The organism is Thauera carbonicopians (assembly GCF_025699485.1).
Taxonomy (GTDB): domain Bacteria; phylum Pseudomonadota; class Gammaproteobacteria; order Burkholderiales; family Rhodocyclaceae; genus Thauera.
On record NZ_JANUXN010000024.1, the window covers coordinates 1 to 54,912 of the forward strand.

Genomic DNA, 54,912 nt, shown 5'->3' on the forward strand with positions numbered 1-54,912 from the left:
CAACGCCATGGTCCGCACAGGCAAACATTGGGACAAATCGCTTCACGATGCTTGACTTCTAAGACGGTTACTCAGTCCCATCGCGGCTGAAGCGCCTACAGGGGCGCTCACGATGCGCTCCAGCAAGCGTGCGGCACTATACGCTTGAGGCGGCCCGGCGCGTGCTGGAATGCTCGGGGCTTCGGCCGGCGGTCGTCCGGCGTGACGGAAGCCGCATGAAGGACCGAATCGTATTGCTCGCCTTCCGCCCCGACGCCTCAACGCCCCGGCGACCCGAAGACCCGGCGCGCCTCAGGCGCTGGCCGGCCTCAGATCCGCGCCTGCGCGGTGACCACATAGCGCAGCGGACCGCCCGCGCGCAGCGCGTCGAACGGCCAGCAGGTCACCAGGGTGAGCTGGCGGCCGCTGTCCGGCTGGGCGAGCGGGCGGGTGTCGCGGTGGTCGAGCACCTCGCGGTGGGTGACGAAGTAGCGCAGCACCTCGCCATGGGCGGTTTCCAGTTCCAGTTCGCTGCCGTCCTCCAGCCATTGCAGGAAGGCGAAATGGGTGTCGCGGTGCGCGCCCAGCACGCTGTTGCCCGGTTCGCCCGGCTGCGCGGTGCCGTACAGGTGGCCCGGGCCGAAGGCCAGCGTGGCGCCGTCGGCGCCGGCCAGCACGTACACCTCCACGCCTTGCGCGGGGGCACTCAGGCGCGCCACCGGCCAGGTGTCCGCCCATGGCCAGGGGCGCGCGGGCGCGCCGCCGGCGCGGGTCTGGGCCCAGGCCTGGGTGATCAGGTGCTGGGCCAGCCAGGCCTTGGCGTGGATGTAGCCGGCCTGGCCAAATTGCCACAGCGCGGCGGCCAGCGCGAGCACCAGCGCGGCGCGCAGCAGGTGCGTGCGGCGCCGTTCGGCGTCGCACCTGCGCGTGTCGCCAAGGCAGTCGGGGGCGGGCCAGGCGCATTCCACGCCGAGGAAATCGCAGCCGTTGCAGTGGTGGCAGTTTGTCGTGGCTTTCATGGCGGTTCTCCGTGGGTTCAGGGCGCGGGATTCAGGCGAAGGCGTTGCGGCGGCGGGTGAGGGCGAACAGCAGGGCGCCCAGGGCGAGGGTCAGCGTGCCGCCCAGCAGGTGCATGCGCGCGTCGGTGGCGCCGGTGGGCAGTTGGCCGAAGACCTTTTCGTACTGCCAGCCGGCAGGCAGGTTGAGGGGCAACTGACCGCCTTGCAGCGGCGCGTCGGCCGGGCGCACCGGGGTCTTGTCCACCGCCACCAGGCTGGTGTAGCGGCTGACGAGGCGGTGGGCGAGGGCGAGTTCGACGATCTGCGGGCGCACCTCGTCTTCCGGCGTGCCGCTGCGCAGCAGGTCGAGCAGGGCGTCGATCTTGTGGCGCGCCCACAGGGCGCCCAGCCCGCTGCCGGGGGCGGCCCGGCCGAGATCGACCTCGGTGCTCCAGGCGGCCTGCGGGCCGCGTCCGCCGACCTTCAGCGTGCCGCTGGCCTGGCGCAGGGCGACGGCCACCACCAGCGGTTCGCCGGCGTACAGGTCGGGCACCTTGCGCGGCCAGTAGTCGGCCTGGGCGCCGTCCGGCCAGGCCAGTTCGATGTCCTTCAGCATGGGCGCTTCGAGGCGTTCGAACAGCGCGCTCATGCGTTCCTGCACTTCGTCCAGGCGGCCGATGTAGGTGAAGCTGCCGCGCCCGGCGGCCGCTGCCTTGCGCATGAAGTGGCCGTTGGGCGCGGAGCCGATGCCCACCGGAAACAGGCGGGCGTCGCCCAGGCGCTGTTCGATCAGGCGGAACAGGGTTTCCTCGTTGCCCACCGCGCCGTCGGTCAGGAAGATCACCTGGCGCACGCGTTCCGGGTCGGCCGCGCCGCCCAGCGCGGCGGCCAGCGCGGGGGCCATCTCGGTGCCGCCGGTGGCCTCCAGCTTGCGCACCCAGCGCGCGGCGTGCTCCACGTTGTCCGCGCTGGCCGGGCGGGCGGCATCGAACAGCGCGCGGGTGGCCGAGTTGAATTCGATGACGTTGAAGCGGTCTTCCGGGCGCAGGCGGCGCAGGGCGAGCGCGAGGGCTGACTGGGCCTGCACGATGGAGGCACCGGCCATCGAGCCCGAGGTATCGATGACGAACACCACCTCGCGCGCCAGCGGGCGGCCGTCGCTGGGCAGGCGCGGGGGCATCAGCATCAGCAGGGCGTGGTCCACATCCTGCCCGCGCTCGGCGAACAGCGCGACGCGCGGCGCCTGGCCGGCGGCCAGCGTCCATTCGAGGACGAAATCACGCTCGGCCGGGGCCGCGCCGTCGGCGAATTCGACGATGCGGCGGTTGGCGTGCGCGGCATCCACGCGCAGCGCATGGGAAGGGCTGCGCAGCGCGGACAGCGGCATGCCGGCATCCAGTTCCACGCGCATGCGCACCGGGTTGATCGCCGGGCCTGCCGCCGGGTGGCGCACCGGGGCGGTGATGCGCTGGGCGTCGGCGATTTCCTCGGCGGTGGTGGGCAGCGGGAGGTATCGCGGCGCGGCGACCATCGGGAAGCGCAGGCCGTAGTGGCCGCCGTCCTCATTCATGCGCCATTCCAGCGTCTGCTGGTATTCGATTTCTACCGAGATGCGCGCCCCTGGGGCGATGTTGGCGACGCGGGTGGTGAACAGGTTGGGGCGCTGCTGTTCGACCAGCGCCGTGCGCCGGCCGCTGGCGCGGGCCTGCTCGAATTCGGCGCGCGCAGCGGCGCGCTCGCGGATTTCACCCTCGACGACGTGTTCGCCGATCACCATGCGCAGGCGATCGACCGCGGCGTTCTCGGGCAGCGGGAAGAGGTATTCGCCTTCCTGCCAGCCATCGCTGGCATTGTGGAAGGTCTGCACCACGCGGGTGCGCGCCAGCGGGCCGTTCACACGGATGGCGACCTCGGTGTCCAGCGCCGGCAGCGCCACGCCGTTGCCGTCCGGCAGGCGGATGATCAGCGTGCCTTCGCCGGCGTAGGACGGCGCGGCGAACAGCAGGGTCAGCACGGCGAGCGCGAAGGCGACCAGCAGGCCGCCGAGGAAGATGCGCGCCGCCAGCGCGGCGATTTCCAGCAGATCGTGCCAGCGGCGGGCGGAACCGGGCAGGTGGGTGTTCATGGTGTTTTTCTCCCTGGATGCGGCCAACGGTTTGTCAGTGGGTGCATTTCAACGGGGGAAAAGGTCGACGGCATGGGGAGAAAAGGGCGCCACGCGGGCGAAATGTGGCAAGAAAATGGCTCTTGCGGATCGCGGGCGGCAGGTCGTGGGCGGACGCGGCGGCGGTGCTATAGTCGGCGCCGGATTCAAGCGCAGGAATGCCCATGGGACGCCGCATCGCCATCGTCGAGGACGAAGCCGCCATCCGCGACAACTATGCCGAGGCCCTGGCCCGCCAGGGCTACGAGGTCAGTGCGCACGCCGACCGCCCCGGCGCGCTGGCCGCGTGCCGCGCGCGCCTGCCCGATCTGGCGGTGATCGACATCGGCCTGGGCGACGAGCCGGAAGGCGGCTTCACGCTGTGCGTGGAATTGCGCGCGCTGTCCAGGCGTCTGCCGATTATCTTCCTGACCGCGCGCGACAGCGATTTCGACGTGGTTTCCGGCCTGCGCCTGGGCGCGGACGACTATCTGACCAAGGACGTTTCCATGCCGCACCTGCTGGCGCGCATCGCCGCGCTGTTCCGCCGCGTCGAGGCGCTGGCCGAACCGGGCGCGCGCGAGGACGTGCTGGAGCGCGGCGCGCTGCGCCTGGACACGCTGCGCCTGGCGGCAAGCTGGCAGGGCCGGGCAGTGGACCTGACGCTCACCGAGTTCTGGATGGTGTATACGCTGGCGCAGCTGCCCGGCCACGTGAAGAGCCGCGAGCAGTTGACGCGCGACGCGCGCCTGGTCGATGACGGCACCATCACCTCCCACGTCAAGCGCATCCGCCGCAAGTTCGCCGTGGTGGATGCGCGGTTCGACGCCATCGAAAGCGTCTACGGCATGGGCTACCGCTGGAAGAGCGCCGGATGAACACGCCGCGCGTGAGCCTGCGGCTCAAGCTGGCGCTGCTCGCGCTGCCGCTGCTGGCCTTGCCCTGGGTGGGCTACCGCTATCTGGTCGAGCTGGAGGCCTTCCTGGTGGACAGCCAGCAGCAGGCCGTGCTGGCGACTGCCCGCGCGGTGGCCACCGCCCTGCACGAACGCCCGCAACTGCTCGGCGTGCCGCAATGGACGCGCTCCTCGCGCGTCACCGTGGATCAATCCCTGCTGCCCGGCGAGGAGGTCGTCGAGGCCCTGCGCGCGCCGGTCGCCACGCTGGCCGAGGAGCCGCGCCGCATGGACGAGGTGGTCGCCATCCTGCGCGGCGTGCAGCGCAGCACCGCGCGCATCAGCCTGGTGAGCCGCGACCTGCGCGTGCTGGCGGTCACCGGCAGCCTGCCGGCGGCGGAAGACGGGGGCGCAGGGCTGCCGGCGTGGCGCAGGCTGGCCGCGCGCATCCTGCCGCCGCCCGGCGAGACCATCGGCGCGGACTGGAGCCCGCTGCGCGCGCGCGAGGTGCATGATGCGCTGATGGGCATCGCCGGCGCACAGACGCGCGCCACCTACGACGGCGGCGCGCTGCTGGTGAGTGCCGCGCACCCGATCTGGGAGCGCAACCGGGTGATCGGCGCGGTGGTGGTCGAAGAGGATTCGCGCTCCATCGTCTCGCTGCGCCAGCGCGCGCTGGAAAGCCTGCTGCTGATCACCCTGGCCGGGCTGTGCCTGGTGGCGCTGCCGGTGCTGTGGTTCGCCACCCGGCTGTCCTCGCGCATCCGCCGCCTGCGCGACGAGGCGGAAAGCGCCATCGACGGCCAGGGGCGCATCGCCGCGCCGCTGACGGCCTCGAACGCGGGCGACGAGGTGGGCGATCTGTCGCGCAGCTTCTCGGCGCTGCTCGGACGCCTGGCCGGCCATCACACCTATCTGGAAAACATGGCGAGCCGGCTGTCGCATGAGCTGCGCACGCCCATCGCCGTGGTGCGTTCCTCGTTGGAGAACCTGCACGCCGAAGAATTGCCGGCATCCGCGCGCACCTACATGACGCGCGCCGAGGAAGGGCTGAACCGGCTGTCGCGCATGCTCTCGCGCATGAGCGAGGCCACGCGCATGGAGCAGGCCCTGGCCAGCACCGAGAGCGAGCGCTTCGATCTGCGTGCGGTGGTCGGCGAATGCGTGCGCGGCTATCGCGTGGCGCACCCCACGCGCGCCTTCGAGGACGATCTGCCGCCGTATCCGGTGTGGGTGCGCGGCGCCCCCGACCTGGCCGCGCAGATGCTCGACAAGCTGGTGGACAACGCCGCCGACTTCGCCCTGCCGGATACTCCAATCCGCATCGTGCTGCAGTTCCAGACCACCACCGCCACGCTGGCGGTGATCAACCAGGGGCCGCTGCTGCCGGCGGCGCTGGCGGGGCGGATGTTCGAGGCCATGGTGTCGGTGCGCAAGGCCGAAGGCGGTGGCGAGCCGCACCTGGGGCTGGGGCTGTACGTGGCGCGCATGATCGCGGCCTTCCACGGCGGCAGCCTGTCGGCCAGCAATCTGCCGGACGGCAGCGGGGTATGCGTGGGGGCGCTGCTGCGGCTGGCCTGAGTCCTTCCGCGTTCGCGGAGGGCTGTATTTTCCCATGAGCCGCATCGCGGCTAAGGCCAATACGGTTCAGTGAGTGCGCTCCCGGTCATTGTAGGAGCGGCTTCAGCCGCGAAAGATGTGGCGTATTTCAGGCATTCGCGGCTAAAGCCGCGCCTACGGAAACAAGCCGCCACGCTTATCTGAACCGTACTGCGGCTAAGGCTGTGCCTACGGGGCGTCGGGTGCTTCTATGAGCGAAGCCGCTCATGTTTCCGGTAATGGGCGAGCGGAGCGCGCTCCTCTCTGTTTTTCGTTGCGGCAAAGAGGGTAAACACCATGGCGGTATAATCGCGGTTCGATGACCTGACCCTTGGAATCCTGCTGTGTCCGAACGCTTCTCCGTTGCCCTCCAGTACGTCCTGCCCAAGCGGGCCCTGACCCAGCTTGCCGGCAGGCTCGCCGGCCTGAAGGGTGGCAAGGCGACGACGGCGGTGATCCGCTGGTTCATCGAGCGCTACGGCGTGAACATGGACGAAGCGGCGAACCCGGACCCGGCGAGCTACGCGAGCTTCAACGAGTTCTTCACCCGTCCGCTGCGCGAAGGCGCGAGGCCGTTCGCCGAAGCCGACTACCTGTGCCCGGTCGATGGTGCGATCAGCCAGTTCGGCCCGATCGAGCGCGACCAGATCTTCCAGGCCAAGGGCCATTTCTACACCACCACCACCCTGGTCGGCGGCGACCGCAGCCTAGCGGCGCATTTCGAGGACGGCGAGTTCGCCACGATCTACCTCAGCCCGCGCGACTACCACCGCATCCACATGCCTTGCGACGGCCGGCTGCTGCAGATGATCTACGTGCCGGGCGACCTGTTCTCGGTCAACCCGGCCACCGCGCGCGGCGTGCCCGGCCTGTTCGCGCGCAACGAGCGCGTGGTGTGCGTGTTCGAAGGCGAGGCCGGCCCCTTCGTGATGGTGCTGGTCGGCGCCACCATCGTCGGCAGCATGGCGACCGTCTGGCACGGCGTGGTCAATCCGCCGCGCCGGCCCGACATCGAGAAGCACGCTTATGCGCCGGGCGAAGTCGAACTGCGCAAGGGCGACGAGATGGGCCGTTTCCTGCTCGGCTCGACGGTGGTGATGCTGTTCCCGAAAGGCACGATGCGCTTCGACTCCGCCTGGGCGGCGGCGCGCCCGGTGCGCCTGGGCGAAGCGATGGGGCAGCGCCCGCCGGCTGCCTGAGCCATGCCCCATCCAGGGGCGGTGGATGGCGAGCACGCACCATGGGAGGGCGCCTGAAATGCTGTTGTGCTGCATTGCAGCATGATGGCATTGTCGTCAAACCGTAAGAAAATTGCGCTACAACAAGGGCTTGGACGTAGAAACGATAGCCGAAAAATTTCGTTTGCAGCGCGCGTCCAAGCTGGCACGATTGACGCTAGGCAATCATGCCTTTCCATAAAATGCATCAAGGAGACAGATCATGCCAAGCCGTCCCATCCATCAGGTACTTTCCGATCGTCCCTTCCTGTGCGTGTGCGCCGACACGCCCGTGCGCAGCGTGACGCGCATGATGCAGGAGCAGCACAGCAGCGCCGCGCTGGTGGTCGAGCATGGCGTGCTCACCGGCATCTTCACCGAACGTGACGCCACTTTCCGCGTGCTGGCCGCCGGCCTCGACGCCGATGCCACACCGGTCGGCGAAGTCATGACCCACAATCCGCTGACGCTGACCGAGGACAAGCCTTTCGGCCATGCGCTTCACCTGATGTACGAGAATGGCGTGCGCCACGTGCCGGTGATCGACGCCGTCAAATGCCCGCTGGGCCTCGTCACCGCGCGCGATGCGCTGGAACTCGACGCGCTCGATTTCGGCACCGAGCTGGTGCGGCGCGAAGAGATCACCGTCATCCTCTGAGCCGCAACCGCTGGCCCTGGCCCGCTAGCGGCTGGCCAGGGCCTGGTCCAGGCCGGCCTGGAACAGCGCGGCGACGAGGTCCGATTGCGTCAGCATGCCGACCACGCGATTGTCCGCATCGACGATGGGCACGTGGTGCCGGCCGCGATCGGAGAAGGCCGGTACCAGGTCCACGATGTTCTGATCCGGGCTGGCGGTAAACACGTCGGTGCTCATCACTTCGCCCACGGTTTCCCAAGGCATTTCCTGCGCGAGCAGGAAGTCGTGCAGCGTGATGATGCCGATCAGCCGGTCCTCATCCACGACGACCGGCAAGGCCTTGACGCGGTGGTGGGCCAGTTGCGCCCAGGCCGACTCCAGCGTCGCGTCGGCCGTGATCGCGACCACGTCGCGCGACATCACGTCGGCGCAGCGCAGGTCGCCGAAACGCCGCCGCCAGGCGCGCTGCTCGGCGGCGAGCAGGATTTCCTCGAGGTCGGTGCTGCTGATGTCGATCATTTCGCCCCGTTCCTGCAGCACTGCCTGCAGGTCTTCGGGGCGAACGCCCAGGCGGTCGCTGGGTTTCGGGTCGGTGGTGTGGTGCTGGGCGGCAGCCGGGACTTCGACCGGGCGATGCGGGTAGCGCCGGCGCATCGCGGCATTGAACAGCAGCGCCGTCAGCAGCAGCAGCAGCGAATTGAGCGCCACCGGCGTGAACGCGAACAGCACGCCCAGGCGTTCGACCTCGGGGCCGCCGAGCACGCTCGTCAGCGCCATTGCGCCGCCGGGCGGATGCAGGCAGCGCAGCTGGAACATGGCGATGATCGCTAGGCCGACGGCCAGCGTTGCCGCGAGCGCGGGGTCCGGGATCCAGTGGGCGCAGCCGATGCCGACCAGTGCCGAGACGAAGTTGCCGCCGACGATGGACCAGGGCTGGGCAAGCGGGCTCGCCGGCACTGCGAACAGCAGCACCGAGGATGCGCCCATCGGGGCGACGAACCAGGGCACGCTGATGCCCAACATGTAGCGGCTGACGATTTCGGTGACGAGCAGGCCGATGAACGCACCGATGCCGCCCAGCATGCGCTCGCGCAGGCTTGCGGGGAGGGGGGCAGGCCAGAAGGCCTTCAGCCAGGAGGACAGGTAATGCACGCAGCGTTCCGGACAGGGGCGTCGGCCCGGCACGCTGCCGGGAGTGGGAAGGGGCAGCGATCTTAGCGCAGGCCCGCCGTGCGCACCAAGCCGGTGCGCACTCTTCCCTCTCCCTTCCGGCGCAGGATCAGGCGAGATTCATCCGCCGCGCCGCCTCGCGCAGTTCGCCGCGGAAATCCGGATGGGCGATGCCGATCAGCGCCGCGGCGCGCTGCTTGGCCGTCTTGCCGCGGAGCTCGGCGACGCCGTATTCGGTGACGACGTAGTTGATGTCGTTCTTGCTGGTGGTGACGTGGGTGCCGGGCGGCAGCACCGGTGCGATGCGCGACACGGTACCGTCCTTCGCCGTCGATGGCAGTACGATGAAAGCCTTGCCATCCTTCGAGCGGTTGGCGGCGCGGACGAAATCCACCTGGCCGCCGGTACCGGAATAAGGCGTGTGACCGAGCGATTCGGAGCCGCACTGGCCGATCAGGTCGATCTGCAAGGTGGCGTTGATCGCGCACAGCTTGTCGTTGCGCGCGGCCAGATACGGGTCGTTGGTGAAGTCGACCGGATGCATCTCGATCGCCGGATTGCGGTGCAGCGTGCGGTACAGGCGATTGGAGCCGAGCGCGAAGGTGGCGACCAGCTTGCCGGGCATGAAGGTCTTGCGGCGGTTGGTGACGGCGCCGGACTCGAGCAGCGACAGGATGCCGTCGCCGATCATCTCGGTGTGGATGCCGAGGTCGCGCTTGTGCCGGAGCTGCATGACCACCGCGTCGGGGATGCCGCCGTAACCGATCTGCAGCGTCGAGCCGTCGTCGATGAGGTCGGCGACGTATTTGCCGATTGCTTCCTGCACCGGGCCGATCTGCGGCAGGCCGACTTCGAACAGCGGTTCGTCGCTTTCGACCACGCCGCTGACCTGCGAGACGTGGATGTGGCAGTTGCCGTTGGCGAAGGGCACGTTCGGATTGACTTCCAGCAGCACGACGCGGGCGCGGCGGATCGCCGCCATCGTGTAGTCGGGCGCCAGCGACAGGCTGAAGTAGCCGTGCTCGTCCATCGGCGAGGCCATCGACACGACGACGTCGGCCGGCATCAGGCCGCGGTCGAGCAGCATCGGCAGTTCGGAGAAATAGGCCGGGACGTAGTCCACCCAGCCGGCCTGGCCGCCCTCGCGGGTGGCACCGCCGAAGAAATAGGCGTCGTGCCGGATGTTGGCCTGCGTCTCGGGGTTCAGGTAGGCGAACTTGCGCAGCGGCAGGATCTGGCTGACGGCGACGCCGCGCAGTTCGTGGCGCCGCTCGGACAGCGCGTGCAGCAGCGCAGGCGGCTCGCCGACACCGGTCGGCACGACGATGGTGTCGCCGTCGCGGACCAGGCCGGCCGCATCCGTCGCCATCATGAGCTTCTGTTCGTAAAGAGTCTGGACTGCCGACATTCGCTCCCCCTCCTGTCCCTGTTGTTCTATGTGCATAAAGGAGGGATTATAGGCCATTCCATACTAGGGCGTATGGAATGGCGGCCCGGCGGCGGTCGGACGGTCGGCCACCGGGATGCCGGTCGCCGGTGCGCCGGCCGCCGTGCCGTGCAGCTCGGGAGTGTTCGTCGGGAACGGGGCCGGCTCCTCGATGCTGTGCAGCCATTCGCGCCAGATCGCCACCAGCAGCGCCATCAGCACCGGGCCGACGAACAGGCCGACCAGGCCCATGGTCTGCACGCCGCCGACGAGGCCGAAGAAGGTCGGCAGGAAGGGCAGCTTCACCGGTCCGCCGACCAGGCGCGGGCGCAGGGTCTTATCGACGATGAAGAGTTCGATCGAACCCCAGGCGAACAGCCCGAGCCCGGCGACGAGGTTGCCCGAGCCGACCAGGTACAGCGATACCAGCGTGAACGACAGCGGGGCGCCGCCCGGAATCAGCGCCATGAAGCCGGTGGCGACGCCCAGCAGCACCGGCGAGGGCACGCCGGCGATCCAGTAGGCCACGCCCAGCACCACGCCTTCGCCGAGCGCGATCAGCCCCATGCCGGTGACGGTGGCGCTGACGGTGGCCGGCACCACGCGCGAGAAGCGCTGCCAGCGCGCCGGCAGGATGCGTTCGCCGACGACGTCGAGCTGCGCGGCGAGGCGCTTGCCGTCCTTGTAGATGAAAAACAGCGTGATCAGCATGAACAGCGTGGTCAGCGCCAGGCGGAACAGGTCGCCGGTGGCGCTCAGCACCATGCGGTAGATGTTGCCGAGGTGCTCGCCGCTGAGGATCTGCACCCATTCGCCGAGGGCGCTGGGGCTGCCGAGGTGATCCTGCCAGTATTCGGCGAGCCGCTCGCCGACCAGCGGCAGCGCCCGTATCCATTCCGGCACCGGCGCGCCGGTGCGGTTCGCCTCCAGCAGCCAGACGATGAAGTTGCCCGCCTCCTGCAGCGCATAGTGCAGCGCGATGGTCAGCGGCACGATCAGCGCACAGATGACGATGACGATCGCCACGCTCGCCGCCAGCGTGGTGTTGCCCTTGCACAGCGCGACGCCGCGGCGGTAGAGCGGCCAACTGGCGAAGCCGATGATCAGCGCGGCGAGCACGGGCACGAGGAAGCCGCTGAGGAAATACGCCCCGGCGGCGAGGATCAGCAGGAGCAGCGTGCGGACGATGAGGGGGGCTTGCAGGACAGGCGGCATGGACGGCAGCGGGGGTGACCGAGGAGAGGACTATAACCGAGTGAATGGCCGGCGGGACCGGGGGCTGCGCCGGGCCGGGCGCCTCGGCCGGGAAGTGGAGGGAATGCCGGCGCCGGGTGGCGCGCCGGCCCGGGCACTCAGCGGGCAGTTTGAAGCGCCTGCATTCCGTGGATGCAGAACTGCATGAACCGGTTCGCGGCGGGCGACAGGTGTCGGCCTGCCCGCGTGATCAACTGCACGGTCGCATGCTGCAGCGCCGCGTTGTCGACCGGCACCGTATGGACGCGCCCCGCGGCCAGTTCGGTCGATACCGCCAGCCGGGGCAGCAGCGTGACGCCCTGGTTGCTGGCCACGAAGCTGATCAGCACATGGATGAGGTTGGTCGTCAATGCCGCTTCCAGGCGAATCTTGTCCGTGCGCTCGGCGTGTTCCAGCAACTGGCGGATGCCGTAGATGCCGTTCAGCAGTGCGATCGGCCAGGCGGTGAGTTCCCGCAGCGAGGTCCGCTGCGCATGCCGCAGCGGGTGCTCGGGGCCGACGATGGCGAACAGGGGTTCGTGCGCCGACCAGCGCGATACGATATGCACGTCGGCGGGGGCGTAATAGACCAGCCCGATTTCCGCCTCGTCCTCGCGCAGCCGGCGCATGATTTCGGTGGTGCCGGCAATGTCCAGCGAGATCGATACGCCGGGGTAATGCTGGCGGAATTGCCGGATCGGCCCGGCGATCATCGCCTGGGCGAAGCCTTCGCCGCTGGCCACCGAGACCGAGCCGCTGTTCAGGCCGCGCAGCGATTCGATCTTGGCCAGCATGTCGTGGCGGTGAGCCATGTGCTGCTGGTAGTAGTCGATCAGCAACTGGCCGGCGTCGGTCGGCACGACGCCCTTGCGCTGGCGCTCCAGCAGCGTCGCCTGCAGTTCTTCTTCCAGCAGGCTGATCTGGCGGCTCACGGCCGAGGGGGCGATGCCCAGCTTGTCGGCAGCGGCGCGGACCGAGCCGCACGAGAGCGTCTCGTACAGGTAGCGGACGCGGGAGTCATGGAAGGCGTGCATGGAAGGCGTGCATGGGAGGATCCTGCGATCGGAGAGTAAGGTGGGGCCGGGTTATGTTCTAATTTTTAGAACAAAAAATATATATTTATATATTAAATGCATTGATATATTGAATGGCCTTATGCGCCTGGATGCGGTCCGGAGCCATAAAAGCGTGCCGTTCAACGTTTTCATGCCAACCAGTCTGCCTGCGCAGGCCGGGCGGCGAATGAGGGGAAGCCATATGAGTGTTGTTGCCCATCGAGCAAGCGCGTCGCTGGAGCTTGGCAGCGTGGCGCAGATCTTCGTGCTGGCGCTGGCAATTGCGGCGCTGTCCGAATGGTTCGGGCCCTTGCCCATCGACTTGGGGGTCGGCAAGGTGGTGTTGCTGCCCATGATCTGGGCGCTGCTGATCGGCCTGGGGCTGGGGGTGTTCAGCAAGCGCATGCCGGGGCCGCTCAGGCTCAGCCTGCACGGCCAGCATCTGGCGGCGGCGATTCTGTCGTCGGCCCTGTTCCTGTTCATCGCCAAGCTCGGCCTGCTGGTGGGCGCCTCCTTGCCGAAACTGGCCGAGGCGGGCTGGGGCCTGGCCCTGCAGGAGGTCGGCAATCTGGTCGGGTGCATCCTGCTGGGCATGCCGGTCGCGCTGCTGCTGGGGATCAAGCGCGAGGCCGTCGGTGCGACTTTCTCCATCGGCCGCGAACCCGGCCTGGCGATCATCGGCGAGCGCTTCGGCATGGACTCCCCCGAAGGGCGTGGGGTGCTGGCCGAGTACATCACCGGCACCCTGGTCGGTGCCATCTTCATCTCGCTGCTGGCCGGCTTCGTCACCAGCCTGAACATCTTCCACCCGCTGGCGCTCGCCATGGGCGCAGGCGTCGGCTCGGGCAGCATGACTGCGGCTGCCGTAGGTGCCATCGCCGCCCAGCAGACGCCCGAAATGGCCAAGGACGTGGCTGCCTTCGCGGCTGCCGCCAATCTGATCGCGACCACCGTCGGCACTTATCTGACGCTGTTCATTTCGCTGCCGCTGGCGGTGCATGCCTACCGCTTCATGGAGCCCATCCTGGGGCGCAACCGCAAGGGCGTCGCGGTCGAGGACGGCAGCGCGCCCGAGGCCAAGGCCGAAACGGTGCATGCGCCCGTGCTGGGTTTCGGCATGCGCGTGGTGTCGTGGCTGCTGGTCGGCCTGATGGTGATGCTCGGCAACCTGATCGGCTTCGGCGTGCCGCTGCTGGAATCGCTGCCGGGCGTGGCGCTGATCATCGTCGCGGTGCTGGCCGGCGACCTGATCTACGTCGCGACGAAGCGCAAGCTGCCGGCGGTGTGCTGGATCTCCTTCATCGCCATGGCGATGACCTTCCCGCAGACGCCGTATGCCGCCGAAGTGGCCGCGCTGACCGGCAAGGTGAACTTCCTCGCCATGATCACGCCGATGCTGACCTTCGCCGGCCTGTCGATGGCCAAGGACATCCCCGCCTTCCGCCGCCTCGGCTGGCGCATCGTGGTGGTATCGCTGATGGCGAACGCGGGCGTCTTCCTGGCCGCCGCCGTCATCGCGCAGTTCTTCGTGCATTCCCTCTGACGCAGCAACAAGGAGCAGATTTCATGGTGAAGCTGGGTGTGGTCGGGTTGGGCAACATGGGCGCGGGCATGGCCTTGTCGGCCGTGCGCGCCGGTTTGAAGGTGGTGGGTTTCGATCCCGCCACGCAGTCGCGGCAGGTACTGCAGGAAGGGGGCGTGACGCTGGTCGACGACCTCGCGGCGCTGTCGGCGCAGGCGGACGTGATCGTGCTGTCGCTGCCGACCTCCGACGTGGTCGAAAAAGTCGTGCTGGGCGAGGGTGGCTTGCTGCAGCATGCGCGTGCGGGCCAGATCGTGCTGGACACCTCGACGGCGGACCCCGCCAGCACGGTGCGCATCGCCCAGGCGCTGCAGGGCAGCCCGCTGCGCCTGGTCGACGGTCCTGTCAGCGGCGGCCCCAGGGCCGCGCATGGCGGTTCCATGACCATGCTGCTGGGCGGCGAGGCTGCCGACCTGGAGGCATTGGCGCCGGTGCTGGATGCGCTGACCGGCAAGCGCGTGCATGTGGGGCCGGTGGGCGCGGGCCATTCGGCCAAGCTGTTCAACAACCTGTTGTGCGGCATCCATCTGATTGCCGCGGGCGAGGCCATTCGCGTGGCGCTTGCCGCCGGGCTCGACGTCGAGCAGATCCTGAAGGGGGTCAATGCCGGCTCGGGCCGCAGCGGCGTCACCGAGGTCAATTGCCCGACCTGGATCCTGAACGGCGCGTTCGATTCCGGCTTCACCATGAAGCTGATGCGCAAGGACCTGCGTCTGGCGGCGGCCATGATCGAGCAGAGCGGCGCCAGCGCACCGCTGGCGCGCGAGGCGCTGCGGCTGTGGGCCGATTCGGCCGTGTCGGTCGATGACGGTGAGGATTTCAACCGTATCGTGGATTACCAGGAGCAGACGCGATGAGCGGACAGGACATGATGAACGAACGTATCTGGCAGGCCTTTCGCGTTTTCTTTCCGGATGCCCGGGCCATTGGCTCCCATGTCGGCGGCAGCCTGCTGGCGGGGCAGGGTGAGGACGTCGTGCTGCGCAATGCCGCCACGGCCGAGGAAACCCTGCGCTACGCCGACGCCGGAGCGGACGTGGCGCGGGCGGCGGTCGAAGCGGCGCGCCGGGGGCAGCGCGAATGGGCGGCGCTGTCGCATGCCCAGCGCGGCCGGGTGATGTACACCGTGGGCCAGCAGGTCCGTGCCCAGGCCGAGCCGCTTGCGCAGCTCGAGGCGCTGACCAGCGGCAAGCCGATCCGCGATTGCCGCGGCGAGGTCCTGCGCGTGGCGGAGATGTTCGAGTACTACGCGGGCTGGGCCGACAAGCTGTATGGCGACGTGATTCCCGTGCCCAGCGGCCATCTCAACTACACGCGCCGCGAGCCGATCGGGGTGGTGCTGCAGATCACGCCCTGGAATGCGCCGGTGTTCACCGCGGGCTGGCAGATCGCGCCCGCCATCGCCACCGGCAACGGCGTGGTGCTCAAGCCCTCGGAGCTGACGCCGTTCAGTTCGCTGGCGCTGGCGTCGATCGCGGTGCAGGCCGGCGTGCCGGCGGGCTTGATCAATGTGCTGGCCGGCTACGGCCAGACGACGGTGCCCGCGGCGCTGGAGACCGCTCATGTCGGCAAGGTGGTGTTCGTGGGCTCGGTGCCGACCGGTGCCCGCATCGCCGCCCTTGCTGCCGGGCACCTGGTGCCCTGCGTGCTGGAGCTGGGCGGCAAGTCGGCCAACATCGTGTTCGAGGACGCGGACCTGGACCGTGCCTGCCTGGGTGCGCAGGCGGCGATCTTCTCCGGCGCCGGGCAGAGCTGCGTGTCGGGCTCGCGCCTGCTGGTGCAGCGCAGCGTGCATGACAAGCTGGTGGAAAAGCTGGTCAACGGCGCGCGCCGCCTGCGCGTGGGCGATCCGCTGGACGCGGACACCGAAGTCGGCCCGGTCGGCAACGAGCGCCAGTTCACGCATGTGCGCAACTGCATCGCGGCGGCGCTGCAGGAAGGGGCGAAGCTGGCGCTGGGCAGCACCGAGGCGGGCGCGGCCGGCTACTTCGTGCCGCCGACGGTGTTGACCGGCGTGGCCAACGGCATGGAGGTCGCGCAGAACGAGATCTTCGGCCCGGTGGTGGCGGTGATTCCGTTCGATACCGAGCAGGAGGCCATCGACATCGCCAACGACAGCCGCTTTGGCCTGGCCGGCGCGGTATGGACCCGCGACGTCGGCCGTGCCCATCGCGTGGCGGCGCAGGTCCAGGCCGGCACCTTCTGGGTCAACGGCTACAAGACCATCAACGTCGCGTCGCCGTTCGGCGGCTATCGCCAGAGCGGCTACGGCCGTTCCAGCGGCCTGGACGCGCTGAAGGAATACACCCAGGTCAAGAGCGTCTGGGTCGAGACCGCCGCCGAGCCGGCGGCGCCGTTTGGTTATCTCTGATCATCGAGGAGCTTTTCATGACGACGATCGCATGGCCCGAGCAGGCCGATCTCGAAGCGTGGCGGCATGATTTCCACCGCCACCCCGAAACCGCCTTCGAAGAGCACCGTACCAGCGCGCGGGTGGCAGAACTGCTGCGAAGCTGGGGGCTGGAGGTGCATGAAGGCCTGGCCGGCACCGGCATCGTTGCCGTGCTGCGCGGCCTGCGGGGCGAAGGGCCGGCGATCGGCCTGCGCGCCGACATGGATGCGCTGCACGTGACCGAGATGAACGACGTCGCCCATGCCTCGGAACATCCCGGCCGCATGCACGCCTGCGGCCACGACGGCCATACCACGATGCTGCTGGGCGCCGCCCGGACGCTGGCCGCGCAGCCGGATTTCAGCGGTACGGTGTATTTCATCTTCCAGCCTGCCGAGGAAAACGAAGGCGGCGCGCGCGTCATGATCAAGGACGGGCTATTCGAGCGTTTCCCGATGCAGGCCGTCTACAGCATGCACAACTGGCCCGGCCTGCCGGTGGGGGCCGCGGCGGTCAATGCCGGTCCGATGATGGCGGCGTTCGACATCTTCAGCCTGACGCTGTCGGGGCAGGGCTGCCATGCCGCCATGCCGCATCTGGGCAAGGACACCCTGCTCGCGGCCTGCCATCTCGTGACCCAGCTGCCGGCGCTGATCAGCCGCGAGCAGCCGGTGCACAAGCCGGCGGTGCTGAGCGTGACCAGCTTCAACGCCGGCGACACCTTCAACGTCGTGCCCGAGCAGGTCAAGCTGCGCGGCACCGTGCGCTGCTTCGACATGGAACAGCGCGCCCGCATCGAGCAGCGCCTGCGCGACGTCATTGCCGCCACCGCCACCCTGCACGGCCTGACCGCGGAGCTGGATTACATCGTCAATTACCCGGCCACGATCAACGCTCCGGCACACGCCGAAGCGTGCGCCGGCGTGCTGGCCGAACTGCTGGGCGAAGACAAGGTGCATCGCAACCTGCCGCCGAGCATGGGTTCGGAGGACTTCGCCTTCATGTCGCAGCGATGCCCCGGCGCATACATCTGGATGGGCAATGGCGAGGACAGCGCATCGCTGCACAACCCCAAGTACGACTTCAACGATGCGCTGTTGCCGCTGGGCGTGCGCTACTGGGTGAGCCTGGTCACGGCGCTGCTGCGTGACGGCAAGCTGCCATCGGCCGAATGAGCGCCGGGGTGGCGGAAGCGTGAATCCGTGCGTTGGCGTCCACCGGCAGGTGCAAGCCGGAGGGCGCCGGCCGGCGCCCCGCTTCGATCGGGGATGGCAGGCGCTGAAGTGAGTGCTATCGTCGGCGCTCACCAGGAGAAAACGCCGCCATGAAAATCTGGGTCGATGCGGACGCCTGCCCGGCCGTCGTCAAGGAAATCCTCTACCGCGCGGCCAGGCGCACCGAAACGCCGCTGACCCTGGTCGCCAACCAGATGCTGCGGGTACCGCCTTCGCCGTGGATCAGGGCGGTGCAGGTGCCGGGCGGCTTCGACGTCGCCGACCAGCGCATCGCCAGCGAAGTCGACGCGGGCGACATCGTCGTCACCGCGGACATCCCGCTCGCCGCCCAGGTCATCGCCAAGGGCGCCACGGTGATCGACCCGCGCGGCGAGCGCCTGACCGCCGCCAACATCCAGGAGCGCCTGAGCATGCGCGACTTCATGGAGGGCCTGCGCAGCAGCGGCGTGGAAACGGGCGGCCCCCGCGCTTTTTCCAATGCCGACCGGCAGGCCTTCGGGAACCAACTGGACAGCCTGCTGGCAAAGCGCAGGTGAAGCCCTCCTTCGGGCGCAGGATGCCGCGTATCGGTGGCAGTGCTGGCCCGTTCCAACCACGCGCAGGTTCCGCCATGAAGAATGCACATTCCGTTCCGGAGTCGTCCCGGCAAGCCGATCCGCCAAGCAACAGCCGGCGCAGCCTGTTCCGCCTGGCGGCCGGTTCGTTGCTGCTGACCACGCTATTCGGGCAGCGGCCGATGGCGGCAGCCGCTGCCACTTCGTCCGGCGGCACGGGCGCCGCACTCGGCGCATGGGCCAGCGGCGGCACGCGCCGGATCGGCCAGGCGACGAGCTTTCCGGACCCGTTCACGGATTCGCTCGAATCGGCGTGCAGGCTGATCTGCTCGACGACCATCGGGCCCTGTCATGGCGCCTCGCCGGAACGCGTCGACATCAGCGACGGCTGGGACGGCATCCCGCTGCGCATGGCGCTGCGCGTCGTCGATGAGGCCTGCCGTCCGGTGCCGGACGCGATCGTCGAGATCTGGCACACCAACTACACCGGGGGCTATTCCGGGGACATCATGCGCATGTGCAACAACGACCCGGACGACCGCGACAGGCAGTTCTTCCGCGGCTACCAGCGCACCGATGCGCGTGGTGTCGCCGCTTTCGACAGTTGCTATCCCGGCTGGTACCGCGGCCGCGCGGTGCATGTTCATGTACGTGTGCAGATCGGTGATTACCAGGCCGACGACCGCGCGCCCAGCAGCGTCGTCACGCAGTTGCTGTTCAGCGACGAACTGAACAGCCGGATATTCGAGGAGCACGCGCTGTACCGAACCTTCGGCCAGCCGGATACCACGCTGGATACCGATGGCGTGATCGGCGGGGAAGCGGACAAGGCTCCCTATCTGTTCGAGGTCAGCCGCCTGGACGATGGCGTGATGTTCGCCCACAAGACGCTGGTGGTCCGCCAGTCCATGGACGATCCGCTGTGCCGAGCCAGTGGCGCCCGCCGGGGAGGCCGGGGGCCGAGAGGCGAGCCGGGCGATCCGCCGCCGGGGCGCATGCCGCGGCCGGATGGCCGCTCCCCGGCCAGGGGGGAGTAGAACAGCGCGGTGTGATTCGGAGCGTGCCGGGTCGGCACGCTCCGGGCAGCTTCATTTCCTGACCGCTCTGACTATGCCGATCAGGATGCAGGCGCCGACGACGCCGGCCACCAGGTAGCCGAGCCAGCCGCCGAAGGAGACGCCGAGAATTCCGAACAGGAAGCTCGCCACCGAGGCGCCGATGATGCCGAGCACGATGTTCATCAGGACGCCGGTATTGCTCTTCATCAAGCCCGAAGCAATCCAGCCCGCGATGCCGCCGATGATCACGGCGGCCAACCAGCCGACACCCATGTCGCTCATCTGCACGTCCTCCAAGTCAGTGGAAACAGTGGAATCGCGCGCCGCCACTGCTGCGGCGGCCACCGCGATGGCGGTGTAATCCGGATTATGCAGGCGCGTTGTGCGGTGCCAAAATGGAAATGGTAAAAAGTCGATACACATCGCGCGGCCGCTGCCTGCGGAGGCGGACAATGGCTCGCCCGAGAAACCCGTCGCGGAGGAGATGGCGATGAAGCTGTTCCAGTGCCAGTGCTGCAGACAGGTGGTGCATTTCGAGAATACCGTCTGCCTGCGCTGCGGGCAGACGCTCGGCTATCTACCGGAGCAGGATCGCATGGCGGCGGTGGAAGCCGACGGGCCGCGCTGGCGGGTATTGCCCGGCGCGGACGGGGCGGACGACAACCGGCGCTGGCGTTTCTGCCGCAACTGGGAGCTCAGCGCCTGCAACTGGATGGTGCCCGCCGGCGACGATGGCGACGCGGAAGTGCCGGACGATGCGGCCGAGTTCTGTCCGGCCTGCCGCCACAACCGCACCGTGCCCAATCTCGACGACCCGGTCCATCTCGCCCGCTGGCAGAAGATCGAGTCCGCCAAGCGCAGGCTCATCTATACGCTCGCCCGGCTCGGGCTGCCGCGTCCGGCGCCCGGCGACGATCATGCCGAGCCGCTGGTGTTCGATTTTCTCGCCGAGCTGCCCGGCAGCGCCGAGCCGGTGATGACCGGCCATGCCGGCGGCGTGGTGACCATCGCACTGGAAGAGGCCGACGATGCCGCGCGCGAAGGCATGCGCGCCGAGATGGGCGAGGCCTACCGCACGCTGCTCGGCCATTTCCGCCACGAGATCGGGCATTACTACTGGGATCTGCTGGTGCGCGACGGCGGCGCGCTGGACGGCTTCCGGGCGATGTTCGGCGACGAGCGCGCCGACTACGCCCAGGCGCTCGACCGCCACTACCGCGAAGGGCCGCCGGAAGGCTGGGAAGCGAGCCATGTCTCGGCCTACGCCACCATGCACCCCTGGGAAGACTGGGCCGAGACCTGGGCGCACTACCTGCACATGGTCGACACCCTCGAAACCGCCTCCGTGCTCGGCATCGAACTGGAACCGGAGGTGGATGACGACGGCGAGCTGTCCGCCGACATCGATGTCGACCCCTACCGCGCGGTGGCGGTGAAGCGGCTGCTGTCCGCCTGGGTGCCGCTCACCGTGGCGCTGAACGCGCTGAACCGGTCGATGGGGGCTGCCGACCTCTATCCCTTTGCCCTGCCCGACGTCGTGCGGCGGAAGCTTGCCTTCGTGCACGATCTGGTTGCGGCCCAGCGCAGGTGAAGATGCCGCCTTCGACTTGAGCGGCCAGGGCCGGAGACCGCGATCATCCGGCGGAAAAATCAGGCACCGAGATCGGCGAGCGGATGCGGGCCGCTGTAACGGGGCGTGAAGTGGTCCGCGACGATCTCGTCGGGGACGGCCTGCACGGTGGCGAATTGCCAGCGCGGCTTGCGGTCCTTGTCGATCAGCAGGGCACGCACGCCTTCGGCGAAGTCGCGGTGGGCGGTGGCGGCGACCGAGACGTGGTATTCGGTGCGGAACACCTCGGCCAGCGACATGTGGCGCGTCCTTTGCCACAGTTCCCACGACAGCCGTGCCGAACTCGGCGCGCCGTGCGCGAAAGTCCTGCCGGCGTTGGCGAGCCAGGGGTCGGCATCGTCGACCAGCGCGGCCAGGCGGGCGGCGATGGCTTCCAGGCCGTCGTGGCCGATCAATGCCTCGATGCGGTCGTAATGTGCACGCAACGGCGAGTCCGGCACTGCTGTGGATTCAGCCAGGCGGTCGAGCAGGGTGCCCAGGCGGGCGTGGTTGGCGGTGTTGCCGGCCGCATCCGGTGCTTCCCAGCGGGTGTCGGCGAGCAGTGCCGGCAGTTGCGCACGCTGGGCGTCGTCGATGATGAAGTCGGCCAGCCCGGCGAAGCGTGCGTCGGCGGCGTTGAGCGGCACGCCGGTCAGCGCCAGGAACAGCCCGCTGCGGCCCGGCATGTGGCGCAGGAACCAACTGCCGCCGACGTCCGGGTACAGGCCGATGGTGATCTCCGGCATCGCCATGCGGGTGGTGGGGGTGGCGACACGGTGCGAGGAGCCGGCCATCAGGCCGATGCCGCCGCCCATGACGATGCCCTGGCCCCAGAACAGCACCGGCTTGGGGTAGGTGTGGATGCGGTGATCGAGCCGGTATTCGCGCTCGAAGAAGTCCTTCGCCGCCTGCGGCGCCTCGCCGGCGGGCATGGCCTTGATGGCGTGGTAGAGTGCGGCGACGTCGCCGCCGGCGCAGAAGGCCTTCTCCAGCGAGCCGTCGAGCAGCACGCCGACGATCGCCGGATCGGCCGCCCAGGCGTCGAGCTGCGGCGCGAGGCGGTCGATCATCTTCAGCGACAGGGCGTTGAGGCTCCTGGGTGCGTTCAGTGTGGCATGGCCGAAACGCCGGCCGCAGGCGGTGGAGATTTCGCGCAGGATCACGCAGTCGTTCGCCGCTGCCGGAATGGATTCGGGGTGTTCGTTCATCGTCTCTCCTTGATGGTACGCGGCGGCCTGCGCAGGAACGTGCTGCGCGGCCGCCGTTCTTATTTTCGCCGCAGGTGCCCCCCAGGGCCAGAAACCATGAAGGCGGCGTTGCGGAGCGTGAGTATTTTCCGTCTCCCGTGTTCAGCGCCTCCGTGCTGCGCGGATCAGCTGGGCCCCTCGCTCGGCGATCATGATCGTCGGCGAACTGGTGTTGCCCGAGGTGATGCTGGGCATGATCGAGGCATCGACCACGCGCACGCCGGCGATGCCGCGCAGCCGCAGTTCGGAGTCGGTGACTGCGGAGTCGTCGTCGCTGCGCCCCATCCTGCAGGTGCCGACCGGGTGGAAGATGGTGGTGCCGATGTTGCCGGCGGCGTGGATCAGTTGTTCGTCGGTGGTGAAGTCCGGCCCCGGCAGATGTTCGACCGGCTTGAACGGCGCCAGCGCCGGCTGGCTGGCGATCTTGCGGGTCAGGCGCAGCGCGTGTGCGGCCTTCTGGCGGTCGGCCTCGTGGCTGAGGTAGCAGGGGGCGATCCTCGGTGCGCTGGCCGGGTCGCGGTCGCGGATGTCGATGTGGCCGCGGGATTGCGGGCGCAGGTCGCAGACGCTGGCGGTGAAGGCCGGGAATTTGTGCAGCGGGTCGCCGAACTTGTCCAGCGACAGCGGCTGGACGTGGTATTCCAGATCGGGTGTCGGCACCGAGGGGTCGGAATGCGCAAACAGGCCGAGCTGGCTGGGTGCCATCGTCAGCGGGCCGCTCCGTTTGAAGGCGTATTCCAGCGCCATCATGGCCTTGCCCCACAGGCTGTTGGCCTGGCGGTTCAGCGTCTTGATGCCCTGCACCTTGTATACGCTGCGGATCTGCAGATGGTCCTGCAGGTTGCGGCCGACGCCGGGCAGCGCATGGGCGACCGGAATGCCGAGTTCCTGCAGCAGGGCCGGATCGCCGATGCCGGAGCGCTGCAGGATGGCCGGCGAGCCGACGGCGCCGGCGGCGAGCACGACCTCGATGCGGCTGCGTGCCACGCAGGCCTCGTTGCCGAGGCGGAATTCGATGCCGCGTGCCTGGCGGCCTTCCAGCACCAGCTTGTCGGACAGCGCACCGGTGACGATGCGCAGGTTCGGGCGGCCGCGCACCGGATCGAGGAAGCCGCGTGCGCTGCTCCAGCGCGTGCCGCGCTTCTGGTTCACTTCGAACTGGCTGACGCCCAGGTTGTTGCCGCCGTTGAAGTCGGGCGTGGCCGGAACGCCGGCTTGCGTTGCCGCTTCGGCGAAGCGGTCGAGGATGTCCCATCTCAGGCGCTGCTGCTCCACCCGCCATTCGCCCTTGCCGCCGTGGAGCTCGTTGCCGCCGCTCCAGTGGTCCTCGACGCGCTTGAACAGCGGCATGACTTCTTTCCAGGCCCAGCCGGCATCGCCGGTGGCTTCGGCCCAGGAATCGTAGTCGCGCGCCTGGCCGCGCAGGTAGAGCATGGCGTTGATCAGCGTGCTGCCGCCCAGGCCCTTGCCGCGGGCGTAGATGATGGAGCGGCCGTTGAGGCCCGGTTCGGGCTCGGTCTTGTAGCACCAGTCGGTGCGCGGGTTGTTGATGCAGTACAGGTAGCCGACCGGGATCCTGGTCCAGATCCATCTTTCGTCGTTGCCGGCTTCGAGCAGCAGCACGCTGACGTCGGGGTCCGCCGACAGGCGGTTGGCCAGCACGCAGCCGGCGGCACCGCCGCCGACCACGATGTAATCGAATTCACCGAAGTCTTTCATGGGGTACTCCTGAGGGGCGAGTTTCGTCGCGTCCTCCGCCGGAGGGCGGGGGACGGTCCGTTGAGGAGGACTTGCCGGGTCGTCAGTTGACCGGCATCACGAACTCGGGCCCCTTGGAGCCGCTGTCGGGCCAGCGCTGCATGATGCTCTTGTAGCGGGTGTAGAAGCGCACGCCTTCCTCGCCGTAGCTGTGGTGGTCGCCGAACAGGCTCTGCTTCCAGCCGCCGAACGAATGCCAGGCCATCGGTACCGGCAGCGGCACGTTGATGCCGACCATGCCGACCTGGATCTTCTGGGCGAACTCCTGCGCCGTGCGGCCGTCGCGGGTGTAGCAGGCGACGCCGTTGCCGAAGGCGTGGGCGTTGATCATCGCCACCGCCTCGGCGAAGGTATCGACGCGGACCACGCACAGCACCGGACCGAAGATTTCCTCGTCGTAGATCTTCATGCCGGGCTCGACCTTGTCGAACAGCGTGGGGCCGAGGAAGTAGCCTTGCTCGCGGCCGGACACGGCGAGGCCGCGACCGTCGAGCACCAGGCTGGCGCCCTGTTCGACGCCGGAGGCGATGTAGCCCTCGATGCGCGCCTTGGCCTCCTGCGTGACCACCGGGCCCATGTCGGCGCCGCGGGCTTCGCCGTCGTCGACCTTGAGCTGTTCGGCGCGGCTCTTCACCTTGGCGATCAGCTCGTCGGCGATGTGGCCCACCGCGACCGCCACCGAGATCGCCATGCAGCGCTCGCCGGCCGAGCCGTAGGCGGCACCGATCAGCGCGTCGGCCGCCTGGTCGAGGTCGGCGTCGGGCATCACCACCATGTGGTTCTTGGCGCCGCCCAGGGCCTGCGCGCGCTTGCCGTTGCGGGCGGCGGTCTCGTAGATGTACTTCGCGATCGGGGTCGAGCCGACGAAGCTGATCGCCTGCACGTCGGGGTGGTTCAGCAGCGCATCGACCGCGGTCTTGTCGCCCTGCACGACGTTGAACACGCCCGCCGGCAGGCCGGCTTCGCGGAACAGCTCGCCGAGCAGCAGCGAGGGCGAGGGGTCGCGCTCGGAGGGCTTCAGCACGAAGGCGTTGCCGCATGCGATCGACACCGGCGCCATCCACATCGGCACCATGACGGGGAAGTTGAACGGCGTGATGCCGGCGGTGACGCCCAGCGGCATGCGCTGGCTCCAGTTGGCGATGCCGCCGCCGACGTTGTCGGAGTACTGGCCCTTCAGCAATTGCGGAATGCCGCAGGCGAACTCGATGATTTCCAGGCCACGCTGCACTTCGCCCCTGGCGTCGGGAAAGGTCTTGCCGTGTTCGCGGGTGATCAGGCGGGCGAGATCGTCGGTGTGGCGCTCGACCAGTTCCTTCATCTTGAACAGCACGCGGGCACGGCGCTGGACGGCCAGTGCACCCCACTCGGGCTGGGCCGCGGCGGCGGAGGCGACCGCAGCATCGACTTCGGCCTGGGTTGCAAGCGCGACCTGGCGCGCGACCTTGCCCAGGGCGGGATCGTAAACCGGAACCTGGCCGCCTTCACCGGGGCGGAATTCGTTGTCGATCCAGTGGCCGACGCGGCCTTGGGGCGATGCGTAGGTGAAGCTCATGTCGATTTCTCCTGCTGTGGTGTGTGGGGGCTTGGAGCCTTGCATTAAAGCGGCTGCGGGGGTACCGGTCCAATGACTTATCATTAGATTCGATATTTTGATTGCTAATATCTCCAGCCTTTGGAGCCAGTCCCCGGAGCAGGCGCGAATACGCGCCTCAGACGATGCCGAAGGTGTAGTACACGGCGATGACCAGGAAGGCCGCGATCGTCTTGATGACGGTGATGGCGAAGATGTCCTTGTAGGACTGGCGGTGGGTCAGGCCGGTCACCGCCAGCAGCGTGATGACCGCGCCGTTGTGCGGCAGGGTGTCCATGCCGCCGGAAGCCATGGCGGAGATCCGGTGCAGGACTTCCATCGGGATGCCCGCCGCCGTCGCGTTCTGGATGAAGGTGTCGGCCATCGCGGCCAATGCGATGCTCATGCCGCCGGAGGCCGAGCCGGTGATGCCAGCCAGGGCGGTGATCGTGACCGCCTGGTTGATCAGCGGGTCGGAAATGGCCTTGAGCCCTTCCGCCACCACCAGGAAGCCGGGCAGGCCGGCGATGACCGCGCCGAAGCCGTACTCGGATGCAGTGTTCATCGTCGCCAGCAGCGAACCGCCGATTGCGAGCTGGGTGCCTTTGGCGAAGCGTTTGGTCACCGTCTTGAAGGCGAACACCATCACCGTCAGGATGCCCACCAGCAAGGCCGCTTCCACCGCCCAGATGGCGACGACCTTGGAGACGTCGGTCGTTATCGGCGTGGTCGTGCCTGCCAGGACCATTTCATGGGTGTCGCCGTAGAAGCGCGGGATCAGGCTGGTGAAGACCTTGTTCATCACCCCGACCATCACCAGCGGCAGCAGCGCGATCGCGGGGTGGGGCAGGTTGTGGTGGTCGAAAGGTTCGGGCTCGTTCACCAGGCTGTTGCCGTAGCCTTCGTTGGCAGTCACCGCGCGGCGGCGCTGGACTTCCAGGTAGATCAGGCCGGTGATCAGGATGAACACCGCGCCGGTGACGCCCAGCCAGGGCGCGGACCAGGTGTCGGTCTTGAAGAAGGTGCTGGGAATGATGTTCTGGATCTGCGGCGAGCCGGGCAGCGCGTCCATCGTGAAGGTGAAGCCGCCCAGCGCGATCGTGCCCGGGATCAGCCGCTTGGGGATGTTGCTCTGGCGGAACATCTCGGCGGCGAAGGGATAGACGGCGAAGACGACGACGAACATCGACACGCCGCCGTAGGTCAGCAGCGCGCAGACCAGCACGATGGAGAGGATCGCCCGCTTCTGGCCGACGAGTCCGATCACCGTGGAGACGATCGATTTGGAAAAGCCCGACAACTCGATGACCTTGCCGAAAATGGCGCCCAGCAGGAAAACCGGGAAGTAGAGCTTGACGAAGCCCACCATCTTTTCCATGAAGACGCTGGAGAACATCGGCGCCACCAGGGATGGATCGACCAGGAACACCGCACCTAGCGCTGCGACGGGGGCAAACAGGATGACGCTGTAGCCGCGGTAGGCCACGAACATCAGGAAGGCAAGCGCCGCGATGACGATCAGCAGACTCACGGTATCTCCTCTTCTGGTTATGACGAAAGAAAATTCCCCCTTCATTGCGAAAGGGCGCAAGGGTGCAGCGCGAGGGATTTAAAACCGCCGAAAACCATCCGGTCCAATGAGTTATCATTGGATTAGTTATTTCGATTGCTAATATCAAATGGACTATTCGGGCCTGCGGGCTTTCGTGATGACTGCCCAGGAAGGGAACCTGACGCGGGCGGCCGAGCGGCTGTACATCACCCAGCCGGCCCTGAGCCTGCAGCTCAAGAAGCTGCAGGAATCCCTCGATCTGAGCCTGTTCGAACGCTTGCCGCGCGGCGTCCGCCTGACCCAGGCGGGCCGCCAGTTATTGCCGGCGGCCGAGCGGGCGCTGGCGGCGGCTTCCGAGTTCCGCGCTGCGGCGGCCGACCTCAAGGGCAGCCTGATGGGCACGCTGCGCCTGGGTACCATCGTCGATCCCGAGTTCCTGCGCCTGGGGGTCTGCCTGCGGCTGCTCGCCGAGCGCCATCCCGGCGTGTCCTTCATGTTGCGCCACGGCATGTCGGGCGCGATGGCGCGCGAGGTGGAAGCGGGCGGCCTGGATGCCGCCTTCGCGCTCGGTGCGCCGGGCCTGGAAGACCTGCAGGATCGCTTCCATGTCCTGTCGCTGACCGGCTTCATCTACCGCGTCGTCGCGCCGCCGAGCTGGGGCGGGCAGGTACGGGGGAAAGGCTGGCGGGCGCTGGCCCAGCTGCCCTGGATCTGGACGCCGCCGGAATCGGTGCATCACCGCCTGCTGAACCGCATCGCCGCAGCGGAGAACGTCGAGTTCAAGGTCGTGGCCCAGGTCGACCTGGAGCCTTCGATGATGGATCTGGTCAGATCGGGCGTCGCGCTATCGCTGGCGCGCGACAGCCTGGCCCTGCATGCCGCCCATGCCGACGGCGTGGTGATCGCCGACGCCGTCGTGGTGCCGGCGGCGCTGGGCTTCATCTGCCGCAAGGACAGGGTCAAGGAGCCGCCGATCGCCGCTGCGATGGAAGTCGTCGCCGAAGCCTGGCGCGGCGACATGCGCTGAGCAGCGAAGCCCGCAGCGGTCCGTGCAGCAGGACGTCATGCTGCCTTGCTCGCGAGGCTGAGGCGCCGTGCTGGTTGCAATGCACAAAAGGCTTGCAGAGATCACCGTGAAAGTAAATGATAATGGACATCATTACTAACTTCAGTGACCAGCCTCCGGACGGTTCTGCGAGTCTGGCTCATCCGATTGGAAGCACGGATGACCTCGAATCAAGCAATGGGTGCGGCAATCGCCCGTGATTTCGTTCTGCCGCCGGGCATGATGCTGGCCGGCGAGTTCAATGGAGGCGATTACCACTTCGTCGGCGCACGCATGACGCCGGACGAACCGGTGCTCGCCGGCCGGGTGTTTCGCCTGGGGGCGCAGGACGGGCTCGAAGTGCATTGCTCGCAGGTCTGCGATCTTCGCGACCTGCGCTCACGGGTCTCGCTGGCCCCGGGCTTGCGCGTCACGGTACTGCTGGTCGGCAACGTCGATGTGTCCTTCGGCGCGCAGTGCGTCGATCTGTCGGCGGGGCGGCGGCAAGCCACCGCATGCGGCATGATGGTCGGCACCACGCGGCAGGAGACTTTCGAGCGCCGCTGGCAGCGGGGCAAGCTCGAGCGCAAGGTCAGCCTGTTCATGTCGTCCGAATGGCTGCAGCAGCAGGGCCTTGCCGATGCCGGGACGGACCCGCGCGTGCGCAGCTTTCTCGACCGCAATCTGGCGACACAGCCCTGGCGGCCGTCGCCGCGCGCCGTGGCGCTGGCCGAGCAACTGATGCAACTGACGGCCAGCCCGGCACCGCTGGGGCGCTTGCTGATCAACAGCCGGGCGGTCGAACTGGCCCACGAGGCGCTGGGCAGCCTGACGGAGCATGCCGGCAATGCCGGGTTGCGCCCATGCCAGCACGAGCGCCTGGCCCGATTGCGCGATTTCCTCGCCAGCGATGCGGCGCTGGATCTGAGCCTGGACGAGATCGCCCGCTGGGCGGGGCTCAGCGCCAGCGCGCTGCAGCGCCACTTCCGTGCAGCCTACGGCACTTCGATCGTCGAGTTCCGGCGCGATGCGCGCCTGCACAAGGCGCGCATCGACCTGGAACAGCGCGGCTCGAGCGTGGCCCAGGCCGCCCATGTGGCGGGCTACAACAGCGCCGCCAATTTCGCCACGGCCTTCAAGCGCCGCTTCGGACTGTCGCCCAAGATGGTGCGTGCACGCATCTGAACGGCGCTGTGGCCGCAAAGCGCATCCGGCAAACATTCGTGCGTGTCCGGCAAACCACGGCGAGGCGATGGAATGCTGAAATGCCTGCCGAAGCACGCTCGGGTTCCGTGCGTGCCTGTCGCTCGCGCAGTGCGCGACTCCAGATCCTACCGAAGCCGAAGCTGCCCACGCCCATGAAACCCACCGCCGACATCCATTCCCATCGTTCCGTCCTGCCGCTTGCCCGCTGCATCCTGGCCGCCATCGCGGCAATGGCGGGCAGCGCTTCCGTCCACGCCCAGGAGGAGAGCATGCTGAGCGCGGTCGTCGTCTCCGCCGCCGGCAAGCAGCAAATGGTCAAGGACGCGCCGGCGTCGATTTCCGTGATCACCCGCGAGGAGATCGACAAGCTGCCGGTCGGCAGCGCGGTCGACGCCATCAGCCGCCTGGAAGGCGTCAACGTCAATGGCGACAGTCCCAATTCCAGCGACATCTCGATCCGCGGCATGCCCGGCGAATACACCCTGATCCTGGTGGATGGCAAGCGGCAGGGCACGCGCGAGACCATGAACCGCGGCACCGGCGGCGTGCAGGCCAACTTCCTGCCGCCGCTCGATGCGATCGAGCGCATCGAGGTGGTGCGCGGCCCGATGGGCACCTTGTACGGCGCCGACGCGATGGGCGGCGTGATCAACATCATCACCCGCAAGGTGCCGACCGCGTGGCGCGGCTCGGTCACGCTGTCGGCGACCAAGCAGGAACATTCCGATCTCGGCGACAGCCGCCAGGCCGACTTCTGGGTGGGCGGCCCGATCAAGGCCGATGCGCTCGGCCTGCAGGTCTACGGCCAGTACGTGCGCCGCTACGAGGACGACATCTACTACCCCCTGCCTTTCGTCAGCGGCGCCCACGGCAGCCGCGACCGCTCGATCGGCGCCAAGCTCAGCGCCAAGCTGAGCGACAAGCAGGACCTGACCCTGGACGTGGGCACCGAGGACTTCAGCTATCTGCGCGAGCCGGGCCATTCCATCGCCGCCACCGCGGACGGCACCGAGACCCGCCACAGCCGCGACCACATCTCGCTGACGCACGAAGGGCGCTGGTCCTTCGGCAGCTCCCGCGTCGTGCTCAGCCAGGAAGTCGGCAAGCAGAACGACTACACCAACGGCGTGCGCAACGTCGCCCGCCCGGAAGTGACCAACCGCGTGTTCGACGGCCAGCTGTCGCTGCCCTTCAGCCGCCACCTGCTGCGCCTCGGCGCCCAGTATCAGCTCAGCAGCGTCGAAGGCATCAGCCAGCAGGATTCCATCCCGGGCTTCCCGGCGCCGAACGTGGACAAGGTGGACATCGATTCGTGGGCCTTGTCGGCGGAAGACGACTTCTTCTTCAGCGATCGCTTCACGCTGACGGCCGGCGTGCGCCTCGACCACCACGAACTCTACGGTTCGCACTGGTCGCCGCGGCTGTACGGGGTGTATCAGCTCGACGAGGCGTGGACCCTGCGCGGCGGCATCGCCAGCGGCTTCAAGGCGCCGACGCTGCGCCAGAGCGTGGCGGGCTACTGCATGACCACCGGCGGCAACACGCCCAAGCGCGGCAACCTGTGCGGCAACCCGAACCTCGATCCGGAAACCAGCCTGACGCAGGAGTTCGGCGTGGCCTGGCAGTGGGCGCCGGGTTCCAGCCTCAGCGCGACGGTGTTCAACAACGACTTCAAGAACAAGGTCGCCAGCTACGACACCGGCGTGGACGATCCGCGCATGCCCTCGCGCAGCATCTACGTCTACGACAACATCGACAACGTCACCATCCGCGGCCTGGAAGTGGCGCTGAACTTTCCGCTCACCCGCACGCTGGGCTTCGACGGCAACTACACCTACGTGAAGTCCGAGCGCGAGGGCGGCGGCGAGTTCTCCTACGACAACAGCTCGCTCGACGGCAAGCCGCTGGACAAGACGCCCAGGCACATGCTGAAGGCCCAGCTCGACTGGACGCCCAATGATGCCTTCTCCGGCTGGCTGCGCGCCAACTACTACGGCAAGTCCTACTACGCCGGTTTCCGCAACGGCGCGACGAACGTGCGCGAGCGTCCGGCCTCGGCCACGCTGGACATCGGCGGGCAATATGCCTTCAGCCCCACGCTGACGCTGAAGGCCGCGCTGCTCAACGTCACCGACCGCATGGTCGCGATCGACAACCGCACGCGCACCACCGGCCTCGACGGCAACTGGATGCAGGACGAGGGCCGTCGCCTGTGGGTGGCCTTGAACGCGGGCTTCTGATGGGCATGCGGCGTTTCTGCCGGGCCCTGCGTGCCGTTCTGGTCGGCCTGCTGTCCGCGCTGTCGCTGGCGGCGGCGGCGGAAGTGGCGGTGACCGACCAGGCCGGTCGCCGCGTGGTGCTGTCCCAGCCCGCGCAGCGCATCGTGCTGACCGACACCTCGGACTTCATCACCCTCGCCCTCATCGATGATCGTCCGGCGCAGCGCCTGGTGGCGTGGAACCGCTGGCGCCTGGATGCGGACACGCTGGGCGCGCTGCGCGAGGCCGATCCCGCCTTCGACGACATCCTGCAGCTCAGCGTCGACGATCCGAACAACTTCCCGCTCGAACGCGTCATCGCGCTGAAACCCGACCTGGTCGTGCTGCATCCGCGTTTCATGGCCGTCGGACGCCTGATCCGCCAACTGGAGGCGGCCGGCATCGGCGTGGTGGTCCTGCGCCTGACGCCCAGCTTCCGCAGCGAGCGGCCACTGGACGGCCTGCAGCAGCTGGGCGTGCTGATCGGCCGCAGCGAGCAGACCGACGCCTACGTGGCTTTCTTCCAGGAGCGTCTCGAGCGCATCCGCAGCCGCGCCGCGACCGTGCAGCGGCGCCCCGTGGTGCTGCTCGAACCGCACGCGGGCAGTGCCGCCTGCTGCACTTCGGTGGGGAGCGGCGAGAGCATCGGCGACCTCGTCACCATCGCCGGGGGGCGCCACATCGGCGAGGAAGTGCTGCCCGGCATGTTCGGCCAGCTGAGCCTGGAATACGTGCTCGACCAGGACCCGGAGGTCTATATCGGTGCGGGCGGCGCCTACCTCGCCGAGCGCGGCGGGCTGGTGCTCGGCGTGAATACCACGCCGGCCGCTGCGCAGGCCTCGCTGGGCCGAGTACTGCAGCGCAAGGGAATGTCCGGCATGCGCGCGGTCGAGGACGGGCGCACCCACGGCATCTGGTTTCCGCTCACCGGCGGCCTGAGCATCGTCGCGCTCGAAGTCGTCGCCAAATGGGTGCTGCCCGACTTGTATGCCGACATCGACCCGCAGGCGACGATGGACGAGATCAACAGCCGCTTCCTCGCCACGCCGCTGCGCGGCAGCTTCTGGACCAATGGGCCGGGGCAGCCCGCCGGTTTCGCCGTTCCCGGCCGGAGCAGCCGATGACGCGCGAGGCCTGTCATCCGGCCGTGGTGGTGTCGACGGCCGGGCTCGATACGCTGGACGAGTACCGCCGGCTGACCTGGCGCCGCCGCGGCCTGGTGGCCTTACTGCTGGTTCTTGCACTGGCCAGCGCGCTGACCGACTTCGTCAGCGGCCCGTCCTCGCTCGGCGTGGCGGATGCGCTGCGCGGGCTGTTCGATGCCGAATCGCTGGGGCGCGGCCAGCGCGTGATCCTGTGGGAGGTACGCCTGCCGATCGCGGTACTGGCGGTGCTGGTCGGCATGGCGCTGGCGCTCGCCGGGGTCGAGATGCAGACCATCCTCGGCAATCCGCTGGCCGAGCCCTTCACCCTCGGCGTGTCCTCGTCGGCGGCGCTCGGCGCCGCGCTCGCGATCGTGCTCGGCGTGGGCGTGCCGGGGCTGGAGCTGTCCTGGCTGGTGCCGGCCAACGCCTTCGTCTTCGCGCTCGGCGCGTTGATGTTGCTGCAACTGCTTGCGCGCACCCACCATGCCGGGCCGGAGACGCTGGTGCTGTTCGGCATCACCATCGGCTTCGCCGCCGGCGCGCTGCTGTCGCTGCTGCAGTTCGTCGCCAGCGAGGATGCGCTGCAGCAACTGGTGTTCTGGACCATGGGCAGCCTGGCGCGCGCCGACTGGACCAACGTCGGCCTGCTGGCCGCGGTGCTGGTGGTGACGATGCCGTTCTCGTGGCGCGCCGCGCGCCGGCTCACCGCGCTGCGGCTGGGGGACGACCGCGCGCGCAGCTTCGGCGTCAACGTCGACCGCCTGCGCCTGTGGGCGCTGGTGCGCGCCAGCCTGCTGGCGGCGACGGCGGTGGCGCTGGTCGGCACGATCGGTTTCGTCGGCCTGGTCGGGCCGCACATGGCGCGCCTGCTGGTCGGCGAGGACCACCGCTTCCTGCTGCCGGCCAGCGTGGTCTGCGGTGCGCTGCTGATGTCGCTGGCCTCGGTGATCAGCAAGACCCTGGTGCCCGGCGTGCTGATGCCGGTGGGCATCGCCACCTCGCTGGTCGGCCTGCCGGTGTTCCTGGCCCTGATCACCCGGCGCCACCGGCGGAGATGAGGTCATGAGCACCACGAATGCTGCGCCGGCGCTGGAAATCCAGCACCTCACGGTGTCCTATCGCAGCCACACCGTGCTTGGCGACCTGAGCCTGCCGCCGCTGCTGCCGGGCCAGCTGGTGGCCCTGGTCGGCCCCAATGCCACCGGCAAATCCACCCTGCTGCGTGCGCTCGCTCGGCTGGTGCCGGCCAGCGGCCAGGCACGCTGGGACGGCCAGGACCTGCTCGCCATGCCAGCGGCCGCGCTGGCGCGCACCATCGGCTACATGCCGCAGAGCCTGCCGGAAACCGCCGCGCTGAACGTGCTGGAAGTCACCCTGACGGCGATGCAGGCCCGCGACCTGCCGGCGCGCGAGGAAGAGCTCGCGGCGATGGCGGTGCTCGAACGCCTGGGCATCGACGACCTCGCGATGCGGCGGCTCGACCAGCTGTCCGGCGGCCAGCGCCAGGTGGCCGCGCTGGCCCAGGCGATCGCGCGCGACTCTCCCATCCTGCTGCTCGACGAGCCCACCAGCGCGCTCGACCTGCGCCACCAGTGGCGGGTCATGGACACGGTGCGCAGGCTGGCCGACAGCGGCCATCTGGTGATCACGGTGCTGCACGACCTCGCCCTGGCGGCGCAGTGGGCCGACCACATCCTGGTGATACACCGGGGCCGTCTGCACGCCTGCGGCACGCCCCAGGCCGCGATCACGCCGGAGATGCTGCGCACCGTCTATGGCGTGGAAGCGCGCGTGCAGCGCTGCGAGCGTGGCCGCACGATGGTGCTGATCGATGGCCCCGCGGAAGCGCCGCCGGCCTGAATTCATTTCCCCCTCGACCGAGGAGTCTTCATCATGACCCAGCTTGTTGCGCAGGCGCAGCTGCGCCTGGCCGAAGCCGAACACACCCTGACGCGCCTGGGCGAACACATGCGCGAACACGGTTTCGAATTCCAGCGTGACGGCGCCGACTGGAAGCTCGCCATCCACGGCGGCCTGATCCATATCCGCGTCGACGGCGAGTTGCTCGGCATCCGCGCCGAAGCCGCGACGATGGATGCGCTGTACGACCTCAAGGTCGTGGTGGCGAGCCATCTGCTGGAGTTTTCTTCCCAGCCGGTCGAGATCCGCTGGCGCGGCGACGGCAGCCAGTTGCGCGAGCCGCCGGCCTTCCGTGTGCTGCGGGTGATCGCCGCGCGCGACCTGACCGCGCGCATGCGCCGCATCACCCTGGGCGGCGAGCGTCTCGAACGCTATGCCGGCCTGGACAATCTGCACTGCAAGCTGCTGCTGCCGCAGCCGGGCAATACCGAGCCGGAATGGCCGACCTTGGATGCCAACGGCCTGCTGCGCATGCCGGAGGGCGACAAGCGGCTGGACATGCGCACCTACACCATCCGCGACATCGACCCGGCGGCGGGCACGCTGGAGATCGACATGGTGGTGCATGAACCTGCCGGCCCGGGCGGCAGCTGGGCGCAGCGCGCCCGCCCCGGCGACCGGGTCGGCATGCGCGGGCCGGGCGGCCTGGGCGCACGCGAGGCCGACTGGACTCTGCTCGCCGGCGACGAGACCGCGCTGCCGGCCATCGCACGCATCCTGGAGAACCTGCCGGCCGACGCGCGCGGCGTGGCGCTGGTCGAAGTCCAGGACGCAAGCGACCGCCTGGCGCTGCGCGTGCCGGCCGGCGTCGAACTGCGCTGGCTGCTGCGCGGCTCGCAGGCGCCGGGCACCACGACCCTGCTGCCGGATGCCGTGCGCGCCGTGGCCTGGCCGGAAGCCGGCACGCGGCTGTTCGTCTGGGCTGGCCTGGAGTTCGACGCCTTCCGTGCAGTGCGTGCGTACGTGCGCAAGGAGCGCGGCCTCACGCCGGCCGAACATCTGGTGGTGGCCTACTGGCGGCGCGGGCGCAGCGAGACCGAGTTCAAGAACGTGCCTGCCGATGACTGAACCGAGGACGCCATGCACCTCGCCTGCGGGCACCGCCTGTCCCGAGTCGGCGGGCGAATCCTGTCCCGGGCCGGGTGGCAGCGCCCGGCCAGAAAAGCTCCTGCCGGGTGAGACCCGGACTGCAACGGCCCAGGCCAGCGGGGCGCGCCTGACCCGATTCGTGGTGGATATCGGCCCGCTGCGGACCAGCCCGGGCTTCCGCCTGCTGTACCTGGCGCGGACGGTGGCGCTGATGGTGTACGGCATCAACGCCGTCGCCGTGGCCTGGCAGGTCTATGCGCTCACGCAGTCCTCGCTGCATGTGGCCCTGGTCGGTTTCTGCCTGGCCGGCGGCCAGCTCGCCGGACTGGTGTTCGGCGGCCGCCTGGCCGACCGTCACGACCGGCGCATGCTGATGGTCGGCAGCCGGATCGCTTATGTCGGCGTCGTCGGCCTGCTGCTGGCCAACACTCTGCTGCCGCAGGCCCAGCTCGGCCTCATCTACCTGGCGGCCCTGGCCGGCGGCTTCAGCAGCGGCATCGGTGCGCCGGCGCTGATGGCGGTATTGCCGTCGCTGGTGGCGCGCGAGCAGCTTGCCGCGGCCGGCGCGCTGAGCGCCATCGCCCTGCAGCTTGCCGCGCTGGTCGGCCCGATCGTGGCCGGGTTCCTGATCGCCGGCGCCGGGCTCGCGAGCTGCTACGCGGTGGTGATGGCGGCCTCGGCGATCACGCCGCTGCTGCTTGCGTGGCTGCCGCGGCTGGATGCCGCCCGGGCGGCCGATGAGCCGCCCGGCAAAGGACAGGAATCGGGGCAAAAAAACGGGCAGGGCGCGCTGGCGGAATGGCGCGACGGCCTGCGTTTCATCCGCCGCAGCCCGGTGATCTCCGGCATGCTGCTGCTCGACCTGATCGCCAGCCTGCTGGCGATGCCCTTCGTGCTGCTGCCCCAGATCGCCAGCGAGACGCTGGGCGGCGATGCGGCGCTGGTCGGCGTGCTGCATGCGGCGCCGGCGCTGGGCGCGCTGGTGGCCGCGCTGTCATCCGGCTGGACGCGCACGCTGCGCCGCCCGGGCCGCGTCCTGGCGGCGATGGCGGTGCTGTGGGGGCTGGCGGTGGCCGCGGCCGGCCTCACCGGCAGCCTGTGGATGATGCTGGCCTGTCTGGCGCTGGCCGGCAGCGCCGATACCGTCGGCGACATCGTGCGCGGCGCGCTGCTGCAGCAGCACACGCCGGATGCACTGCGCGGGAGGGTGTCGGCATTCTGGTTGCTGCAGTCGGCGCTGGGGCCGGCGCTCGGCGGCCTGCAGATGGGCTACGTCGCCCGGCGCTTCGCCGTGTCCACGGCCCTGCTGGCCGGTGGCTGTGCCTGTGTCGTCGGCAGCCTTGCCGCCTGGACTGCGGTGCGGGGGCGTTTTCGGGACGAAGGTGCGCCGGGCATCGACCGGAGGTGAGCGATGCTGCGCTGGTGGCCGACGACTGGATGGGGCATTCCGACTACCAGTCTTCGGCCGGGCAGCGAATCGGCCAGGGCTTGCCGAGCATTCCGGCCAAGGTCTGAATCGCGTGCTCGACGTCCTTGTTCCAGCCAAACCCCGCGTTCAGCCGGATGCAATCATCGAACTGCCCGCCTGCAGCAAAGAGATAACCCGGGGCAATGCCGATGCCTTCCCGGCGTGCCTGCTCGAAAAGCCGTCGGCTGCTCAGGCTGCCAGCGGGCAGCCTTATCCATAAGACATAGCCGCCCGAAGGGTTCGAGGCCACCGTTCCTGCTGGAAAATGGCGAATGATGGCATCGCGCATCCGTGTCATCTGCTTGTGCAAGGTATGCCTGAGCTTGCGCAGATGTGCGTCATACCCGCCGGTGCGGAGGAACTCGGCGATCGCAGCCTGCGGGTAGATGGCTGTTCCCATCGTCGAGCTGTATTTCATCGATGCGATCGCCGAGGACCAGCGCCCGCCCGCCACCCAGCCGACGCGGATGCCGGGGGCAAGAGTCTTGGAAAAGCTGCTGCACAGGATGACCTTGTCGCTCAATGCGCGCAACGGCCTGGGGCGGACGGGATCGAAATGGGTGTCGCCGTAGATGTCATCCTCGATCAAGGCGACGTCGTATCGTTCCGCCAGCGCCACCAGTCTCGATTTGTCCTCCGGCGACAGCGTGATGCCCGTCGGATTGTTGATGTTTGCAATGCTGATGACCGCACGAAGCTGTCCGGCCTTGAGGGCGAGCTTGAGTTGTGCGAGGTCCATGCCACGCTCGGAGGCGGAAATTTCCACCGCGCGCAAGCCGAGGCTGCGGAGCATCTGCAGGATGACGAAATACGTCGGGGACTCCACGGCCACGCCGTCGCCTGGCCGGGTCACCGCGCGCAGCGCGAGCGCGAGCGACTCGATGCAACCGTGGGTGATCACGAGTTCCTGCGGACTGAGTTCGCATCCATAGTCGAATGCGCGCCGCACGATCTGCTGCTTCAAGGGTGGATGGCCGGTGCCGCGCACATGGTTTCCCAGCAGGGTCGGGTCACGGTAGATCAATTGCCGCATCAATATTCCGAGCTTGGCAACCGGGTAAAGCGCGGCCTCGCCATTGGCGAGATCGAGCCGGACCCGGCATGGCGTACCCACGATGGACAGATGCGTCTGCGCCTGATCTTCCAGTGGCGCCAGTTCGATTGGGCGCGCTTCGGCAGGCAGGGTGTCGCGCTGTGGCGCAACGTAGAAACCCGACTTGGGGCGTGCCTCGACCAGGTGCTCCTGTTCCAGCAGTCTCAAGGCCTGCAGCGCGGTCAGGATGCTGACGCCATGATCTTTGCCGAGCGTCCGCACCGACGGCATCTTTGCTCCGGCCGGAAGCGTTCCGGCCTCGATCGACGCACGCAGCTTGCGGGCGATCTGCTGATAGAGGGGAAAGCTGCTCATGGCGGGTGCGGTCATCGGCTGGGCGCGAACTGTTATACAACAGAATGACGGGCACTGTGCATGGATGACGCGCCATCGGGGAAATAGAGTGAGGCCCTACCCGATATCAAGGCGCACAGCCCTCCGGCGTTGCGTGAATCAGAGGAAATCATCCATGGAACTTCTCGGTCAGTTCTGGCAGGAGCACTGGGTTTTCGCAATCCTCGTGTTGTGCCTGATTGCGTTTTTTGCCGGCTTCGTGGACAGCATTGCGGGCGGAGGCGGCTTGTTTCTGGTGCCCGGCTTTCTCCTGGTGGGGCTTCCGCCACAGGTCGCGCTCGGGCAGGAAAAAATTGTCAGCACGCTCGGCACCCTGGCAGCGATCCGGAATTTCCTGCGCGAAAGCAGGATCATCCTGAACCTTGCCCTGCTGGGCATCCCTTTCTCCCTGATAGGCGCATATGCGGGTGCGTATCTGATTCTGCTCATTCCGGCCGAGATCGTCGCGAAGCTTCTTCTCGTGCTGATTCCGGTCGGTATCGTTTTATTCCTCATTCCGAAGGACGGGCGGATCGGGCCCGAACCGGTGGAAGGTCGAAAATTTCTGCTGATGGTGCCCTTGGTCTGCTTCGTCGTGGGCTTCTATGACGGTTTCTTTGGTCCAGGCACCGGAAGCATGTTCATCATCGCCTTCCACTATCTTCTGAAGCTGGATCTCGTGTCGTCGTCCGCGAATTCGAAGGTATTCAATTTCTCGTCGAATATAGGTGCCTTGCTTGCGTTCGTGCTGGGAGGCAAGGTGGTCTATGCCATTGCCTTGCCGCTGGTGTTGAGCAACGTCCTTGGCAACCACTTCGGCAGCAGGATGACCATCCGGAGCGGAAGTGGTCTGGTGCGTAAAGTCCTTGTTTTCTCGATGCTCAGTCTTTTTGCCAGCCTGGGAGTGAAATACGCCCTGTAAGGCACCCGGTGCGGAAACTCCAGTTTTCTCGATGGATGTTGCCGATATGTCCGGACACCTTGGCCAGGAGAGTGTCGAGAATCCGGGCGGAAAATGACACGCGCCCAAGCCTGGCGGGCTGGGCGCGTGTCGCTGCAGCTGCAATGCAGGTGATCAGGAAGGCTTGATCGCCACCTTCAGCACGCCGTCGCGCTGGTTGGCGAACAGCTCGTAGGCGGCGACGATGTCGTCGAGCTTGTACTGATGGGTGACGAGCACGCCGAGGTCGAGGCGGTCGGCGGCGAGCACGTTCATCAGCCGGCGCATGCGCTCCTTGCCGCCGGGGCACAGTGCGGTGCGGATGGTGTGGTCGCCGAGGCCGGCGGCGAAGTTGGCGATCGGGATCTTCAGGTCTTCCGAATACACTCCCAGGCTGGACAGCGTGCCGCCCGGCTTCAGCACTTTCAGCGACTGCTCCCAAGTCGCTTGTGTGCCCAGCGCCTCGATCGAGCTGTCGGCGCCGCGGCCGCCGGTGAGCTTCATGACTTCGTCCACCACGTCGCAGTTGCGGAAGTTCAGCGTCACGTCGGCACCCATCTTGCGGGCGATGCCGAGGCGATGGTCGTTGCCATCGACGGCGATGATGGTGGTCGCGCCCAGCAGGCGCGCGCCGGCGGTGGCGCACAGGCCGATCGGGCCCTGGGCGAACACCACCACGGTGTCGCCGAGCTTGATGTTGGCGTTCTCGGCGCCCTTGAAGCCGGTGGACATGATGTCCGGGCACATCAGCACCTGCTCGTCGGTGAGACCGTCGGGAATCGGCGCAAGGTTGGCCTGGGCGTCGGGTACCAGCACGTATTCGGCCTGGGTGCCGTCGATCATGTTGCCGAAGCGCCAGCCGGCGGTGGCCTTGTAGCCGTGGCAGCCGCACTGGCCGCTGGGCACGAGGTAGCTGCCGTCCTGCGAGGGGAAGCCATCCTGCGCGGCATAGCTGTTGAAATTCGGGCAGATGGCGCCGGCGATCACGCGCTGGCCTTCGGTGTAGCCCTGCACCGCGCTGCCGAGCTTCTCGATCACACCCACCGGTTCGTGGCCGATCGTCAGGCCCGGCTTCACCGGGTATTCGCCTTTCAGGATATGTACGTCGGTTCCGCAGATCGTGGTGGTGGTGATGCGGATCAGGGCGTCGTTCGGGCCGATGTCGGGAATCGGCTTGTCCACCAGTTCGATGCGGCCAGGGGCTACGAAAACGGTTGCTTTCATCATCGTCATGAGACTTCCTCCTGGAGAGTGCCGTAGGGCTCCTTCAGTGTAGGCCAGATCGCAGGCGGACCTCTCCCGCGGGGTTTGATCCAGGTCAATGGAAGCCAGTTTTGTCAGCGCTGAATTGATTTCGATCAAATGAGAATGATTGTCATTAATTGATATAATCACGCCGTTCCCCGCGATGCCCGCCGGAGGCGGTGCGGCACGCGGGAAGCCGCTCGGCCGCGTGATCCGCTCCCGGTCCTGCGTGCACCTTTCGACCCGATTTTCAGCAAGCAACCGACGCCCGCGCGGCTAGGCAGCCAGCCAGATTCCGATGGAGATACCCATGCTGAAGCTGTCGTCTGCCCGCACGTCCGGGCGTCATGATGATTCGAAGGCGCCGATTCGCCCGGCGCCGCTGTACGGCGCGCTGCTGGCCCTGGCCGGACTGGCGCCGGCGGCCGGGCTGGCGGCCGAGGACGGCCAGCGCCTGAGCGAGGTCGTGGTCACCGCCACCCAGCGCGAGCAGGCCATCCGCGACGTGCCGGCCGCCGCCTCGGTGGTGACGCGCGAGGACATCCGCAGCAGCGGTGCCGACAACGTGCTCGGCGCGATCCGCGAGACGCCCGGCATCGGCCTGCTCGGCCGCAGCGTCGGCGGCCGCAAGACGATGTCGCTGCGCGGCATGGACGGCAAGCACACGCTCTACCTGGTCGACGGCCTGCGCGTGATCGCGACCGACGACTGGGTGGGCCACTCCGATTACCAGTACGACTGGGCGCCGGTCGACGACGTCGAGCGCATCGAGGTGGTGCGCGGGCCGATGTCGGTGCTGTATGGCTCGGATGCGCTCGGCGGCGTGGTCAACACCATCACCCGCCGTCCCGCCGACCACTGGCAGGGCAGCGTGCGCCTGTCCGGCAGCGATGCCCGCGCCGGCGGCGGCGATGCGGTGGGCGGCGGCGTCCATCTGTCCGGCCCGCTCGGCGAGACCTTGCGCATCGGCCTGTCGGCGACCCATCTCGACCGCGATCCGCTCGAGCTGAAGGAGAACCGCCGGTTGTCCGAGATCGAGGGCACCAAGATGGATGCCGGCCACCTGCTGCTGTCGTGGGCGCCGCTGGCCGGCCACACCTTCGACCTGGAGCACCGCGTCGCCGACGAGGAGCGCACCCGCCAGCAGGTCAGCGGCGGCACCTACTACAGGGATCTCTACGACATCGAGCGTAGCCAGTCCATCGCCACCTGGAAGGGCAACTGGGGCGAGGTCGACAGCCAGTTGCGGGTGTGGGAGTCGGACTTCTCGGTGAAGAGCAAGCGCACCAACGGCGTGACACCGACGCGGCCGCAGAGCATGGAGGAGCGCGGCGTCGACGGCCGTGTCGGCTTCGGCATCGGCAGCGCCCAGCACCTGACGATCGGCTTCGACGCGCGCAAGGAGGAGATGAAGAACGCCGGCCTCGCCGGCGGCAAGGACGACGCCACGCACAAGGCGCTGTACCTGCAGGACGAGATCGGCCTGTCGGACTCGGTGATGTTGACGCTCGGCGTGCGCCACGACCGCCACAGCATTTTCGGCGGCGAGACCAGCCCGCGCGCCTACCTGGTGTGGCACGTCGATGATCGCTGGACCGTGCGCGGCGGCTACGGTGAAGGTTTCCGCGCGCCGACGCTGAAGCAGATCTCGCCCAACTACGAAGGCCACGAAGGGCCGCATTCCTTCTACGGCAACGGCGACATCAAGCCGGAGACCAGCCGCTCGGTCGAGTTCGGTGTGGCTTACGCGCATGACGGCATCGAGTGGGAAGCGACGGTGTTCCACAACGACGTCAAGGATCTGATCACCACGCGCCTGTTGCGCGTCACGCCGCCTTCCGGCGGGCTGCCGATCCCGCGCCGCCACTATCTGTACGACAACGTCGACGAAGCGCGGATCATCGGCGTCGAAACGGCGGCGAAGTGGCAGCTCGGCCGCGGCTTCTACCTCGGCGGCAACGCGCAGTGGCTCGATACCAAGGACAAGGAGACCGGCGACGAGCTCAATGGCCGCTCCCGCATCCTGCTCAACGCCCGCGCAGGCTGGAAGCAGGGGCCGTGGGATGCCGTGCTGCGGGCCGAGCACATCGGCCGCCAGTATCTCGATGGCGACCGGGCACCGTCCTACAATCTGCTGCATGCCAGCGCGGGCTACCGCATCAACGAGCACCTTGGCGTCAGTCTCGGTGTGGACAATCTGACCGACGTTCGCCTGGCCGAGAAGTCCGAAGCGTTCAGCTATTCCGAGACGCCGCGTACGCTGCGCGTGTCGCTGCACGGTTCGTTCTGATCCTGCCATCCCGCCGGCGGACGCGCGCTGAGCCGTCCGCCGGTTTTGCCTTGTTTACGACTCCTGCCAGCCTATGACTCCGGAATCCTCCCAACTTCCTGCAGAACAGCCGAACCCGCCCACGGGGACTCCCAGCCGCCGCACGCTGCTGATGTTCGTCGCCGTGCTGTTGATTGCCGTCGTGGCGCTGTTCGCTCTGCGTGCCGCCACCGGCACGCCGCGGGTAGCGGTGGTCAGCAGCGATTTCGTCCTCGCCGGCAAATTCACCGCGCTGGGCGAGATCGGCAAGGCCGCCGGCGTCGAAGTGGATGCGCTCAACATCGACCGCGACGACGACACCCGCATCGGCGCTGCGCTGGGCGAGGCCGACCTCGTGCTGCTCGACGCGCCGCGCGAGGAAGACAGCCGCCGCCTGCTCGAACGCATGGGGCCGCTGCTCGAACAGGTGGGGGTGCCCTGGCTGCTGTCGTCGGCACGCGGGCCGCAGGCCGGCGGCGGCCTCGACGCAACCCACGGCCAGAGCTTGCACGACTATTACCGCAACGGCGGCCAGCGCAACTTCGCCGGCCTGTTCGCCTATGTGCGCCATCACCTGGCAGGCGAGCGTGGTGTCGAGGTGCCCGAGCCGGCGATCTACCCGGAAGCCGGCTTCTATCATCCGGACCACCCGGAGCTGGTGGTCGCCGACCTGGCTGCCTACCGTGCCTGGCTGGGCGCGGACCGCGCCGCAAGCGGACCGACGGTCGGCATCGCGATCCATCGCGCCTACATCGGCAACCTCGGCATGGCCCATGTGGACGAGCTGGTGCGCCGGCTGGAAGCGCGTGGCGCGCTGCCGCTGGTGTATTTCCACCCGGCCACCGCGGGCGCCGGCGCGCTCGACCTGCTGTACGGCAAGGACGGCAAGCCGGCGGTGGACCTCATCGTCAATCTGCAGGTGATGTACCAGGGCAGCCGGCGCGAGGACTATCTGCGCCTCGGCGTGCCGGTGCTGCAGGCCTTGACCTGGCGCGGCGGCGATGCCGACGACTGGCGCGCGGACCCGGTCGGCGTGCCGACCAGCGGCGTGCCCTTCTACCTGGCGATCCCGGAGTTCGCCGGGCTCACCGACCCGCTGATGGTCGCTGCGATCGAGGACGGCGACGCGGTGCTGATCCCCGAGCAGGCCGATGCGCTGGTGGACAAGGTGTTCAAGCTGATCCGCCTGCGCGCCAAGGCCAATGCCGACAAGCGCGTCGCGCTGATGTTCTACAACTATCCGGAAGGCGAGAAGAATCTGTCGGCCTCGTTCATGAACGTGCCGCGCAGCCTGGCGCTGCTGACGGAGACGCTGCGCGGCGCCGGCTACGCGGTGGAGCCGCTGGAGGAGCAGGGCATGGTCGATGCCGCTGCCGACATGCTGGCGCCGTTCTATCGTGCCGATGCGGTGCGCCGCCTCGACGAACTGGTGGCGCGCAACCTGGCCGCGCGCCTGCCGCTGGCCGACTACCTCGCCTGGTACGAGGCCCTGCCGGAGCCGGTGCGCAGCCGCATCGAAGCGCACTGGGGCGTGCCGGCCGACGATCCGATGCTGATCGGCGCCGAAGGCGAGCGCGCTTTCGCCATCCCGCGCCTGCAACTGGGCAATCTCGCCATCCTGCCGCAGCCGCCGCGCGGCCGTGCCGGCGAGCCGGCGGAGAAGGCCATCTACCACGACACCCGGGTGCCGCTGACCCATTTCTACCTCGCTGCCTATCTCTACGCCCGCACGCAGTTCGACGCCGACGCGTTGATCCACTTCGGCACTCACGGCAGCCAGGAATGGACGCCGGGCAAGGAGCGCGGGCTGTCGATCCACGACGATCCTTACCTGACGCTCGGCGACACGCCGATCATCTACCCCTACATCGTCGACAACATCGGCGAGGCCACCCAGGCCAAGCGCCGCGGGCGGGCCACCATCATCAGCCACCAGACGCCGTCCTTCGCGCCTGCCGGCCTGCACGAAAAGCTGATGCCGCTGCACGACCTGCTGCACGAGTACGGCCTGCTCGACGACGGTGCGGTGAAGGAGCGCACCATTGCCGCGATCGTCGACGAAGCCGCGCGGCTGAACCTGATCGAGGACATCGGCTGGACGACCGAGCGCGCCCGCGCCGACTTCGTGCCCTTCGAGCGCGAGCTGCACGACTGGCTGCATGCGCTGGCGCAGACCGCGCAGCCGCTCGGCCTGCACACTTTCGGCCAGGCGCCGCAGGCCGAACACCGCCTGAGCACGGTGATGCAGATGCTGGGCGAGCGCCTGTACGGCAAGCTCGGCCTGGACGACCCCAAGGAGCTGTTCGTCGACGACTTCCGCAAGCTTGCCGAGACGCCGCCTTACCGCCTGCTCGCCGGCCATCTGCTCGAAGTTGCCGCACAGGCCGGCGCTGCGCCGGGTGGTGCCGGATCCGGTGCTGCTCCGGTCGATCAGCCTGCGGCGGCCGGAGACGGGGAAGCCCCCGCCGTAGCTGCGGATGCCGGGGCGGCCCATGCCGGGGCGGCCCGTGCCGCGACGACCGATGCCGGGAAGGCCGCTGCCGTACCGGCCGGCTCCGCAGACCCTGAGCTCGCCGAACTGTTGACCGAGGCCCGCGGCCATTTCGATGCGCTGTCGGCCGCCGGCGAGCACGTCGGCCTGCTGGCGGCGCTGGATGGGCGCTTCATCGACACCCATTACGGCGGCGACCCGGTGCGCAACCCCGAAAGCCTGCCCACCGGGCGCAACCTGTACGGCTTCGACCCCTCGCGCCTGCCCACCGAGCAGGCCTATGCCGCCGGCGCCGAAGCTTTCGCCCAGTTGCTCGCCGCGCATCGCGCCCAGCACGGCAGCGAGTTGCGCAAGGTGGCGTTCTCGCTGTGGTCGGTGGAGGCGATGCGCCACCTCGGCGTGCTCGAAGCGCAGGCTTTCCATGCCCTCGGCGTCAAGCCGGTGTGGGACCGCTTCGGCCGCATCAGCGACATCGAAGTGATCCCGCGCGCCGAGCTCGGCCGCCCGCGGGTGGACGTGGTGCTGTCTGCCACCGGCCTGTACCGCGACCACTTCCCCAACGTGATGCTGCATCTGGCGCGCGCGGTGGAACTCGTCGCCGAACTGGACGAGCCGGACAACGCGGTGCGGAGCAACACCCTGGCGCTGGAAAAGCGCCTGCTGGAGCAGGGTTTCTCGGCCGAGGACGCGCGCGAACACGCGCTGACCCGGATCTTCTCCGGCGAAAGCGGCAGCTACGGCACCGGCCTGGAAGACGCCGCGATGGCTACCGACACCTGGGAGGACGAAGGCAAGCTCGCCGAGCTCTACCTGCAGCGCATGCAGTACGCCTTCGGCCCCACCGAGTCGCGCTGGGGCAGCAAGCCGGCGCAGATCAACCTCTACGCCGAGCAACTGCGCGAGGTCGAGGCGGCGGTGCTGGCGCGCTCGTCCAACCTCTACGGCATGCTCACCACCGACGACCCCTTCCAGTACCTGGGCGGCATCGGCCTGGCGGTGCGCCATCTCGGCGGCAAGAGCCCCGAGCTGTACATCAGCAACCTGCGCGACACCGACAGCAGCAAGGTGGAATCCGCCGCGCGCTTCCTCGCCGGCGAACTGCGCTCGCGCTACTTCCATCCGCAGTGGATCGGTGCCATGCAGCAGGAAGGCCATGCCGGCACGATGAACGTGGTCGATACCGTCAACAACTTCTGGGGCTGGACCGCGGTGGCGCCCGAGATCGTGCGCGACGACCAGTGGCAGAGCTTCTTCGACGTCTATATCGACGATTCGCTCGACATGAAGATGGACGAATGGTTCGAGCAGCACAACCCGACCGCCAAAGCGCAGATCGCCGAGCGCATGCTGGAAGCGGCGCGCAAGGAATACTGGAACACCGACGATCAGACCCTGCGCAAGCTGGTGGAGGTGTACCGGGACGCCATCGAACGCCTCGACTACCAGCCCGCCAGCAGCATGGTCGGCGACTACGTGCAGACGCTTGCCGCCGGCTTCGGTCTCGAGTCCGCCGGCGAGCCGGCGCAGGGCGAAGCCGGCGGGGCCGCCGCGCCGGAGCAGGTCACCGGCCAGGTGCTGGAGCAGGTCCGGGCCGAGCAGGGCGCCGCGCCCGCGCCCTGGTTCGAACTGCTGCTCGCCGCGCTGACCCTGCTCGCTTTCCTGGGCGGCATGCTGCGCCAGTGGCGTGTCCGGCCGTTGGCGCCATGAGGCCAGCCGCTGCCATCGCATGCAGGACCGCCGCCGCTGCGGCGGCTTGCACGCTGGCCCTGGCCGGCTGGGCGGCGGAGCCCGACGCCACGCTGCTGCCCGAAGTCGGCGTCAGCGCCACTTTCGACGCCCTGACCGAACAGCGCCTCGCCCCCGGCGTGAAGCTGGTCATCGATGCGGAAGAAATCCGTAGCCTGGGCGGCCTGTCGGTGGCCGAGGTGCTGCGCAAGCTGCCCGGCCTGGAGCGCGCCGGCCACGGCGCGGACTCCGCCGCTGCCGGCGCCCGTGGGGTGGCGCGCGACGCGGTGCTGATCCTGGTCAATGGCGAACGCCCCACCGCCAGTGGCCGCCATGCGCTGACCCTGGTCGGCCGCCTGCCGGCCGGCGAGCTGGAGCGCATCGAACTGCTGCGCGGCAGCTCGGCCGAATTCGGCGCCACGGCGGAAATCGTCGTCAACCTGGTCATGAAGGCGCCGGTGAGCCAGCGCAGCGCCTCGCTGCGCGTGGTCGGCGGCCAGCGCGGCGACGAGCCCAACGCCCAACTCACCGCCAGCCTCGGCGGCGGGCAAGGCGGCTTCAACTGGCTGCTGCCGGTCACCGTGAACCGCCATCGCATGCCGGTCGACAGCCGGCAGTGGCGCACGCTGCCGGCCGCGTGGTCCGCCGAAACGCTGTCCGGCCATTACAGCGTCGATGAGCTGATCCTGTCGCCGCGGCTGTCGTGGAAAGCCGGCGACACCCGCCTGAGCCTGTGGCCGAGCTATTACCGCAACGATGGCCTGCGCCGGCAGACGGCCGAGCGCGGCGGGGCCGGCGAGTCCCTGGCGGCCGCCCGCCACGACCGCGAACGCAGCGCCTTCCGCATCGCCCGGCTGCGCGCCGACGGCGAAACCCGCGTCGGTGCGGACGGCAAGCTCAGCACCCGGCTGGCGCTGATGGACGGCGAGCGCGACACCCGTACCCGGCGTGCCGGGCCGCTGTCGCCGGCCTGGTCCGAATCCCTCGACCGCCACGAACGCGAATTCACCGGCTCGCTGCGGCTGGACCAGGCGCTGGCCGAAACCCACCTGCTGTCGCTGGCGCTGGAGGGCGCGGCCTTTTCCCGCCATGACCGCCAGGCGCTGGATACCGTGCGCCACCGTCATGTGGTGCGCGAGCGCAATGCCGCGCTGTGGCTGCAGGACGAATGGACGCTGAGCGAAACCCTCACGTTGACCACCGGCCTGCGCCTGGAAGCCGCCCGCCAGTACGCCGGCAGCGGCTGGCACAGCGAGCAGGCCGTTTCGCCCTCGCTCGCGCTGCGCTGGCAGGCGGCCGAGGCCTGGGTGCTGCGCGCCTCGGCCGGCTCCGGCCTGCGCGTGCCCAAGCTGGACGAGATCACGCCGCTGGTTACGCGCAGTACCGAGTACAACACCCCGCTGGAAGCCGACATCGGCGGCAATCCCGATCTCTCGGCCGAGCGCGTGCTGCGCGTGGAGTTCGGCGTCGAACGCTATCTCGCCGGCGACAAGAGCCTGCTCGGCATGAACCTGTATGCGCGCCGCACGCGCGACTTCATCGAGCGCCGCAGCGCGCTGGAAGCCGGACGCTGGGTGGACCGCCCGTACAATGCCGGCGACGCCCGCCACTGGGGCGTGGAACTGAGCGCCAGGCTCGACGCCGCGCTGCTCGCCAGGGCGCTGGACGGCGGTAGCCTGCGGGCCACGCTGACCCTGCCGCATGCGCGGGTGGACGACGCGCGCCTGGGCATCCGGCGCATCGCCAACGACACCCCGCGCCATCTTTTCAGCCTGAGCTACGAGCATGCACCGGCGGGCGTGGCCACCCGCTTCGGCTTCCAGCTCAAGCACAGCGGCCCGGCGCGCACCCGCCTGGGCGACGAGCGCATCGCCCGCATCCGCAGCGGCACCCGGCTGGATGCCCATGTCACCCGCCAGATCACCCGCGGCGTCGATCTGCGCCTGTCGGTGGACAACCTGCTCGGCGCCGACGAACGCCAGCAGCGCCATGCGCGCCATGGTGCGGAAAGCTGGCGCCTGAATGGGCGCGATGGCGGCGAGCGCACCTGGCTGCTGGCGCTGGAAGGAAAATGGTAGGGCGCCGCATGGATTCACCTCTCCCGTCCCCCTCTGTTGCCAGCACAGGAAGCACCATGGCGAGCGTGTACAAATCAAAGGTCGATTGGTGGCTTGCCATCCTCATCCTGAGTGCAGCGGCCGTGTCCGTCTGGGTGTGTGCCGTCGCCATGGCTGCGGGCTCGGCTGCGGCCGCGTGGTTCGTGCTCCCGATCGCCGGCATCGGTGTGGGCCTGCCACTGTGGATTCTGCTCGGCACCCGCTACACCATCGATGCCGCACATATCCACGTCAGCAGCGGCCCGTTCAAGTGGCGGATTCCGATCGCGGACATCACCTGCATCATGCAAACCTCGAATCCGCTTTCCAGCCCGGCACTGTCGCTGGACAGGCTGCGCATCGATTACGGCCGCGGCGCTTCCCTGATGATCTCGCCGCGCGACAAAGCGCAGTTCATCCGGGAAGTCGAGGCGCTGCGTCGCGGAGCCTGAGCATCCAGTCGGGCGGGCGATGAAGAACGCCGTTTTCGCCGCCCGCATCCTTTCACTTTCCCCCGGAGAAAAAGAAACATGTCGCAAATCGTCGAATCGGCCATGTACGGCCTGTCCCAGTTGTTCCTGCTGCCGGTGCTGCTGCTGGTTGCCGCCCTGTTCTTCTACGCCTTCTACGCGCTCGGCTGCTTCGCCGTGCAGGCCAGGCAGCGGCAGCGGGGCGAACTGCGCGCCTTCGAACTGCGCGCGGCGCTGAGCGAGCGTCCGGGCCTGCACCTGACCGCGCTCGAGGCGATCGCGGTCAAGCGCCTCGAAATGCTGCGCATCGCCAGCCGGGTCGGTCCGATGCTCGGCCTCGTCGCCACGATGATTCCGATGGGGCCGGCGCTGATGGCGCTCGCAGACGGCCAGTTGCAGGAAGTCAGCCGCAACCTGATGGTGGCCTTCTCGGCGGTGATCCTGGCCCTGATCGCGTCCGCGATCACCTACGGCATCGCTAGCGTGCGGCGGCGCTGGCTGGCCACCGAACTGGCCGAGATCGAGCACGAAAGCCTGCCCGAGGCGCAGCAGCACGACGACCCCGTGGCACCGCTGGCTGCGGAGGGCGTGCTGTGAGCACCCGTCCGAACGCTTCCGCGGCGGCGCTGCCGCCGGCCAGGGCGCGCGGCGCCGGCGGCCCTCGCCGCGCCGGCCTGCGCCTGATGGACGACATCGAGGCCGACGACCCCATCCTGTCGGTGGTCAACCTGATCGACGTGTTCCTGGTCATCATCGCCGCGCTGCTGCTCGCCGTCGCCAGCAACCCGATGAATCCCTTCGTCCAGGAGGACGTCACCGTCATCAAGAACCCCGGCCAGCCCAACATGGAGATGATCGTCAAGAAAGGCGAGATCATCGAGCACTACCAGGCCAGCGGCGAGATCGGCACCGGCGAAGGCTCGCGTGCCGGTGTGGCCTACCGGATGAAGGACGGCTCCTTCATCTACGTGCCGGAGACGGATCAAAAGGACTGAGCCAGGTGGGCGGCCTGCCGCGGCAGGCCGCGGTGGTTTCAGCCCGCCAGCGCCGCCTCGATTTCGGCGAAGGTGCGCGGCAGGTCGAAGCCGAGCACCGGCACGCCGAGCAGGCGGCCGATATGGGTGGCCGAGAACAGGCCGCGCACGCGCGGCTGGCCGGTCGCGGGGTCGGTATCCTCGATCAGGATGTGCTGGCGGCCGAGGTTCTTCAGTGCCTCCAGCACGTCGGCGACGCGGGCATTCAGGATATCCCCGAGATACAGCGTGTCGATGGTGGAGATCGGCGTCATCAGGTCGCCGACCGTCAGTTCGTCATGCCTGCAGGAACGCGAGCGGGCGATCTGCAGCGGCTTTTCGCCGAGGATGTCGCGCGCGGTGATGAGGCCGGCGACCCGCTCCCGTCCGTCGAGCACCATCAGCAGGCGCACGCCGCGCGAAATCATGCGCGTATTGGCTTCGCTGACCGGATCGTCGGTGGTGATGGTGACTGCGTTGACGCGGGTGAAATCGGTCATCGCCTCGACGGCGGGCGAGTCCGCGCCGATCAGGTTGAAACCGGGAATGCAAAGCGAGGCGTTCGGGGACAGCTTGTGCGCCTGTACACGAGTCGGCAAGGTCATTGTGTCTTCCTCCAGCGGATCATTGATATTGTTTGATTGCAGGCACCAGGGCCGCCGACCACTCTAGCATCGTGGGTTTTGGGCTGCACGGGTGTTTTGACCATTTCGAGACGTATGCCGCAGCGGCTCGTGGCGGCATGTAGCGGATGCGAAGCGGCGCTCGCTGTGCGCCTTTCATCCGGTCCTGGTCATGCGGCTGCGCTGTTGCCTGCCACTGGATCGCCGCCAGCAGGCTTGCCGTTTTTTCCGGTGAGCTGCCACGGTATCGGCAGCCGCAGGCCGCCGTGCTCGAAGTGCAGTGCCCGGATGCCGAAGGCTTCGGCCAGCAGGGCGTCGTCGAACACTTCGCGCGGCGTGCCGGCAGCCAGCACGCGGCCCTCGTGCAGCAGTACCAGGCGGCTGCAGAAGCGGGCAGCGAGCGTCAGGTCGTGCAGCACGACGCCGATCGCCAGGCCGGCGGCGGCTTTGGCGGCGAACAACTGCATGATGCTGATCTGGTGGGCGGGGTCGAGCGCGGCCAGCGGTTCGTCGGCCAGCAGCACCTTCGGTTCGACGGCCAGCGCGCGCGCCAGCATCACGCGCGCACGTTCGCCGCCCGACAGCGTCAGCACATTGCGTTCGGCCAGCCCCAGCGCATCGGTCGCGCGCAGGACGCGATCGACGATGGCTGCATCCTCCGGGCCGTTGCCGCGGCCGTGGGGCAGCCGGCCCAGCGCCACCACCTCGCGTACTGGCAGCGGCCAGTGGGCGCTGTGGCCCTGGGCCAGATAGGCGATGCGGCAGGCGCGTCCGCTCGGGGAATGGGTTTGCAGTGGCCGGCCATCGAGCATGATCCGGCCGCTGCATGGCAGCAGTCCGGCCAGTGCCTTGAGCAGGGTGGATTTGCCGGCGCCGTTGGCGCCGATGATGCCGGTCAGCTCGCCTGCCCGCAGTTCGAAGTCGATGCCTTCGATCAATTGCCGGTCGCGCACGGCGACGCCGAGATTCTTGCCGGACAGTACGCTCATGGTATCTCTCCGCGGGTGCGCAGGATCAGCACCAGGAAGAAGGGCGCGCCGACCAGCGCGGTGAGCACGCCGAGCTTGAGTTCCGGCCCGCCACCGTGCAGCAGGCGCACGCCGATGTCGGCCAGCATCAGCAGCACTGCGCCGGCCAAGGCCGACAGCGGCAGCAGGCGGCCGGGATCGCCGCCGGCGAGCGGGCGCATCAGGTGCGGCGCGACCAGACCGATGAAGCCGATTGCGCCGGACACCGAAACCGCCGCGCCGACCGCTGCGGCGCTGCCGACGAGGATACGAAAGCGCAGCCGGCCGAGGTCGATGCCGAGCGAGCGGGCAGTGTCCTCGCCCAGGGTCAGCGCCCGCAGGCCGCGGCCGCAGCCCAGCAGCAGCACGGCGCCGGCGGCGATGAAGGGCAGCGCGAGGCCGACGTCGCGGCTGCTGCGGTCGGCCAGCGAACCCATCATCCAGAACACGATCTCGCTCATCGCAGTGGGATTGGGCGACCAGTTGAGGATCAGCGAAATCAGCGCGCCGCACAGCGAGGACACCGCGACGCCGGCCAGGATCAGCGTGGTGGCGCCGGTGTAGCGGCCGGCGAGGGCGAACACGAAAGCCACGGCAATGGCCGTGCCGGCGAAGCCGGCCAGCGGCAGCGCGAGGTAGAAGGCGTCGGCGAAGCCGGTGTACAGCGCCAGCACCGCACCCAGCGCGGCGCCGCTGGAAACGCCGAGCAGGCCGGGTTCGGCCAGCGGGTTGCGCAGCAGGCCCTGCATCGCCGCGCCGGCAATGCCGAGCGCCGCGCCCACCGCCAGGCACAGCACGGTGCGCGGCAGGCGGATGTCGAGCAGGATGCGCTGCGGCACGAGGTCGCCGGCAAGCGTGCCCGCGATCAGGCGCCGGGGGCTGAGGTCGACGTAGCCGATCATCAGCGACAGCGCTGCCAGGCCTGCAAGTGCGATGGCGAGCCCGATCACTGCCAGCCGGCTGCGGGAGAAGTTCATCGCTGTCCCCCCTCGGCTGCGAGCAGTGCTGCGGCGTCGAGATTCCATGGTCCGCCGCAGACCGTCAGGCGCGCCGGCAGTACCACTTCGTGCGCGCCCAGCCCGGCGATCGCCGGGTGCTGCAGCAGGCGATTGCCCAGCGTCGGCGTGCCGCGGCGGTAGTCGCTGCCGATCAGCACGTCGGGAGCATGTTCGACGAGCTTTTCCAGCGGCAGGATGCCGTAGCCGGCGAGGCCGCCGCGGGCGGCGCCGTTGTCGTGGCCACCGGCGGCGAAGATGTCGTGGTACAGCGTTGCGCTGCCGGCGCTGTAGCCGCCGGAGGCGAATTGGGTGGCGAGCGGGCGAGGGCTACGGTGGCTGGCTTCGAGCTCGGCCAGGCGCTCGGCGAAGCGGGCGATGATGGCTTCGCCGCGCGCTTCCTCGCCGACGGCGCGCGCCACGCTGCGCAGTTCGGCGGCGACGTCGTCGAAGCCGTTGGCACCCGCCACCACCAGTACCGGAATGCCGAAGCGGCGCAGCATCGCCGTGGTGTGGCGGGTGGTGTAGGCGCCGACCAGCACCAGATCGGGCTGCAGGGCGAGCACTTCCTCGGCGCTGCCCCAGGCGATCGGCAGGCCGCGGGCCTGTTCATGCAGCGCGGTGCTGAAAGCATCCTGGCTGAGGAAGGAGAGGGCGGCGATGCGCTCGCGCCCGACCAGTTGCAGCAGGATCTGGTCGGTGCACAGGTTCAGCGACACGATGCGCTGCGGCCTGGCAGCCGGTGCCGCTGCGGTAGCCGCTTGCACACCGAGCCAGATCGCAGCGAGTACGAGCAGGTACAGCCGCAGCGCAGTTGCGTACACAGGCCGGCGCAAGCGCATCATCGCCAGACGCATTGTCTCAGCCGCCGCACACCAGGCCGCAGCCGCTGTGGTCGAGCGGATCGGCCGGCAGATCGAGATAGGCGAGGCGCAACTCGTCCCAGGCTTTCAGCTTCGACCAGTCGGGCTCCGATGCGAGCCGGCCTTCGTCGTTGAGGAAGGGGTTGGGCAGGAAGACCGTCATCTGCTGGTCGCCGGCGGCGGTGAACAGGCGCACGCCCCAGGATTTGGGCGCATCGTCGTTGCCGAGTACCCGGTAGAACTCGGCGCGCCCGGTGCGCCGCTTTGCAGCGAGTTCAGGCGTGGTGCCGCTGAAGTGGCCGATGCACAGGTGGAAGTGCCAGACGCCGAAGTCGACGGTCAGATAGCCGTCGAGCAGGCCGATGTTGACCGGCGCATTGGGCGCGCGGATTTCCCACACCGCACCGGGCACCAGGGTGCCGAAATGAATGTCGCGCCAGTGGCCCTGGAAGATGTCCTTGACCAGCATCCACAGCGTGTTTTCGTCGGTGGGCAGCGGCCAGATCTGGACGCGGCCCAGGCCGGGTTCGTCGATCACCGGTGGTCGCACCGTTGTCGGGTTGTTCATGGCGTGTTCCTCGAAGCGGGGGGGGGGGGGGGCGCGGCCCGGCGGGGGGGGGGGGGGGGGGGGGGGGGGGGGGGGCGGGGGGGGGGGGGGGGGGGGGGG

44 protein-coding genes are annotated in these 54,912 nt (G+C 68.6%); 26 read left to right on the top strand and 18 right to left on the bottom strand.

The features are described from left to right. Positions 1 to 308: 308 nt before the first annotated feature. Together NX068_RS19295 and NX068_RS19300 are read right to left on the bottom strand one after the other, a co-directional pair. The gene (locus tag NX068_RS19295) at positions 309 to 998 is read right to left on the bottom strand and encodes a class GN sortase (protein ID WP_263462840.1); all 690 of its coding nucleotides are present in this window, start codon (positions 996 to 998) and stop codon (positions 309 to 311) included. Between the two features lie 31 nt (positions 999 to 1,029). Continuing rightward, positions 1,030 to 3,102, bottom strand: coding sequence for a marine proteobacterial sortase target protein (locus NX068_RS19300; protein ID WP_263462841.1), 2,073 nt, complete (start codon positions 3,100 to 3,102; stop codon positions 1,030 to 1,032). A gap of 203 nt (positions 3,103 to 3,305) precedes the next feature. Between NX068_RS19300 and pdsR the strand changes: the two genes are divergently transcribed. The 4 genes from pdsR to NX068_RS19320 all read left to right on the top strand — a co-directional run bounded on the left by pdsR (position 3,306) and on the right by NX068_RS19320 (position 7,489). Next, positions 3,306 to 3,998 (top strand): proteobacterial dedicated sortase system response regulator, encoded by a 693-nt coding sequence (gene pdsR, locus NX068_RS19305; RefSeq protein WP_263462842.1) that lies wholly within the window; start codon positions 3,306 to 3,308, stop codon positions 3,996 to 3,998. Then, the gene (locus NX068_RS19310; protein ID WP_263462843.1) at positions 3,995 to 5,596 is read left to right on the top strand and encodes an ATP-binding protein; all 1,602 of its coding nucleotides are present in this window, start codon (positions 3,995 to 3,997) and stop codon (positions 5,594 to 5,596) included. Before pdsR ends, NX068_RS19310 begins: the two co-directional genes overlap by 4 nt. A 362-nt stretch (positions 5,597 to 5,958) precedes the next feature. Beyond that, on the top strand, positions 5,959 to 6,813 hold the full coding sequence (asd, locus tag NX068_RS19315) for an archaetidylserine decarboxylase (RefSeq protein ID WP_263462844.1): 855 nt from the start codon (positions 5,959 to 5,961) through the stop codon (positions 6,811 to 6,813). 241 nt (positions 6,814 to 7,054) lie between these two features. After that, positions 7,055 to 7,489: a CBS domain-containing protein gene (locus NX068_RS19320; RefSeq protein WP_263462845.1), complete on the top strand. Its 435-nt coding sequence runs from the start codon at positions 7,055 to 7,057 to the stop codon at positions 7,487 to 7,489. 24 nt (positions 7,490 to 7,513) lie between these two features. Here NX068_RS19320 and NX068_RS19325 read toward each other — a convergent pair whose 3' ends face one another. From NX068_RS19325 to NX068_RS19340, 4 genes are all read right to left on the bottom strand, one after another. Continuing rightward, positions 7,514 to 8,620: an HPP family protein gene (locus NX068_RS19325; RefSeq protein ID WP_263462846.1), complete on the bottom strand. Its 1,107-nt coding sequence runs from the start codon at positions 8,618 to 8,620 to the stop codon at positions 7,514 to 7,516. A 127-nt stretch (positions 8,621 to 8,747) separates the two neighbouring features. Beyond that, the gene (locus NX068_RS19330) at positions 8,748 to 10,046 is read right to left on the bottom strand and encodes an acetyl-CoA hydrolase/transferase family protein (RefSeq protein WP_263462847.1); all 1,299 of its coding nucleotides are present in this window, start codon (positions 10,044 to 10,046) and stop codon (positions 8,748 to 8,750) included. Positions 10,047 to 10,109: 63 nt separating this feature from the next. Next, the gene (locus tag NX068_RS19335) at positions 10,110 to 11,279 is read right to left on the bottom strand and encodes an AI-2E family transporter (RefSeq protein WP_263462848.1); all 1,170 of its coding nucleotides are present in this window, start codon (positions 11,277 to 11,279) and stop codon (positions 10,110 to 10,112) included. 137 nt (positions 11,280 to 11,416) lie between these two features. Beyond that, the gene (locus tag NX068_RS19340; protein WP_263462849.1) at positions 11,417 to 12,331 is read right to left on the bottom strand and encodes a LysR family transcriptional regulator; all 915 of its coding nucleotides are present in this window, start codon (positions 12,329 to 12,331) and stop codon (positions 11,417 to 11,419) included. A 223-nt stretch (positions 12,332 to 12,554) separates the two neighbouring features. Here NX068_RS19340 and NX068_RS19345 point away from each other — a divergent pair, with 223 nt between their 5' ends. From NX068_RS19345 to NX068_RS19370, 6 genes are all read left to right on the top strand, one after another. Beyond that, positions 12,555 to 13,895 carry a DUF3100 domain-containing protein gene (locus NX068_RS19345; RefSeq protein WP_263462850.1) on the top strand — a complete coding sequence of 447 codons (1,341 nt, stop codon included), beginning with the start codon at positions 12,555 to 12,557 and terminating at the stop codon, positions 13,893 to 13,895. Between the two features lie 23 nt (positions 13,896 to 13,918). Further along, positions 13,919 to 14,791: an NAD(P)-dependent oxidoreductase gene (locus tag NX068_RS19350; RefSeq protein WP_263462851.1), complete on the top strand. Its 873-nt coding sequence runs from the start codon at positions 13,919 to 13,921 to the stop codon at positions 14,789 to 14,791. Further along, entirely contained in the window at positions 14,788 to 16,305 is a 1,518-nt protein-coding gene (locus NX068_RS19355; RefSeq protein WP_263462852.1) for an aldehyde dehydrogenase family protein, read from the top strand. The genes NX068_RS19350 and NX068_RS19355 overlap by 4 nt, the downstream gene beginning before the upstream one ends. 17 nt (positions 16,306 to 16,322) lie before the next feature. Then, on the top strand, positions 16,323 to 17,501 hold the full coding sequence (locus NX068_RS19360) for a M20 aminoacylase family protein (RefSeq protein ID WP_263462853.1): 1,179 nt from the start codon (positions 16,323 to 16,325) through the stop codon (positions 17,499 to 17,501). Positions 17,502 to 17,650: 149 nt separating this feature from the next. After that, a complete protein-coding gene (locus tag NX068_RS19365) occupies positions 17,651 to 18,097 on the top strand; it encodes a YaiI/YqxD family protein (RefSeq protein ID WP_263462854.1) in 447 nt (148 codons plus the stop codon). 74 nt (positions 18,098 to 18,171) lie between these two features. Then, positions 18,172 to 19,152: a dioxygenase family protein gene (locus tag NX068_RS19370; RefSeq protein ID WP_263462855.1), complete on the top strand. Its 981-nt coding sequence runs from the start codon at positions 18,172 to 18,174 to the stop codon at positions 19,150 to 19,152. Between the two features lie 51 nt (positions 19,153 to 19,203). On the opposite strand, the gene NX068_RS19375 is transcribed toward NX068_RS19370, so the two are convergent. Beyond that, positions 19,204 to 19,626 (bottom strand): GlsB/YeaQ/YmgE family stress response membrane protein, encoded by a 423-nt coding sequence (locus NX068_RS19375; RefSeq protein ID WP_263462856.1) that lies wholly within the window; start codon positions 19,624 to 19,626, stop codon positions 19,204 to 19,206. Between the two features lie 37 nt (positions 19,627 to 19,663). Here NX068_RS19375 and NX068_RS19380 point away from each other — a divergent pair, with 37 nt between their 5' ends. Further along, positions 19,664 to 20,764, top strand: coding sequence for a zinc-binding metallopeptidase family protein (locus NX068_RS19380; RefSeq protein ID WP_263462857.1), 1,101 nt, complete (start codon positions 19,664 to 19,666; stop codon positions 20,762 to 20,764). A 59-nt stretch (positions 20,765 to 20,823) separates the two neighbouring features. Here the strand turns inward: NX068_RS19380 and NX068_RS19385 are convergent, their stop codons facing one another. The 4 genes from NX068_RS19385 to NX068_RS19400 all read right to left on the bottom strand — a co-directional run bounded on the left by NX068_RS19385 (position 20,824) and on the right by NX068_RS19400 (position 26,891). Continuing rightward, the gene (locus tag NX068_RS19385; protein ID WP_263462858.1) at positions 20,824 to 21,990 is read right to left on the bottom strand and encodes an enoyl-CoA hydratase/isomerase family protein; all 1,167 of its coding nucleotides are present in this window, start codon (positions 21,988 to 21,990) and stop codon (positions 20,824 to 20,826) included. Between the two features lie 141 nt (positions 21,991 to 22,131). Then, positions 22,132 to 23,748, bottom strand: coding sequence for a GMC family oxidoreductase (locus NX068_RS19390; RefSeq protein ID WP_263462859.1), 1,617 nt, complete (start codon positions 23,746 to 23,748; stop codon positions 22,132 to 22,134). An 82-nt stretch (positions 23,749 to 23,830) separates the two neighbouring features. Then, on the bottom strand, positions 23,831 to 25,342 hold the full coding sequence (locus NX068_RS19395) for a CoA-acylating methylmalonate-semialdehyde dehydrogenase (RefSeq protein ID WP_263462860.1): 1,512 nt from the start codon (positions 25,340 to 25,342) through the stop codon (positions 23,831 to 23,833). Positions 25,343 to 25,499: 157 nt separating this feature from the next. Continuing rightward, positions 25,500 to 26,891, bottom strand: a complete 1,392-nt coding sequence (locus NX068_RS19400) for a GntP family permease (protein WP_263462861.1) — start codon at positions 26,889 to 26,891, stop codon at positions 25,500 to 25,502. A 148-nt stretch (positions 26,892 to 27,039) separates the two neighbouring features. Here NX068_RS19400 and NX068_RS19405 point away from each other — a divergent pair, with 148 nt between their 5' ends. The 8 genes from NX068_RS19405 to NX068_RS19440 all read left to right on the top strand — a co-directional run bounded on the left by NX068_RS19405 (position 27,040) and on the right by NX068_RS19440 (position 36,983). Beyond that, positions 27,040 to 27,939 (top strand): LysR family transcriptional regulator, encoded by a 900-nt coding sequence (locus NX068_RS19405; RefSeq protein WP_263462862.1) that lies wholly within the window; start codon positions 27,040 to 27,042, stop codon positions 27,937 to 27,939. Between the two features lie 198 nt (positions 27,940 to 28,137). Beyond that, positions 28,138 to 29,142, top strand: coding sequence for a helix-turn-helix transcriptional regulator (locus tag NX068_RS19410; RefSeq protein ID WP_263462863.1), 1,005 nt, complete (start codon positions 28,138 to 28,140; stop codon positions 29,140 to 29,142). Positions 29,143 to 29,315: 173 nt separating this feature from the next. After that, entirely contained in the window at positions 29,316 to 31,403 is a 2,088-nt protein-coding gene (locus NX068_RS19415) for a TonB-dependent receptor domain-containing protein (protein ID WP_263462864.1), read from the top strand. Further along, positions 31,403 to 32,545, top strand: a complete 1,143-nt coding sequence (locus NX068_RS19420; protein ID WP_263462865.1) for an ABC transporter substrate-binding protein — start codon at positions 31,403 to 31,405, stop codon at positions 32,543 to 32,545. Before NX068_RS19415 ends, NX068_RS19420 begins: the two co-directional genes overlap by 1 nt. Further along, positions 32,542 to 33,624: a FecCD family ABC transporter permease gene (locus NX068_RS19425; RefSeq protein ID WP_263462866.1), complete on the top strand. Its 1,083-nt coding sequence runs from the start codon at positions 32,542 to 32,544 to the stop codon at positions 33,622 to 33,624. Before NX068_RS19420 ends, NX068_RS19425 begins: the two co-directional genes overlap by 4 nt. Positions 33,625 to 33,628: 4 nt before the next feature. Then, positions 33,629 to 34,426, top strand: a complete 798-nt coding sequence (locus NX068_RS19430; protein WP_263462867.1) for an ABC transporter ATP-binding protein — start codon at positions 33,629 to 33,631, stop codon at positions 34,424 to 34,426. Positions 34,427 to 34,459: 33 nt separating this feature from the next. Continuing rightward, the gene (locus NX068_RS19435; protein ID WP_263462868.1) at positions 34,460 to 35,554 is read left to right on the top strand and encodes a siderophore-interacting protein; all 1,095 of its coding nucleotides are present in this window, start codon (positions 34,460 to 34,462) and stop codon (positions 35,552 to 35,554) included. Then, complete coding sequence (locus tag NX068_RS19440) at positions 35,547 to 36,983, top strand: MFS transporter (protein WP_263462869.1); 1,437 nt, start codon at positions 35,547 to 35,549, stop codon at positions 36,981 to 36,983. The genes NX068_RS19435 and NX068_RS19440 overlap by 8 nt, the downstream gene beginning before the upstream one ends. 43 nt (positions 36,984 to 37,026) lie before the next feature. Here the strand turns inward: NX068_RS19440 and NX068_RS19445 are convergent, their stop codons facing one another. Next, positions 37,027 to 38,466: an aminotransferase-like domain-containing protein gene (locus NX068_RS19445; protein WP_263462870.1), complete on the bottom strand. Its 1,440-nt coding sequence runs from the start codon at positions 38,464 to 38,466 to the stop codon at positions 37,027 to 37,029. A 139-nt stretch (positions 38,467 to 38,605) separates the two neighbouring features. Between NX068_RS19445 and NX068_RS19450 the strand changes: the two genes are divergently transcribed. Then, positions 38,606 to 39,391: a TSUP family transporter gene (locus tag NX068_RS19450; protein ID WP_263462871.1), complete on the top strand. Its 786-nt coding sequence runs from the start codon at positions 38,606 to 38,608 to the stop codon at positions 39,389 to 39,391. 153 nt (positions 39,392 to 39,544) lie between these two features. Here NX068_RS19450 and NX068_RS19455 read toward each other — a convergent pair whose 3' ends face one another. Continuing rightward, a complete protein-coding gene (locus tag NX068_RS19455; protein ID WP_263462872.1) occupies positions 39,545 to 40,642 on the bottom strand; it encodes an NAD(P)-dependent alcohol dehydrogenase in 1,098 nt (365 codons plus the stop codon). Positions 40,643 to 40,964: 322 nt separating this feature from the next. On the opposite strand from NX068_RS19455, the gene NX068_RS19460 reads away from it, so the two are divergent. From NX068_RS19460 to NX068_RS19485, 6 genes are all read left to right on the top strand, one after another. Next, a complete protein-coding gene (locus tag NX068_RS19460) occupies positions 40,965 to 42,944 on the top strand; it encodes a TonB-dependent receptor plug domain-containing protein (RefSeq protein ID WP_263462873.1) in 1,980 nt (659 codons plus the stop codon). Positions 42,945 to 43,095: 151 nt separating this feature from the next. Continuing rightward, positions 43,096 to 47,160 (top strand): cobaltochelatase subunit CobN, encoded by a 4,065-nt coding sequence (gene cobN, locus NX068_RS19465; RefSeq protein ID WP_263462874.1) that lies wholly within the window; start codon positions 43,096 to 43,098, stop codon positions 47,158 to 47,160. Continuing rightward, complete coding sequence (locus tag NX068_RS19470; protein ID WP_263462875.1) at positions 47,157 to 49,256, top strand: TonB-dependent receptor plug domain-containing protein; 2,100 nt, start codon at positions 47,157 to 47,159, stop codon at positions 49,254 to 49,256. Before cobN ends, NX068_RS19470 begins: the two co-directional genes overlap by 4 nt. Before the next feature lie 56 nt (positions 49,257 to 49,312). Next, the gene (locus NX068_RS19475) at positions 49,313 to 49,726 is read left to right on the top strand and encodes a PH domain-containing protein (protein WP_263462876.1); all 414 of its coding nucleotides are present in this window, start codon (positions 49,313 to 49,315) and stop codon (positions 49,724 to 49,726) included. A gap of 78 nt (positions 49,727 to 49,804) precedes the next feature. After that, entirely contained in the window at positions 49,805 to 50,341 is a 537-nt protein-coding gene (locus tag NX068_RS19480; RefSeq protein WP_263462877.1) for a MotA/TolQ/ExbB proton channel family protein, read from the top strand. Continuing rightward, positions 50,338 to 50,739: a DUF2149 domain-containing protein gene (locus NX068_RS19485; protein WP_263462878.1), complete on the top strand. Its 402-nt coding sequence runs from the start codon at positions 50,338 to 50,340 to the stop codon at positions 50,737 to 50,739. Before NX068_RS19480 ends, NX068_RS19485 begins: the two co-directional genes overlap by 4 nt. A 38-nt stretch (positions 50,740 to 50,777) precedes the next feature. Here the strand turns inward: NX068_RS19485 and NX068_RS19490 are convergent, their stop codons facing one another. From NX068_RS19490 to NX068_RS19510, 5 genes are all read right to left on the bottom strand, one after another. Further along, a complete protein-coding gene (locus tag NX068_RS19490) occupies positions 50,778 to 51,362 on the bottom strand; it encodes a CBS domain-containing protein (RefSeq protein WP_263462879.1) in 585 nt (194 codons plus the stop codon). 188 nt (positions 51,363 to 51,550) lie between these two features. Then, complete coding sequence (locus tag NX068_RS19495) at positions 51,551 to 52,369, bottom strand: ABC transporter ATP-binding protein (RefSeq protein ID WP_263462880.1); 819 nt, start codon at positions 52,367 to 52,369, stop codon at positions 51,551 to 51,553. Then, entirely contained in the window at positions 52,366 to 53,364 is a 999-nt protein-coding gene (locus NX068_RS19500) for a FecCD family ABC transporter permease (RefSeq protein WP_263462881.1), read from the bottom strand. Before NX068_RS19500 ends, NX068_RS19495 begins: the two co-directional genes overlap by 4 nt. Next, the gene (locus tag NX068_RS19505) at positions 53,361 to 54,227 is read right to left on the bottom strand and encodes an ABC transporter substrate-binding protein (protein WP_263462882.1); all 867 of its coding nucleotides are present in this window, start codon (positions 54,225 to 54,227) and stop codon (positions 53,361 to 53,363) included. The genes NX068_RS19500 and NX068_RS19505 overlap by 4 nt, the downstream gene beginning before the upstream one ends. 16 nt (positions 54,228 to 54,243) lie before the next feature. After that, the gene (locus tag NX068_RS19510) at positions 54,244 to 54,813 is read right to left on the bottom strand and encodes a DUF7676 family protein (RefSeq protein WP_263462883.1); all 570 of its coding nucleotides are present in this window, start codon (positions 54,811 to 54,813) and stop codon (positions 54,244 to 54,246) included. Between the last annotated feature and the right edge of the window lie 99 nt (positions 54,814 to 54,912).

What these genes read in the sequence shown, in the direction of transcription:
- NX068_RS19390 (WP_263462859.1), bottom strand. Translation starts at nt 23,748, where the DNA reads ATGAAAGACTTCGGTGAATTCGATTACATCGTGGTCGGCGGCGGTGCC.
- NX068_RS19425 (WP_263462866.1), top strand. Translation starts at nt 32,542, where the DNA reads ATGACGCGCGAGGCCTGTCATCCGGCCGTGGTGGTGTCGACGGCCGGG.
- NX068_RS19405 (WP_263462862.1), top strand. Translation starts at nt 27,040, where the DNA reads ATGGACTATTCGGGCCTGCGGGCTTTCGTGATGACTGCCCAGGAAGGG.
- NX068_RS19470 (WP_263462875.1), top strand. Translation starts at nt 47,157, where the DNA reads ATGAGGCCAGCCGCTGCCATCGCATGCAGGACCGCCGCCGCTGCGGCG.
- NX068_RS19385 (WP_263462858.1), bottom strand. Translation starts at nt 21,990, where the DNA reads ATGAACGAACACCCCGAATCCATTCCGGCAGCGGCGAACGACTGCGTG.
- NX068_RS19330 (WP_263462847.1), bottom strand. Translation starts at nt 10,046, where the DNA reads ATGTCGGCAGTCCAGACTCTTTACGAACAGAAGCTCATGATGGCGACG.
- NX068_RS19455 (WP_263462872.1), bottom strand. Translation starts at nt 40,642, where the DNA reads ATGACGATGATGAAAGCAACCGTTTTCGTAGCCCCTGGCCGCATCGAA.
- NX068_RS19440 (WP_263462869.1), top strand. Translation starts at nt 35,547, where the DNA reads ATGACTGAACCGAGGACGCCATGCACCTCGCCTGCGGGCACCGCCTGT.
- NX068_RS19355 (WP_263462852.1), top strand. Translation starts at nt 14,788, where the DNA reads ATGAGCGGACAGGACATGATGAACGAACGTATCTGGCAGGCCTTTCGC.
- NX068_RS19435 (WP_263462868.1), top strand. Translation starts at nt 34,460, where the DNA reads ATGACCCAGCTTGTTGCGCAGGCGCAGCTGCGCCTGGCCGAAGCCGAA.
- NX068_RS19340 (WP_263462849.1), bottom strand. Translation starts at nt 12,331, where the DNA reads ATGCACGCCTTCCATGACTCCCGCGTCCGCTACCTGTACGAGACGCTC.
- NX068_RS19295 (WP_263462840.1), bottom strand. Translation starts at nt 998, where the DNA reads ATGAAAGCCACGACAAACTGCCACCACTGCAACGGCTGCGATTTCCTC.
- NX068_RS19430 (WP_263462867.1), top strand. Translation starts at nt 33,629, where the DNA reads ATGAGCACCACGAATGCTGCGCCGGCGCTGGAAATCCAGCACCTCACG.
- NX068_RS19350 (WP_263462851.1), top strand. Translation starts at nt 13,919, where the DNA reads ATGGTGAAGCTGGGTGTGGTCGGGTTGGGCAACATGGGCGCGGGCATG.
- NX068_RS19460 (WP_263462873.1), top strand. Translation starts at nt 40,965, where the DNA reads ATGCTGAAGCTGTCGTCTGCCCGCACGTCCGGGCGTCATGATGATTCG.
- NX068_RS19345 (WP_263462850.1), top strand. Translation starts at nt 12,555, where the DNA reads ATGAGTGTTGTTGCCCATCGAGCAAGCGCGTCGCTGGAGCTTGGCAGC.
- NX068_RS19395 (WP_263462860.1), bottom strand. Translation starts at nt 25,342, where the DNA reads ATGAGCTTCACCTACGCATCGCCCCAAGGCCGCGTCGGCCACTGGATC.
- NX068_RS19360 (WP_263462853.1), top strand. Translation starts at nt 16,323, where the DNA reads ATGACGACGATCGCATGGCCCGAGCAGGCCGATCTCGAAGCGTGGCGG.
- NX068_RS19510 (WP_263462883.1), bottom strand. Translation starts at nt 54,813, where the DNA reads ATGAACAACCCGACAACGGTGCGACCACCGGTGATCGACGAACCCGGC.
- NX068_RS19500 (WP_263462881.1), bottom strand. Translation starts at nt 53,364, where the DNA reads ATGAACTTCTCCCGCAGCCGGCTGGCAGTGATCGGGCTCGCCATCGCA.
- NX068_RS19420 (WP_263462865.1), top strand. Translation starts at nt 31,403, where the DNA reads ATGGGCATGCGGCGTTTCTGCCGGGCCCTGCGTGCCGTTCTGGTCGGC.
- NX068_RS19495 (WP_263462880.1), bottom strand. Translation starts at nt 52,369, where the DNA reads ATGAGCGTACTGTCCGGCAAGAATCTCGGCGTCGCCGTGCGCGACCGG.
- NX068_RS19445 (WP_263462870.1), bottom strand. Translation starts at nt 38,466, where the DNA reads ATGACCGCACCCGCCATGAGCAGCTTTCCCCTCTATCAGCAGATCGCC.
- cobN (WP_263462874.1), top strand. Translation starts at nt 43,096, where the DNA reads ATGTTCGTCGCCGTGCTGTTGATTGCCGTCGTGGCGCTGTTCGCTCTG.
- pdsR (WP_263462842.1), top strand. Translation starts at nt 3,306, where the DNA reads ATGGGACGCCGCATCGCCATCGTCGAGGACGAAGCCGCCATCCGCGAC.
- NX068_RS19415 (WP_263462864.1), top strand. Translation starts at nt 29,316, where the DNA reads ATGAAACCCACCGCCGACATCCATTCCCATCGTTCCGTCCTGCCGCTT.
- NX068_RS19310 (WP_263462843.1), top strand. Translation starts at nt 3,995, where the DNA reads ATGAACACGCCGCGCGTGAGCCTGCGGCTCAAGCTGGCGCTGCTCGCG.
- NX068_RS19505 (WP_263462882.1), bottom strand. Translation starts at nt 54,227, where the DNA reads ATGATGCGCTTGCGCCGGCCTGTGTACGCAACTGCGCTGCGGCTGTAC.
- NX068_RS19335 (WP_263462848.1), bottom strand. Translation starts at nt 11,279, where the DNA reads ATGCCGCCTGTCCTGCAAGCCCCCCTCATCGTCCGCACGCTGCTCCTG.
- NX068_RS19320 (WP_263462845.1), top strand. Translation starts at nt 7,055, where the DNA reads ATGCCAAGCCGTCCCATCCATCAGGTACTTTCCGATCGTCCCTTCCTG.
- NX068_RS19365 (WP_263462854.1), top strand. Translation starts at nt 17,651, where the DNA reads ATGAAAATCTGGGTCGATGCGGACGCCTGCCCGGCCGTCGTCAAGGAA.
- NX068_RS19370 (WP_263462855.1), top strand. Translation starts at nt 18,172, where the DNA reads ATGAAGAATGCACATTCCGTTCCGGAGTCGTCCCGGCAAGCCGATCCG.
- NX068_RS19300 (WP_263462841.1), bottom strand. Translation starts at nt 3,102, where the DNA reads ATGAACACCCACCTGCCCGGTTCCGCCCGCCGCTGGCACGATCTGCTG.
- NX068_RS19480 (WP_263462877.1), top strand. Translation starts at nt 49,805, where the DNA reads ATGTCGCAAATCGTCGAATCGGCCATGTACGGCCTGTCCCAGTTGTTC.
- NX068_RS19450 (WP_263462871.1), top strand. Translation starts at nt 38,606, where the DNA reads ATGGAACTTCTCGGTCAGTTCTGGCAGGAGCACTGGGTTTTCGCAATC.
- NX068_RS19490 (WP_263462879.1), bottom strand. Translation starts at nt 51,362, where the DNA reads ATGACCTTGCCGACTCGTGTACAGGCGCACAAGCTGTCCCCGAACGCC.
- NX068_RS19380 (WP_263462857.1), top strand. Translation starts at nt 19,664, where the DNA reads ATGAAGCTGTTCCAGTGCCAGTGCTGCAGACAGGTGGTGCATTTCGAG.
- NX068_RS19475 (WP_263462876.1), top strand. Translation starts at nt 49,313, where the DNA reads ATGGCGAGCGTGTACAAATCAAAGGTCGATTGGTGGCTTGCCATCCTC.
- NX068_RS19410 (WP_263462863.1), top strand. Translation starts at nt 28,138, where the DNA reads ATGACCTCGAATCAAGCAATGGGTGCGGCAATCGCCCGTGATTTCGTT.